This window comes from Nostoc sp. (assembly GCF_036919595.1).
Classification (GTDB): Bacteria; Cyanobacteriota; Cyanobacteriia; order Cyanobacteriales; family Nostocaceae; genus Nostoc.
In genome coordinates this window covers 1-45,277 of sequence record NZ_JBALCO010000078.1, presented here as the reverse complement: position 1 = coordinate 45,277, position 45,277 = coordinate 1, and the positions used below count along the sequence as shown (strand labels likewise).

Annotated in this window: 37 protein-coding genes and 1 pseudogene; 20 read left to right on the top strand and 18 right to left on the bottom strand. The window is 41.9% G+C overall.

Annotated features, from left to right (window positions below; all coding sequences use genetic code 11):
* Positions 1 to 37: 37 nt before the first annotated feature.
* Complete coding sequence (locus V7K21_RS11060; protein WP_335174128.1) at positions 38 to 526, top strand: hypothetical protein; 489 nt, start codon at positions 38 to 40, stop codon at positions 524 to 526.
* Positions 527 to 569: 43 nt separating this feature from the next.
* Here V7K21_RS11060 and V7K21_RS11055 read toward each other — a convergent pair whose 3' ends face one another.
* The 6 genes from V7K21_RS11055 to V7K21_RS11030 all read right to left on the bottom strand — a co-directional run bounded on the left by V7K21_RS11055 (position 570) and on the right by V7K21_RS11030 (position 6,123).
* The gene (locus V7K21_RS11055; protein WP_152590690.1) at positions 570 to 761 is read right to left on the bottom strand and encodes a type II toxin-antitoxin system HicB family antitoxin; all 192 of its coding nucleotides are present in this window, start codon (positions 759 to 761) and stop codon (positions 570 to 572) included.
* Positions 762 to 879: 118 nt separating this feature from the next.
* A complete protein-coding gene (locus V7K21_RS11050) occupies positions 880 to 2,982 on the bottom strand; it encodes an NAD(P)H-quinone oxidoreductase subunit 5 (protein WP_335174125.1) in 2,103 nt (700 codons plus the stop codon).
* 331 nt (positions 2,983 to 3,313) lie between these two features.
* Entirely contained in the window at positions 3,314 to 3,700 is a 387-nt protein-coding gene (locus V7K21_RS11045) for a thioredoxin family protein (protein WP_335174123.1), read from the bottom strand.
* A gap of 574 nt (positions 3,701 to 4,274) precedes the next feature.
* A complete protein-coding gene (locus V7K21_RS11040) occupies positions 4,275 to 4,430 on the bottom strand; it encodes a hypothetical protein (protein WP_335174121.1) in 156 nt (51 codons plus the stop codon).
* Between the two features lie 336 nt (positions 4,431 to 4,766).
* Positions 4,767 to 4,982 (bottom strand): helix-turn-helix domain-containing protein, encoded by a 216-nt coding sequence (locus tag V7K21_RS11035; RefSeq protein WP_335174119.1) that lies wholly within the window; start codon positions 4,980 to 4,982, stop codon positions 4,767 to 4,769.
* Positions 4,983 to 5,400: 418 nt separating this feature from the next.
* On the bottom strand, positions 5,401 to 6,123 hold the full coding sequence (locus V7K21_RS11030; protein WP_335174117.1) for an NnrU family protein: 723 nt from the start codon (positions 6,121 to 6,123) through the stop codon (positions 5,401 to 5,403).
* A gap of 212 nt (positions 6,124 to 6,335) precedes the next feature.
* Between V7K21_RS11030 and V7K21_RS11025 the strand changes: the two genes are divergently transcribed.
* The 8 genes from V7K21_RS11025 to V7K21_RS10990 all read left to right on the top strand — a co-directional run bounded on the left by V7K21_RS11025 (position 6,336) and on the right by V7K21_RS10990 (position 17,481).
* Positions 6,336 to 7,346, top strand: coding sequence for a LysR family transcriptional regulator (locus V7K21_RS11025; RefSeq protein WP_335174115.1), 1,011 nt, complete (start codon positions 6,336 to 6,338; stop codon positions 7,344 to 7,346).
* Positions 7,347 to 7,830: 484 nt separating this feature from the next.
* Positions 7,831 to 9,231 (top strand): serine/threonine-protein kinase, encoded by a 1,401-nt coding sequence (locus V7K21_RS11020; protein ID WP_335174113.1) that lies wholly within the window; start codon positions 7,831 to 7,833, stop codon positions 9,229 to 9,231.
* Between the two features lie 25 nt (positions 9,232 to 9,256).
* Positions 9,257 to 10,333, top strand: coding sequence for a PstS family phosphate ABC transporter substrate-binding protein (locus tag V7K21_RS11015; protein WP_335174111.1), 1,077 nt, complete (start codon positions 9,257 to 9,259; stop codon positions 10,331 to 10,333).
* Positions 10,334 to 10,398: 65 nt separating this feature from the next.
* A complete protein-coding gene (locus tag V7K21_RS11010) occupies positions 10,399 to 11,799 on the top strand; it encodes an ABC transporter substrate-binding protein (protein ID WP_335174109.1) in 1,401 nt (466 codons plus the stop codon).
* A 492-nt stretch (positions 11,800 to 12,291) separates the two neighbouring features.
* Positions 12,292 to 12,939: a PEP-CTERM sorting domain-containing protein gene (locus V7K21_RS11005; protein WP_335174107.1), complete on the top strand. Its 648-nt coding sequence runs from the start codon at positions 12,292 to 12,294 to the stop codon at positions 12,937 to 12,939.
* A 144-nt stretch (positions 12,940 to 13,083) separates the two neighbouring features.
* Positions 13,084 to 15,156, top strand: coding sequence for a phospholipase C (locus V7K21_RS11000; RefSeq protein ID WP_335174105.1), 2,073 nt, complete (start codon positions 13,084 to 13,086; stop codon positions 15,154 to 15,156).
* A gap of 95 nt (positions 15,157 to 15,251) precedes the next feature.
* The gene (locus V7K21_RS10995; protein ID WP_335174103.1) at positions 15,252 to 16,229 is read left to right on the top strand and encodes a hypothetical protein; all 978 of its coding nucleotides are present in this window, start codon (positions 15,252 to 15,254) and stop codon (positions 16,227 to 16,229) included.
* A gap of 205 nt (positions 16,230 to 16,434) precedes the next feature.
* The gene (locus tag V7K21_RS10990) at positions 16,435 to 17,481 is read left to right on the top strand and encodes a PstS family phosphate ABC transporter substrate-binding protein (protein WP_335174102.1); all 1,047 of its coding nucleotides are present in this window, start codon (positions 16,435 to 16,437) and stop codon (positions 17,479 to 17,481) included.
* A gap of 78 nt (positions 17,482 to 17,559) precedes the next feature.
* Here the strand turns inward: V7K21_RS10990 and V7K21_RS10985 are convergent, their stop codons facing one another.
* The gene (locus V7K21_RS10985) at positions 17,560 to 18,318 is read right to left on the bottom strand and encodes a Crp/Fnr family transcriptional regulator (protein WP_190899985.1); all 759 of its coding nucleotides are present in this window, start codon (positions 18,316 to 18,318) and stop codon (positions 17,560 to 17,562) included.
* A 481-nt stretch (positions 18,319 to 18,799) separates the two neighbouring features.
* Between V7K21_RS10985 and V7K21_RS10980 the strand changes: the two genes are divergently transcribed.
* Positions 18,800 to 19,522: a DALR anticodon-binding domain-containing protein gene (locus V7K21_RS10980; RefSeq protein ID WP_442948869.1), complete on the top strand. Its 723-nt coding sequence runs from the start codon at positions 18,800 to 18,802 to the stop codon at positions 19,520 to 19,522.
* Positions 19,523 to 19,703: 181 nt separating this feature from the next.
* Here the strand turns inward: V7K21_RS10980 and V7K21_RS10975 are convergent, their stop codons facing one another.
* Positions 19,704 to 20,573 carry a Cof-type HAD-IIB family hydrolase gene (locus V7K21_RS10975; RefSeq protein ID WP_335174098.1) on the bottom strand — a complete coding sequence of 290 codons (870 nt, stop codon included), beginning with the start codon at positions 20,571 to 20,573 and terminating at the stop codon, positions 19,704 to 19,706.
* A 212-nt stretch (positions 20,574 to 20,785) separates the two neighbouring features.
* On the opposite strand from V7K21_RS10975, the gene polA reads away from it, so the two are divergent.
* On the top strand, positions 20,786 to 23,728 hold the full coding sequence (gene polA / locus V7K21_RS10970; RefSeq protein WP_335174096.1) for a DNA polymerase I: 2,943 nt from the start codon (positions 20,786 to 20,788) through the stop codon (positions 23,726 to 23,728).
* 144 nt (positions 23,729 to 23,872) lie between these two features.
* On the opposite strand, the gene psb27 is transcribed toward polA, so the two are convergent.
* Both psb27 and V7K21_RS10960 read right to left on the bottom strand, forming a co-directional pair.
* The gene (psb27, locus tag V7K21_RS10965; RefSeq protein WP_335174094.1) at positions 23,873 to 24,277 is read right to left on the bottom strand and encodes a photosystem II protein Psb27; all 405 of its coding nucleotides are present in this window, start codon (positions 24,275 to 24,277) and stop codon (positions 23,873 to 23,875) included.
* 322 nt (positions 24,278 to 24,599) lie between these two features.
* Positions 24,600 to 25,280, bottom strand: a complete 681-nt coding sequence (locus tag V7K21_RS10960) for a phosphatase PAP2 family protein (RefSeq protein ID WP_335174092.1) — start codon at positions 25,278 to 25,280, stop codon at positions 24,600 to 24,602.
* Between the two features lie 165 nt (positions 25,281 to 25,445).
* On the opposite strand from V7K21_RS10960, the gene V7K21_RS10955 reads away from it, so the two are divergent.
* The gene (locus tag V7K21_RS10955; RefSeq protein ID WP_335174090.1) at positions 25,446 to 25,793 is read left to right on the top strand and encodes a PepSY domain-containing protein; all 348 of its coding nucleotides are present in this window, start codon (positions 25,446 to 25,448) and stop codon (positions 25,791 to 25,793) included.
* A 23-nt stretch (positions 25,794 to 25,816) separates the two neighbouring features.
* Here the strand turns inward: V7K21_RS10955 and V7K21_RS10950 are convergent, their stop codons facing one another.
* Positions 25,817 to 27,049 (bottom strand): sensor histidine kinase, encoded by a 1,233-nt coding sequence (locus tag V7K21_RS10950; protein ID WP_335174088.1) that lies wholly within the window; start codon positions 27,047 to 27,049, stop codon positions 25,817 to 25,819.
* Positions 27,050 to 27,092: 43 nt separating this feature from the next.
* Complete coding sequence (locus tag V7K21_RS10945; protein ID WP_335174086.1) at positions 27,093 to 27,767, bottom strand: response regulator transcription factor; 675 nt, start codon at positions 27,765 to 27,767, stop codon at positions 27,093 to 27,095.
* 421 nt (positions 27,768 to 28,188) lie between these two features.
* Between V7K21_RS10945 and V7K21_RS10940 the strand changes: the two genes are divergently transcribed.
* Positions 28,189 to 29,484 (top strand): alkaline phosphatase family protein, encoded by a 1,296-nt coding sequence (locus V7K21_RS10940; RefSeq protein WP_335174084.1) that lies wholly within the window; start codon positions 28,189 to 28,191, stop codon positions 29,482 to 29,484.
* A 30-nt stretch (positions 29,485 to 29,514) separates the two neighbouring features.
* A complete protein-coding gene (locus tag V7K21_RS10935) occupies positions 29,515 to 29,874 on the top strand; it encodes a hypothetical protein (protein ID WP_335174082.1) in 360 nt (119 codons plus the stop codon).
* Between the two features lie 142 nt (positions 29,875 to 30,016).
* Here the strand turns inward: V7K21_RS10935 and cofH are convergent, their stop codons facing one another.
* The 3 genes and pseudogenes from cofH to V7K21_RS30665 all read right to left on the bottom strand — a co-directional run.
* Positions 30,017 to 31,159: a 7,8-didemethyl-8-hydroxy-5-deazariboflavin synthase subunit CofH gene (cofH, locus tag V7K21_RS10930; protein WP_335174080.1), complete on the bottom strand. Its 1,143-nt coding sequence runs from the start codon at positions 31,157 to 31,159 to the stop codon at positions 30,017 to 30,019.
* Positions 31,160 to 31,215: 56 nt separating this feature from the next.
* Complete coding sequence (locus V7K21_RS10925) at positions 31,216 to 33,162, bottom strand: ArnT family glycosyltransferase (RefSeq protein ID WP_335174078.1); 1,947 nt, start codon at positions 33,160 to 33,162, stop codon at positions 31,216 to 31,218.
* Between the two features lie 523 nt (positions 33,163 to 33,685).
* Positions 33,686 to 33,952: pseudogene (locus V7K21_RS30665) on the bottom strand (hypothetical protein); the annotation flags it as partial.
* Positions 33,953 to 34,218: 266 nt separating this feature from the next.
* On the opposite strand from V7K21_RS30665, the gene V7K21_RS10915 reads away from it, so the two are divergent.
* The 6 genes from V7K21_RS10915 to V7K21_RS10890 all read left to right on the top strand — a co-directional run bounded on the left by V7K21_RS10915 (position 34,219) and on the right by V7K21_RS10890 (position 40,631).
* Positions 34,219 to 35,244 carry a multicopper oxidase domain-containing protein gene (locus tag V7K21_RS10915; RefSeq protein ID WP_335174074.1) on the top strand — a complete coding sequence of 342 codons (1,026 nt, stop codon included), beginning with the start codon at positions 34,219 to 34,221 and terminating at the stop codon, positions 35,242 to 35,244.
* Between the two features lie 198 nt (positions 35,245 to 35,442).
* Positions 35,443 to 36,474, top strand: coding sequence for a helix-hairpin-helix domain-containing protein (locus tag V7K21_RS10910; protein WP_335174072.1), 1,032 nt, complete (start codon positions 35,443 to 35,445; stop codon positions 36,472 to 36,474).
* Between the two features lie 130 nt (positions 36,475 to 36,604).
* Positions 36,605 to 37,039, top strand: a complete 435-nt coding sequence (locus V7K21_RS10905; RefSeq protein ID WP_335174070.1) for a ferritin-like domain-containing protein — start codon at positions 36,605 to 36,607, stop codon at positions 37,037 to 37,039.
* A 222-nt stretch (positions 37,040 to 37,261) separates the two neighbouring features.
* Complete coding sequence (locus tag V7K21_RS10900) at positions 37,262 to 38,209, top strand: FTR1 family iron permease (RefSeq protein ID WP_335174068.1); 948 nt, start codon at positions 37,262 to 37,264, stop codon at positions 38,207 to 38,209.
* Positions 38,210 to 38,375: 166 nt separating this feature from the next.
* The gene (locus V7K21_RS10895) at positions 38,376 to 38,609 is read left to right on the top strand and encodes a hypothetical protein (protein WP_335174066.1); all 234 of its coding nucleotides are present in this window, start codon (positions 38,376 to 38,378) and stop codon (positions 38,607 to 38,609) included.
* Positions 38,610 to 39,131: 522 nt separating this feature from the next.
* Positions 39,132 to 40,631, top strand: coding sequence for a family 10 glycosylhydrolase (locus tag V7K21_RS10890; RefSeq protein WP_335174064.1), 1,500 nt, complete (start codon positions 39,132 to 39,134; stop codon positions 40,629 to 40,631).
* Between the two features lie 326 nt (positions 40,632 to 40,957).
* On the opposite strand, the gene V7K21_RS10885 is transcribed toward V7K21_RS10890, so the two are convergent.
* From V7K21_RS10885 to V7K21_RS10875, 3 genes are all read right to left on the bottom strand, one after another.
* Entirely contained in the window at positions 40,958 to 41,989 is a 1,032-nt protein-coding gene (locus V7K21_RS10885; protein ID WP_335174062.1) for an HNH endonuclease, read from the bottom strand.
* 214 nt (positions 41,990 to 42,203) lie between these two features.
* On the bottom strand, positions 42,204 to 42,806 hold the full coding sequence (locus V7K21_RS10880; protein WP_335174060.1) for a molybdenum cofactor guanylyltransferase: 603 nt from the start codon (positions 42,804 to 42,806) through the stop codon (positions 42,204 to 42,206).
* A gap of 224 nt (positions 42,807 to 43,030) precedes the next feature.
* Positions 43,031 to 45,088 (bottom strand): thioredoxin domain-containing protein, encoded by a 2,058-nt coding sequence (locus V7K21_RS10875; protein ID WP_335174058.1) that lies wholly within the window; start codon positions 45,086 to 45,088, stop codon positions 43,031 to 43,033.
* Positions 45,089 to 45,277: the final 189 nt, after the last annotated feature.

Below are 45,277 nucleotides of genomic sequence, written 5' to 3'. Positions count from 1 at the left end.
CAACCCCTTTTCTTCCCCCTTAAAATGATTATCATTCTTGAAAAACCTGTCTCTTGTTTTTCTTGGAATAATTTATTCTTTGGAAGTCCCTAAAGATAAAATAGATTTTTTAGAAAAATTTATAGAAAAAGTTCCTGAAATAAAGAAACAATTAAATTCTCAAAGCATAGTATTGCCAGATTTAGATCAAGTCAATGAAATTTTTTATAATAATTGTGAAAAATACTTGATTGAGAAAATTATTGATCTCAAAGATGATGTTTATAACATATATCGTATTCGTAATATGCTAGTTCATTCTAGTAGTACTACTAGTAAACTATTAGATTATTATGCAAAACGTAGCCGAGAGTATTGCCACTCTTTGTTAGATGCCATTGCATATAAAATATATCAGACTTCTAACGATGATGAAATTATGCCTTTAGAGTTTTATTTTAGAGAAATGGTAATTGATGCAAATATTGCTTTAGAGGCGGTAAAAGAAAAGAAAATGGACAACTTTAGAAATTGGGCTTTATCGTAAATAATTTTAATACTTACTTTTTCGGCACGTTATACTTTTCGTTTCATGAAACTTCAAGTTCTGCAACTCTACGAATATTTTGGATATTTCCACTTGTTAATTCACTGTAAATATCGAGTAGATTTTCTTTTAGCTCCTCTTCGGTTTCACCCTGAGTCCAATAGTCAGGATATTCTTCGAGATAACCTAACCACATATCATCATCTTGCCAGTAAATGTATTTCTTCTTTGTCATGTGCCTATTCGCTGCCTTTTTCTAAACTATCGAATTACTGAACTATCCGCCAAAAAAAGAGTCTAAATTAGACTCTTAAAAAAACTTAGGGGCGGACAGTCGCCCACCCCAATGAAAATCAGGTGACACCAAAGACAATCACTAAGCCCAAAACCGCCCCAAACACAATCAAGGCATAGAATTGAGCGCGACCGTTTTCTAGGTACTTCAGACCTTCACCGCTAACGAGGGTGAAAAAGCCTGTGAGGTTAACAGCACCATCTACAACGCGGAAGTCAACTTCCATAACTTGTCTAGCTAGGCGACGCAAGCCGAGGACAAAAACCCGATGGTAAATGTCATCAAAGTACCACTTGTTGAGGGATAACTCGTAAAGTGGTTGGATTTTAGCAGCGATCGCAGCTGGGTCAATCTTATGGCGCAAATACATCAGCGAAGCCAGGGTAATCGCAATCAAAGAAATTCCGACTGAAGCACCCGCCATAATGTAGAATTCCGTCGGATTGAACTCGGAAGCCTTTTCTATAACTTCGGAGAGAGTTTCGCTAGGAGGAAAGATAAACTCTTCAAAATAATTGGCGTAGGGAGTTCCCACCAAACCAATCAAAATCGAAGGCACAGCCAACAGTGCCAGCGGCAGTGTCATCGTCCACGGCGACTCGTGGGGGGAGTCACTATGATGCCCGTGGGAGTCGTGGGAGTCATGATGCTCACTAGTTGCCGCCAATTCTCCTTTCTTCATTGCCCCAGGCCCAAAATTCGGGACTGGTTCTCGTGACTCTAATTCCAGGACAATTGTCGCCGCAGCCTTCTTGAGTTTTTGCTTGATTTTATCGTCATTACCCCGGAATTCGCCTTCAAATGTCGAGAAATACATTCTAAACATATAAAAAGCAGTAATCCCGGCAGTTAGCCAGCCGATAAACCAGAGAAGTGGGTTAGCCTCAAAAGCCTTACCCAAAATTTCATCTTTTGACCAGAAGCCAGCAAAGGGCGGAATACCAGAAATTGCCAAGCAACCAATTAAAAAGGTAATTGACGTGATCGGCATGTACTTTCGCAGTCCACCCATTAGCCGCATATCTTGCGCTAAGGCAGGGTCGTGACCAACGACACCTTCCATGCCGTGAATTACTGAACCTGAACCCAAAAACAGCATCGCCTTGAAATAGGCGTGGGTCATCAGGTGGAATAGTCCAGCACTGTAGGAACCTATTCCCATTGCCATCACCATGTAACCGAGCTGGGAAATGGTGGAGTAAGCCAAGCCCTTTTTGATGTCGTTTTGGGTAATCGCAATGGTTGCCCCCAAAAACGCCGTAAAAGCCCCAGTAAAGGCAATGACGTTCATTGCGGCTGGGACGTGTTCAAATACTGGGTACATGCGGGCAATCAGGAAAACACCCGCCGCCACCATCGTTGCCGCGTGAATCAAGGCAGAAATGGGGGTGGGGCCTTCCATTGCATCTGGTAGCCAGACATGGAGGGGGAATTGGGCTGATTTAGCAACTGGCCCCAAGAAAACTAAAATCGCAAACAGGACAGCGAGAAAATTGCTGATAGAACCTGATTGGACAAGTTGGGCGAGGCGATCGCCCATGACATTAAAATCAAAACTTCCTGTTGCCCAGAACAGCCCCAAAATGCCGAGTAAAAGACCGAAGTCACCCACGCGGTTGGTCACAAACGCTTTTTGAGCGGCATCTGCTGCTGACTTGCGATCGTACCAAAAGCCGACCAGCAAGTAGGAACACATACCGACCAGTTCCCAGAATATATAAATCTGTACTAGGTTGGGGCTGACCACCAGACCTAACATTGAGGAGCCAAACAAACTGAGATAGGCGTAAAACCGCACGTAACCTGGATCGTGAGCCATGTAGCCATCGGTGTAAACCATGACTAAGCAGGCTACCGTTGTCACAATCACCAGCGTTAGGGCTGTCAGGTGGTCAATAGTGTAGCCCATGTTCAGGTGAAAATTACCTGCTGCCGCCCACTCCAAGGTGCGGATATAAGGCGCGTGTCCTTGAATTTGACTCCATAGCAAGGCAAACGACAGCCCCATCGCTGCTCCCATTAGGGAGATAATCACCACAGCGTTAAGCTGCCGGAGGCGGTTTGTCACCTGATTCAACGAGATTAACCCTAGACCGACCAGCATTGCCCCAAAAAGAGGTAACACCGGAATCAGCCACGCATACTGATAGATTACTTCCATCACTGACGCCTACTTTTAGAATTCTTGACTAGCGTGTCGGAACTGTTAATAATTGTGACACACACCCTTTAGGATAAAATAACCCACCCAAGGGTGATTGGGTGGGGTGTTAAGCATGGTTTTAGATTTCGTCACTGGTTATTGGTCATTAGCGCTCTTTTTTTACTCTCATTAGAGAATATTTAAAACGTTGTTTCTCCGTGCTTGGTTCCAAACAAGGATTTTTTGGCAATGCTTATCAAGCGAGGCTTTGAAAAAGATTCAAGGTTAGCATCTTATTTTTCTCTCCTCAGAGACATAAAAGAGCGTTAGTCCTAATGCCCAATGCCAATCAAGCAGACCGATACTCTAAGTCAGCTGTTTTCGGACTTTTGTAGATTTTTGGGCAACTGCTGTAGCTAGCTTTAATGTTTTCTAAAGCTAGACGTAAATCTTCTCTGCCGCCAAAGCTTTCCAAGCGATGCTGAACAGTGCCATTTTCAATCAATAGTAAGGTTGGTAGTGACTTTAGCCTATAAGTAGTAGACAATTTAAAATTTTGATCGGCATTAATCCCAACTAATTTAATTTCTTCCCCACATTGGGCTTGAAATTGCAACAATAGCGGGTGAATTATCCGACACAAGCCACACCAAGGTGCTTCAAAGTTAACTAAAACAGGAATAGGAGATTCTAAAACTTCTTGAATAAATGTCCGCTCACTAACCGACAACACCATGACGCCTCTTGGATTATAAGGTTTTTATATCAAACTACTTATCAGCACTGAAGTGAAGGATTGGTAAGTCGTTAACTGCCGATAGATGCTTTCAGGAACCAAATCTCAGAACACAGAATAATTAGGCAAAAATTGAGCGCGTTGATGTGTCTGTGACAAAAAACCAGCGCGACTCTCACGGTGGCTTTTTTGGATGTTAGACTCCTGATTGCCGTCTCCACCTGTGAATTTGACTGAATTGCCATTTATTCCCAAGGAAAAGCAACTGACCAACAACTACCAATATAAAATCTCAAACTGACTGAACGCACCTCCACTGAATAGCTGTTTGAACTGATCGTACATTGATTCGGGGCAATTGATAAGGTGAAATTCCCATCTATTTCGGATTTTATGCTGACACTGGGGATCGCATGAACTACCTAAATTTGGGCAAGCCGTAAATATAGGTTTCCCAATTCATTGGCAAACTATCTTGCGGGATACCTTTTGTAGAAAATCTTCTTGAACTGTAGATATTTTTGAGTAAGCTTTAGCCAGAGCTAGTTTAGCTTTACGTCGTTTGTTAGTAGTCTTATCCTTTTTTCGGGATAGCTTTCGCTGTTTGGGCTTTGAGTTTCGTTCGTATTTTTATGAGGTGTTTTGGATTCTGATATTTTGACCCGTCAGAAGTGACGGCAAAATCAATCAATCCAAAATCAATGCCAATCGCCTTCCCTTCTGGAGCCAATGCGTTGCGTATTTTCCCCTTGTTGTAGCAACTGGCGTTGCTAGATGGTATCTTTTCAGCTTAATCATCAATTAATAAAGATGCATAATATCTACTATCAGGCATCTGATAAATAGTTACAGTTCTCAATTTACTAACAAAGCCATGGTGAATCTTCGCTTTTACCACTCCCAGTTTTCTAGGAAATTTCATCTTTGAGTTAGAGATGATTTTGACGTTAGTTGGATATTGAAGAGACTGTCTACCGTGCCTAGTTTTAAAGGTTGGGTACTTAGTCAGACCATCAAAGAAGTTGATAAAAGCTTGAGACAGATTTGAACAGGATTGCTGCAAACATTAGGAATAACATTCTTGGAGCCATTTATACTCAAGTTTTAAAACTGAAATCTGTTTCTTCATGTCGTAAGCTGACAAGCCCTTACCCGCCTTCTTGTAAGTCTGAGACATTACACATAGAGACTGATTCCAAACCCAGCAAACACAGCTATAGGCTACCAAATGAGCTTGCTGGGCTGTTGTTAGGTAAAGTCTGACTTTGACCGCTCTCAACATAAATCGACCTGATCACGCTTGAGTCACCATGATAATATCTCTTCCGCTAACAATCAAGACATTTGTTCATCTCTTCATCCACCTCCTTGATTGTCGAGAGCTACGCTTGTTGATACATTCGGGGGGTGGAATCGTCGTCTTAGGCGCATTGAATGGAGCAGTGCGGTGAGCCAGACGCTAACAGAGGGTTTCCCGACTTGTCCCTTGCGCGTCTCCTGTCTTGAGAAGCGACTGGTGTTAGCGCAGCTAAGGCGAGTCAGACGCCACGCACAGTCGCCTTAACTGCGCTACCCTTGCGTCAAGAGCATCACCCATAAGGGTCTTGGGGGAAATCCCAAGAGTGACTACCGTCTCATCGCCTCCCTTTCCTGCGGAACGCTACCGTGAACGGGTAGGCAAGAGGCTTCTGCTCTTTAAGCTAAATTTCCCATCTGATCCTACTAGTTGCTTCCAGCAACAGAGGGTGTGACCACCAAAGCAAAACTATAAAAATAGTGACTCCCAAATAGGCAGGGCGGATAAATTCCTCCCATTTGATAGATTGACGGCCGTCAATAATTGCTTTGAATGGAATAATTGAAGTCCGTTGTTTAGCAATTTCAAAGGATTCTCCATAGCGATCGCTCAGACGGCGATCCCCGTGCCAAACCCCAAACAAGTGATGCAACACCAATCCAATGGAAGTCACAAGGGTAAAGGTAGTACCCAGCCACAGAGTATGGGCAACACACCAAATTATTTGTCCTACCATCTGAGGATGACGGGTAATCCGAATAATTCCTGTTTCGTAGAGATGAACTTGGGGCTTTTGAATGGCAGCAACTTCTAGTAGATTGAAGGTAGCAGGATATAAAAACAAGAACGAGATCGCTGACAGCAGCCAAACAAATCCTCGCACTCCTGGCATCCCTTGTACCTGCCAAAGTTGCAAACCATCATAGCGATGCCCAAAAAAGTAAATAATTAATATCACAGCCAACGTTAGGCTGACTAATGCAAAGAGAATGCGATAAAGCCTTGGCCCAATGTATTTTTCTGCCCAAGGGCGCAAAGCAGCACCTCCACTATGAGCGATCGCAAAAACTATTTGTAACCCCAGTATGACAAAATGACTAGGTGTCAACCAAGAAATCAGCAGCATATATACGGGTGAAGTAATTTAAAGAAAATTGAATTCAGTACAACCAATACCACAAAGTGTTCAAAAGGGAACTTTAGTCAAGATGTTGTGCTACTGTCTTTTTCGAATCAAGCCTTCAAGTTTAATATGCAACAAATCATGCCGAGCTGATTGCTGCCAAACCTGATTTATTGTGTGCATCCGCTCCTTTCAAAGTTTGTGGGTTGAGCCTTATGTCTGACCTTCCTTTCACTTTAGATCAGTTACGTATTTTAATAGCGATCGCCCAAGAAGGAAGCTTCAAGCGCGCCGCTGATAGTCTTTATGTCTCCCAACCTGCCGTCAGCTTGCAAGTCCAAAATCTCGAACGACAGCTGGATGTCCCCTTATTTGATCGTGGCGGACGACGCGCCCAATTAACCGAAGCAGGGCATCTACTTCTTAGTTACGGTGAAAAAATCCTCAGCCTGTGTCAGGAAACCTGCCGCGCGATCGAGGATTTACAAAATCTCCAAGGCGGTACTTTGATTGTCGGTGCTTCTCAAACAACCGGCACTTATCTTTTGCCCAAAATGATTGGGATGTTCCGACACAAATATCCAGATGTGGCAGTGCAATTACACGTCCACTCCACCAGGCGAACTGCTTGGAGTGTTGCTAACGGACAAGTTGATCTGGCAATTATCGGCGGTGAAATTCCGGGTGAACTATCAGAATCTTTAGAAGTTCTTCCTTACGCTGAAGACGAACTAGCGCTGATTCTACCTATCTTTCATCCCTTAGCCAAACATGAAAAAATCCAAAAAGAAGAGCTATACAAATTACAATTCATTGCCCTAGATTCCCAATCGACTATCCGCAAAGTAATTGACCAAGTGCTAGGACGCTGTGAGATTGATACAAGACGTTTTAAAGTTGAAATGGAACTAAATTCCATTGAAGCAATTAAAAATGCTGTGCAATCTGGTTTGGGGGCTGCCTTTGTTTCAACTAGCGCGATCACTAAAGAGTTACAAATGGGTGTTCTGCACTGTGCCAACATTGAAGGCGTCGTCGTCAAACGGACACTGTGGCTGATTTTTAATCCCAATCGCTATAGATCCAAGGCCGCAGAAGCTTTTAGTCGGGAAATTTTACCTCAGTTTGCTAATCCTGGATGGAATCAAGATGTGTTAACATTTCCACAAAAAAACATAGTGGTAACTACATTAGATATAGGGACGCCCACCTCCGGCGAAGACTAAAATCTGGTGATTAGTCTTTGAAGTTCTGTACCCTTGTTTTGAGGTCGCCGCTGCACGTAGCTTGGCTTTTGAGTAGGGTTCCGGGAATAGTAACCAGACCCTCTCTACCAGACACGCTCTCTACGCGGACTCGTTGGCAGAGCCTCTGGTAGAGTTGAGGCTGTGCTATCGCCGTCAGCCGGCGCTCATACTTCTTTTTTTGTCATTTGTTCTTTGTTTTTTTGGAAATGACCAATGATCAAATAATTCGTAATCCCCTACGGGAAGGCTGCGCTTACGTAATTCGTAATTATTACCTCATAGCTGTTCGCGCAGCGTACTAAAGCAAGCTAGGGGTTTGACATCAGGAAAAAAGTTTCTTGTTCTTTATAAATAAATTTAGTCGCTCTGTAACCTGAATGAATTACGAATTACATAGCTTGCTTCTCGCCAGAGGCGAGTATTATCAATTACGAATTATTTTGACTAATGACTAATCACGAAAATGGAAGTTTACTGTACTCGTCCACGTTGCCCACGCCCACAAAACTATTTTGCCGATTTAGATGATATTACGACGCTGAAAACAACGCAGCAAAAGTACTGTACTACCTGTGGTATGCCACTGCTGCTAGATGGTCGATATGTAACAATTAAGCTGCTGGGAAGAGGGGGGTTTGGAGCAGCATTTTTGGCACGCGATCGCCGAATTCCAGGAATGCGTCAATGCGTAGTTAAGCAGTTTCAACCAGCGGGTAATTTAACTTTAACTCAACTGCAACAAGCACAGATAATGTTTGAGAGAGAGGCAGAAGTTTTAGCACAGCTTGGTAACGATCACAAGCAAATTCCTGACTTGTTTGCCTTCTTTCCAGTGATAGTTAATAGTTTGCAGCCAGGACAGCAAGACCAGTTTTTTTACTTGGTACAAGAGTATATTGATGGGCAAAACTTAGAGGAAGAATTAGTTCAACAGGGTAAATTTTCTGAACAGCAAGTGTTGGAGGTACTGCAAGAAATCCTGAAGGTGCTAAAGTTTGTCCATCATAGAGGCATTATCCACAGAGATATAAAACCGTCTAACATCATGCGCCGTCGTGATGGTAAACTTTTTCTCCTAGATTTTGGCGCAGTAAAGCTTGTGACAAACGCTGCATCTGGTTCTGCTGCTTCTTCCACAGGAATTTATTCTATGGGATTTGCACCACCTGAGCAGATGGCTGGAGGTCAAGTATTTCCATCTACAGATTTATACGCCTTAGCTATAACTCTTATTACTTTGTTGACAAATCAGGAAGCAATTCAACTATTTGATGCCTACAGCAATCAGTGGAAATGGCGATCGCAAGTGACTATCAACCCTCGCCTTGCTGATATTTTAGACAAAATGCTGCTACCTGCTGCTAATCAGCGCTTCCAATCAGCCCAGGAGGTTTTAGATGCACTTAACTCACAGCCTCTAGCCCCGACACAACTTAATTCGCCTTCTGTAACACTCCCAGCACAACCATCTAAAAGTTCCAGTCCCGTCGTCCCCCGCCGTCCACCAACTCAACCAGCGTTTTCTACAGTGGAATTATTGGGTGGGGCGGCATTTAGTGGGTTTGAGGGTGCATTGATCGCGATCGCCCTCTCCAGTCTAGTAAAATTACCAATAGCTACTTTCACTGTTGCATGTGTGATTTTAGGGATACTGATATTTGCCCAAACCAGGCGGTGGATTGAAAAGTTCGATTTATTAATTATTCCGACAATTACTTTTGCGATTATTTTTTTTCTTCCTTTTTTACGGGTGGGTGTTGATATTCAGACAGTAGTTTTTTTATCAATTGCAGCAGGCTTAGTAGCGATTTCACTAACAGCCATATTTCGACTTATTTATAAATTATTATCTCTGTTACTTTAAAAACTCCTGGTGTTAACAGCCACCTATGTCTCAGAAAAACGAAACACTTAGCCTTTTCTTAGCCGCTGTAATCACCATTGGCTTAATCTTTGGTGGCTTATGGTTTTTTATGGCACGGTGGGCGCAATTAAATAAACTTGTTGCGAACCAGTCGGAGAATAGCAATCCCAGAGATGCCATTTCTGTTCCTAAGCCTATAGAGACTGGCAAGACAAGTAATACCATCAGCAAATGTGACGTGCCAAATCTCCCAGAAGGGACATTCAACTATGGTGGTAGCACAACCTGGGCACCTATTCGTAAAGACGTAGACTCCGTACTCCAAAGCCAATGCTCTCAGTTTATTTTACGCTACACTCAACCTCCATCAGGTGAATCAGGATCTGGAACTGGCATTCGGATGTTGATAGACAATCAACTAGCTTTTTCTCAATCTTCTCGCTCGGTTAAGGCTGAAGAAAATACAGAAGCTAAACAAAAAGGATTTAGTTTCAAAGAAATTCCAGTGGCGATTGATGGAATTGCGATCGCAGTTAACCTTAATCTGAACATTCCTGGTTTAACTGTCGCCCAACTCAAAGACATCTACACGGGCAAGATTACTAATTGGCAACAGGTGGGCGGGCCAAATTTACCAATTACAGTTTATTCTCGTAGCAAACAAGCTGGGGGTACAGTGGAATTCTTTGTCGAAAATATTCTAAATAAAGAGAATTTTGGTACCAACGTTAGTTATATTAACACGACCACTGAAGCAGTACGAAAAGTAGCTGCAAGTCCTGGCGGAATTTACTATGCTTCTGCCCCAGAGGTTGTACCCCAGTGTATGATAAAATCCTTGCCACTAGGGCGCACAAGCGGTCAATTTGTGCCTCCCTACCAAGAACCCTTTGTACCTGTGTCTGAATGTCCCACTAAGCGTAATCAGTTGAATACTCAGGCGTTTCGTAGCGGGGACTATGCAATTACCCGCAATTTATTTGTAATAGTTAAACAAAATGGTCAAACAGATCAGCAAGCAGGTGTTGCTTATGCAAATTGGCTGCTGACACCTCAGGGTCAAGAACTGATCCAAAAGGCTGGATTTGTCAGAATTAAATGATCAAAGCAGTTAGATTTAGCAAAATAATCAAATAATAAACATTTTTATTTTATTCAAATTTGTTTATGTCACAAAAGAATGAAACCACAATTTTAGCCTTGGCTCTGTTGCTGACAGTTGGAATAGTTGGCGGTGGTGTGTGGTGGTTTACTAATGGATCTGGGTTCAAAATTGGTAATACCATCATTTCAAATCAAGAAACAGGCAGCAATCCATCCTTAGAAAACCGGATTAGTTTTGGGGAAAAAATTTTGACTTCAGGTGACATTTCTCCTGCAAAAAAAGAAGGAGTACAGGCGATCGCTGCTAAAAGTTATAATAAAGCGATCGCTAATTTCACCGCTGCCCTCAAATCCAACCGTAACGATCCAGAAGCATTAATCTTTCTTAACAATGCCCAGATAGGCTCCTCTAACAGTTACACCATTGTGACTTCTATACCAATAGGAACTGACCCCAATATTTCTTTAGAAATTTTACGTGGCATCGCCCAAGCCCAAAATCAAATTAATCGTTCTGGAGGAGTCAAGGGAGTGCCGTTGAGGGTAGGAATAGCTAACGATGACGACAATCCAGAAATATCGAAGCAAATCGCTTCCAGCTTAGTCAGCAATCCAGAAGTATTAGGTGTAGTTGGGCCTAACACTAGCGATTCCACCTTAGCCGCAGGTAATACTTATAATTCTGGACAACTTGTAGCAATTTCCCCTACCAGCACATCTGTAAAAATTTCTAACTTTAGCCGCTACGTTTTTCGCACGGTTCCCAGTGATTTTATGGCTGCTAGAAGTTTAGCTAACTACATGGTGAAAACCTTGCAGAAAAAAAATGCAGTAGTTTTCTTTAATTCTCAAAGTAACTATAGCCAGTCTTTAAAGTCTGAGTTTGTTTCATCTGTTTCCCTAGAGGGTGGACAAGTATCCAGCGAATTTGACTTATCCAAGGTGGATTTTAGCGCGGCTAAAAGCCTAGAACAAGCAACTAAGCAAGGTGCAGAAGTGTTGATGTTAGCAGCTAACACTGAAACTCTGGATAAAGCGTTACAAGTAGTTCAGATTAACCAGAAACGGTTAGTTCTGCTGGGAGGAGATGATGTTTACACCGTCAAAACTTTAGAAATTGGTAGAGAACAAGCTGCGGGCATGGTAGTGGCAGTTCCTTGGCACATTGATAGCGATCCTAAGTCAGATTTTCCCCAGAAATCACGGCAGTTATGGGGCGGTGATGTGAGTTGGCGAAGCGCCCTCAGCTATGATGCGACTGTAGCCCTGATTGAGGCATTAAAACGCAATCCCACACGATCAGGAGTCCAACAAGCACTCTTCTCCTCTGACTTTTCTGCCACTGGCGCTTCTGGTACAATTCGGTTTTTAGCATCAGGCGATCGCAATGCGTCAGTCCAACTTGTGAAAATTGTTCCTGGTTCTCGCTCTGGCACTGGTTATGACTTTGAACCAGTACGATAATCATCGAAGAAAGGCAGATATCTGGAGGCAGCAAGGTTTTAGCCTAGTTTATCTTTCTTTACATAGTTTGGTTTTATGATGCCAACTTACTTATCTGCTATCCAGATTGTCTGAATGCTTTTTTCTCACTTGTGAGAAATCGGAGTAATACTGCCATGACTATTTAATAAACTTTGCCTTTCCTTAACTTTTCATTAATTTTCAGGTAACAAAATACAGAAGTGGACATTTTAGCAGTTGGTGAGGTAGTGCAATCTTGAAGTTTTCCCAAGTGAGTAACTGCTGAACCCAGAGAGCTAATGGACGAGTTGTTTAATACCTTGTCCCTTGTAGGGAAAATCAAGAATAATTTGATGCGATGGAAATTGTACCAAATTATGGGTGCAGTCATTTCTGACTTCTGGATTTTTCTTTATACCTTCAAGTCTAGCTATAGCAGTGTCTTCACTTTGGCATTATTTTCAGTGTGAAAAGAACACACTTTTCTAAACTATGGGCAAAAATATTAACAGCAAACTTATGCTGAGTGCAACACCTTTAAGAAGGTTATCGCAAGTAACTGCTACCGCAGCGCTTGGTTTCGCTATGCTTGCAGCTATTGGTACAGATTCTGCCCAGGCTGTCAATTTGAAAACATTTAATATCTCAGGAAATTTTGCTCCTGTGGCTCTTGATGGTTCAGTAGGGCTACCTGTGAATTTAGCAAATGGTTCTTTTAATGGGACTTACACAGTGGATGTGGATCAATTACCCGCTTCTAGTTATTTTGTAGATTTGACAAGTTGGACTGTCAACTTAGTCAATGACAATACTATTTTGCGAACATTATCCAACAGTTTGGCTGGCAATACAGCTTACATTCAAGAGAACATACTTGCTTTTGCAGACGCAGGCTTATTGACAAAGCAAAACCATAATTTATACAGTTTGGAACTATATTTTGACAAAAATCTCACAGGTACGGGTAGTACCAGTGATGGAAAATTTTTGGACAACAGTAACCTGGGAAGTGTCCAAAGCTCCGGCATTACTGCCGTTACTTTTGCTAAAAGTGAGCCTGTTCCTGAACCTCAAACTTTTGCTGGAACAGTAGTTGTAGCTACTATCGGTTTATGGCTAAAAAGAAAGCAAAAAGCTTAAATAGCGGCATAATTTTGCTTCTGCTCAAAGGGATTAAGTTTTTCGTAATTTCGGAACCAATAAAGCACGGCGGAAGCAAAATAATTATTTTAAATTAATCAAACGCTTGCGGTGTATGAATAAGAATTACCAAGGAGATGTGCTTTGAAACGATTTACAAAGTTCTATTTTGCTCTAACACTCTTGCTACTACCGTCCTCGATCATACCATCGATGTTTCTCGGCTCGGCTCGTGCAGAGGATGCTTCTCGACATGAAGCATTGCCAGCAAACTCAACCGTCACAACTCAGCCAGATGCAACGCCAGACGTGACGCGATACTTAAATGATCCGCACAAGGAACCCCATCTGCCGCCGAAGTTGCTCGCGAAACTGGTTCACGAGCGGATCAAGTATGTCTTCGTAATCTTTAACGAGAACCACTCCTTCGACAACGAGTATGGCACGTTGCCCGGTGTTAACGGACTCTACTCAGATGGACAAAAGCCTCGTGACCCAAAGAAAACGCCGGGCTTCACCCAGACCTATACGGATGCTAAAGGCGTGACCGTCACGGTTCAGCCATTCCGGATCGGGTCTGAACAGAACGCCAGCGCCGTTGACAGTGTTGACCACTCGCATACCGGACTTGCAACCAAGCTCCATGTTGTGGACGGCAAGCCACAGATGGATCAGTTCGTCTACGACGAGTACACACGCTTCGCATCGAAGGGTGGAGCAGCCAACATTGCTGAGGGCAAGCAGTTTGCCCGCCTTGTGATGTCGCACATCGACTGCGACACCATTCCGTTCTTCTGGAAGTGGGCTAGTCGCTTTACGGTCTTTGACAACATCTTTGCAACCGAAGACACGCCCTCAACCCCGAATGCGGTGGCGATGATCGCGGGGCAGTCGGGTGAAACACAATGGGTGAAGCACGGTTCGAGTGGCAAATCTTACACCGTGGGCAGCCAGACTGGGACGACGCAGGGTGTACCTATAGTCAACGATCCACAGCCCTTCTATGGCTCCCAGTTCGACACAACGACGGACAACAAGCAACCTGCTGGCACGAAAGAGAGCTACGCCGATAGCAATATCTCCTCGAACCTGACCTTCGCCAGTCTACCGCTCACCTTCCAGGGGCGCAATATTCGGTCGGTTTTAGCTGGCAACAGGAATCATTCATTCGATCTAGCCGATATCCAGCAGGATATCCCCTATATCCAGAAACTCCGAACTGAGCCTGTGAATTGGCACTGGTATCAAGAAGGCTACAATCTTGAGCCGACCGATACCAACGGGATTGCTTCTCACAATGCCTATGTCACCCATCACAACGGCGCACAGTATTTCGGCTATATCGCCAACACGCCGGAGGTGAGCAAAAACCTCCGCGGGCTTGGTGACTTCTTCACCGACATAGCTAAAGATACCCTGCCCAAAGGCGGCGTGTTCTACGTCCGTGGCGGCTACACGAATCAGCAGGGCTTGAAGCCGCCGATCACTAACCCCAACACGCCGCCGGATGAGATCGCCGCGATTAATGCAGCAAAGTCGGGCGATGACGACCATCCGGGCTACAGCGATCGCCAGCTCAGTGAGGGGATGGCGGCCAGGGTGATCAACGCGATCGCCTCAAATCCAAAGCTTTGGCAGCAGAGTGCTATCATCATTACCTACGACGAGTCCGATGGCTTCTACGACCATATGCCACCGAGGATCTTGTCCTATGGCCCTGACGGGCTGCCGCTCTCCCGTGGTGTGCGTGTGCCACTGATCCTAATCTCACCCTACGCGCGGACGCACGCCGTCTCCCACGCTGAGGGCGATCACAACTCCGTGATCGAGACGATCAACACGATCTTTGGTTTACCTGCGCTTGCCAGCCTGCCCGATGAGGCACAGGCACTTGCTGCTGGTAACTCCCCACAGTTCAACAAGTTCGGGCCGCCAGGATTTGAGCAGAAGTACCTCGGGCCACGCGATATCAATTCGCCGATCACCGACAGCTTACTATCGGGCTTCGATCCGAAGCGTCTGCTCGGTGTCTCGCCGCCACTGCCAGCTTCGTTTGCGAAGATTCCAGACAGCGTTATAAACACACTACCGCACTACGGTGGGCAAGGCTGCCAGGCGATCGGAGTCACGCCGGAGGACAAGCGCCAGAGGATAGTCAACAAAATTCCCAAGGGCTTCAACCCACTACCAAGTACTTATCCAGCGGCTAACCCTTAAAGTGTTGAGTGCTGAGTAAACAAGTGGGGAATCTCACTTCTTTACTCAGCACTCTTCAAATATCCCCATTTTTCGACATTCCCTGAGGAGAATTCATGCGCTTTATCTTAGTCTTGCTGACTCTAATTGGTGTCAGCTGCTCGATTTCCACGGCTCAGGCTGGTTCAGTGATCAAACGTGTCAAGGAACACAATGTGGTTCGCTGTGGCAGCGTCGAGCGGACAGGTCTGGCAACTCAAGCCGAGCCAGGAGGCTGGAGTGGTCTCAACGTCGACGTCTGCCGGGCGATCGCCGCCGCCGTGCTGGGATATTCTGACCGCATCGAATATCATGAGTACGAAACGCCGAAGGACTTTGATGCTGTGCGTAACCAGCAGGACGACGTATACTTCCTCACAGGATCGGAGATCGACGAGCAGAAGCTGGCCGGCAAGTTGGTACCTGGCCCTACTATCTTCGTAGAATCCAATGCGGTGATGGTGGCGTCCACCTCGGCTGCACACCACGTCAGCGACCTGGCCAAAGAAAGCATCTGCTTCATGATTGGCAGTTCGGTCGAGCGGAGCCTGACGGCTTACTTCGGTGCACTCCACAAGAACTGGTTCCGTCGGCCGTTCTCTGAAGACGGGGAGATGATCGATACATACAACGTGCAAAATTGTCACGCGATCGCCGGTGAGATCACGACCCTTGCAAAGATTCGCCTCGACCCTGGGGTTAACCGATTATCGAGCCGCATCCTCCCGGAGCCACTGACGACCTTTCCGGTGATCGCTGCAACCGGAACCGCGGACGCTCAGTGGTCTGCGATCGTCGCGTGGACAGTGGATACATTGATCAACGCCCAGAGACCGGAAACACGCTGGTATGCGGGCAATGCTGGGGCGATGCCGATCTTTGCACCAGAACTGGGTCTCGATCAGGAGTGGCAGCGCCGCGTTCTCGTATCTGTAGGCAACTATGGCGACATCTTTGATCGCCATCTGGGGAAAGGCTCCCTACTCAGGCTTGATCGCGGATTAAATGCGAACCATCTCCAAGGAGGACTTCTTCTAAGCCCGTTCCTTGAGTAATTTTAACTAAGCATAGAAGTGTCAGACAAAGTTTTTGGCGAAGATATTGATGGGGAAATTTATTATACCTTGGCATTTATTGTAGTCAGAAGTTAGGATTTATCATAATTCCTTAACAAAACACCCGTCCTCCCAATACAATCTCAAGTAGCAAGCACCTATCAAGTCAAGCACTTATATTGAATGGACGCACGGGTAATTTAGTATGTCCCAAAAAAATGAAATACCTATTCTTGTTTTATCCATCCTAATTACGGTAGGGCTAGTTACTGGAGGTTTTTGGTGGTTCACCAGAAAGTCTGGTGTTGACCTAAATACAATCAATTCTGGTAGCACCAAAACGCCCCAAACTGCATCAGAACAACCTAGTGGCAAGACTTTCGCCTCAGTACAGGATGTTCCTACAGGATTATTCAATTACGGAGGCAGTACATCTTGGGCACCGATTCGACTGGTAGTTGATCCAGGAATTCAAGCGGCGCGACCAGAACTTCGGCTGCGCTATGTAGAACCCAGCAATGGATCTCCTGGTTCTGGTACTGGTATCCAGTCACTGATAGACGGTCAATTAGCTTTTGCCCAGTCCTCCCGACCAGTCCTAGATCAGGAGTTAAGCCGTGCCCAGCAGCGTGGGTTCACTTTGAAACAAATTCCTGTGGCAATTGATGGTTTGGCAGTCGCAGTTAACCCTAACCTTAATATCCCAGGACTAACGATAGAACAGTTAAAGTCAATTTATACAGGCAAAATCAATAATTGGAGCCAGGTGGGCGGTCCCAATATCCCGATTAAGCCCTATTCTCGCCGCATTGTTGATGGCGGTACAGTCGAACTTTTTGTTCAAGACATCTTGGGTGGTCAAGCTTTCAGCTCCAATGTGGAATTTATCTCCACAACCACCCAAGCCTTGCAAAAATTGGCTGGTAGTTCTGGCAGCATTTACTACGCTTCTGCCCCAGAAGTGATTCCTCAATGCTCAATTAAAGCCTTGCCGTTGGGGCGGACGCAAGGGCAATACATTGCTCCATACCAAGAACCTTCTGTCCTCCCGTCTGAATGTCCTGGTAAACGGAACAAATTGAACACTGAGGCATTCCAATCAGGAAAATACCCCATTACTCGCAATCTGTTTGTGGTGGTCAAACAGAATGGTCAGACTGAGCAGCAAGCAGGTGTCGCTTACGCCAACTTACTACTGACTGAGCAGGGACAGGAACTGATTAGCCAAGCTGGGTTTGTCAAAATTCGCTGACAGGAGCGATCGCCTCCAGCGGGGTGTAGCCCATCGCACTCAGACAGAGTGGCGGAAATCGCCGCTCTGAACTGTGCTTTAACCAGCTCTATTAATCGATTCTGCTGGCAAGCAAATGAGATTATCCCCTTGGGTGAGGATTAAGCCGCGTTGACGCAGCTTACCCATCAAGCGGGTGACGGTGACACGAGTCGAACCAATCGCGCTTCCAATTTGGGCATGGGTGAGGGGGAAGGGCAGACAATAACCGCGAATCACATCAGGATCAGTGTCGCTCATTGCTGGCTCTCCATATTCCTCGATTAACAATGTGAGAAATCCTAAGAGGCGGTCAATTGTGCGGCGTTGTCCCAAGGCACTCAGCCACAGCAGCTTACGCTGATGCTGATACCTAAAGGCATCCATAACTTCGCGACGGAAGTGAGGCCAGTTGTCTAAGTCATGCCAATACATCCACAGCACCGCCGTTTGGTCAACATGGGCGTAAGCCTGGAGTGTGAATGGTGATTGGGCAACAATTTCAAATGGCTGTCCCGCTCCCACAAAACCCAAAAACGCTTCTTCTGGGGTTCTGTTGATTCGTCGAGACGTTAGCTGACTGGCAGTCGCACTCACTTGGGCGGTTCCTACCATGCGGATCGCACCCCTTTGCACCAAATATAGCAATCCAGGTCGGGCTGGAATGCGCTCATCTTTGCTAAAGGTACGGCAGCGGTAGTGTTCTTGAGCCCAGTCAAGAATTCGTTGCCAAGTTAAAAAAGGCCGTGATGCCTCAGAAAAGGAGGATGGAGATTGCATAGGTAACAAAGAGCGTTCGGCTGAAGACAAAGACGTCATAAAAAGGTGCAAGGAGTGTCTTTGTGTTGGCGAGGCTTAACGCCTAACAGCGCCAGCCAATCCAAAGAATAGAAAGCAAATTACTCTCTACTCTTTTGTTATACTTCCTACTGTACAATGATGGTAGTAAAGTTTACTTACTATTCATCGATTATTCATCAAATTTTATCCTCTTCTCATTTTTCTTTATCGAAATTATATTTATCTCGCAAGATAGATGACAGAAAATCAGTAAATATATTTTACATGGGCATTTAAACAAAACTACGTGCATTATAAATTACTAGTGAGGAAATATACGTCAGTTAAACAGCTATTATATAGTTATTTGGAAAAAATAATAAGCATTAATACTTATAAAATAGAAAACATATGCGTAAAAGACAAAAAAATTCATCTATATAAAGATAGAGATGAAGGTAGAGTTTTATATATCTCAAATGTGGCCCTGCGACTGTCAAAATCTCAGAATCGAAAAGCTATGGAGCTTGTCAGTGCGATCGCCTCTGATTTATCGAAGACTTGTGGCGACGTTTTTAGCGTCCAAATTGTTCCCCCTGGTTGGATACATTTTGAATTAACTCACTCTACCTTAGCGGCTTGGTTACAAAGTGTTGCAGTGGGGAGTTTAGAAGGAGCAGGGGAGCAGGGGACAATTGATGCCCAATACAACTCTTGGAGAGGCTACGTCAACGACGCCGACTCCATCGAGCGAAGTCGAGATGCTCAGTACAAGTGCCCAATGCCTAATTCATTGTTTGCTGTTCAGTATGCCCATGCACGTTGCTGTTCGCTAGTGCTGACGGCTCACCGAGAAGGATTGATTAAACTTAGAGAACCAGTTCCAAATACTAGTCCAGCTTTTTGGAGTGTTATCTTCCCTAACCCTTTACCTTGGCTCAATTGTGATGGAACATTGCGGCTAAATCACCCAGGTGAGCGTCGTCTAATTGCTGAGTTAGTGCAAGTGGTAGATAACATCGAGTCCCCTGATATTAGCGGTTCTGTGAAATGGGAAAAAGTAGCGCTGAATTTGAGCCAAGCTTTTGAAAATTTCTGGTCTAATTGCCGGATTTGGGGTGAGGTGAAAATTACTTCACCAGAGCTAGCCCAAGCCAGACTTGGATTGCTTATGGCTACTCAGTCAGTATTAAGATATGTGCTAGAGGAAAACTTGGGTGTTTTTGCGCCCTTGGAATTATAAATCGGTAATGTCGCTTAGGTAGAAAATAAAAACTTTTATAATAGCTATTGACTGAATGCATGACCTGGGCTACATTATCAGGTGTGTGAGGAGCGAACCAGCTAGGGCACCGAGACGAAACACGGCCAGTCGTCGGTGTCCTTTCTGATTTATATGGGTTAACTTTGAAAAAGTGCCCTGATTACAGCAAAAACTTTTCAATTGCTACTGCTGCTCCGTCTTCCTCTACGCTAGGAGCTACCCACTGAGCGATCGCTTGTACTCCTGCTGGTGCGTTGCCCATAGCTACACCAAGTCCAACATATTCCAGCATTTCCATATCATTAAAGTTATCGCCAATAGCCATAACGTTGGCTGTCTGTAATCCCAGCAATTCTTCAGCTAGGTAACGCACAGCAGTTCCCTTATTAACAGAGGCGTTAGTTGCTTCAAAAAAGGTAGCAACAGATGTTGTGAGATAAAGTTCAGCAGGTGTGTATTGGCGGCGCATATTCCCCAATAGCTGATCTATCACATCAGTGTCATCGCACAAAGCGAGAATTTTTGTTGGTTCATTCGTTAATACTTGGCGCAAATCACCCACAGGAATCGGGGTAATACCAGAACGTTCTGCATAAATTTGGGTTTCTCTAGTTAACTCACGGACGTATAGTTGATCATTGATGTAAAAGTGGACAGATAGGAGCGATCGCAACTCAGGCTGCTCAAAATAGTCGATTAGCTTGTGGGCAATTTCCCTGGAAACAGCCCAATGGCGATGAATTTTTTGGGTGATCGGGTCTTGAATCCAGGCTCCCTGATAGGCCATTAATGGTAGGGTAGAGCCAAGGTCTTGGTGGAAGCGCAAGGCTGAACGATACATTCTACCTGTAGCGATCGCCACTTGAATTCCTCGGGCTTGCGCTGCAACAATCGCTTGCTTTACACCTGCACTAATGGTGTTAGAATGTCCGGCGATCGTGCCATCTACATCCAAAACTAGTAGTTTAATGTCTTTTGCAGCAGCCTGATTATCAGTAGATGCCAAATGTGTGGCAGATGCTTCGTGCATAATTTTCTAAATTTTAAGTTCCAGTAAGAGGTTAACAGGCTCTAGAAACCAGTGGGAAGTACTAAAGCTGCAAATACGTAGACATCAGTTTGTCTAAAATTTTGTACAGGAGTAATTGGTACGCAAAAACTGCGCTATTGTCGCTAAAGCCAAGCTGAACGAGCATCTGAAATTGCTAACTATCTGACAAAGCTTGTGGCTAAAATAAGGCTATGTCTGAAATCACTTCTGCAACTGCAACACGCCCCACGTTCATCCTTGTAGATGGACACTCCCTCGCTTATCGTTCATACTTTGCTTTCGCCAAAGGACGAGATGGAGGACTGCGGACTACAACGGGGATTCCTACCAGTATATGTTTTGGTTTTGTTAAGTGTCTGCTGGAGGTAATGGCAACACAACAGCCCCAAGCAATGGCGATCGCTTTTGATTTGGGTGAGGCAACTTTTCGTCACGAAGCTGACGATACTTATAAAGCCGATCGCCCGGAAACGCCAGAAGACTTCATTCCCGACTTAGCAAACCTGCATGAGTTGCTCAATGGCTTCAATCTACCAATTTTCACTTCCCCTGGTTACGAAGCAGATGATGTTTTGGGAACTCTAGCCCAGCGAGTAACTGCTGCTGGGTATAGGGTGAAGATTCTCACTGGCGATCGCGATTTATTTCAACTGATTGACTCTGATAAAGAAATCACTGTTCTGAATTTTAGTCCAGATGCCCTAAAGCGCTCTACAAATAGCATTACGGAATTTGAAGCAGAACAAGTCAAAGAGAAGATGGGCGTTTTTCCTTCACAAATTGTGGATTTCAAAGCTCTTTGTGGTGATAAATCGGATAATATTCCTGGGGTCAAGGGAATTGGAGAAAAGACAGCAGTGCAGCTGCTAAATACCTATGGTTCACTTGACCATGTTTATGCTGCATTAGATGAAATTAAAGGCGCAACTCAGAAAAAACTAGCAAGTGGTAAAGAAGATGCCGATAGGTCTCGGTATTTGGCAACTATAGTTTTGGATGTTCCTATAGAATTTGATTTAGAAAATTGCAAATTAAAAGGTTTTGAGACAAGCGTCTTATCACCAATTTTAGAGAAATTAGAATTAAAGTCTTTTTTAGGTAAAATAAACGACCTCCAGCAACGTTTTGGTGGCAAAGTCGAAGACAAACAAAAAGTCAAAAAAGAGGTAATTAATTCCAACTTTGCTAACTCAGAATTCAGCGCTGATGAAGATAATGATTTGTGGTTTTTCAGTGCTAGTGATACAGCAGCAGTTCCACAGCAATCTACTTCCTCAATTACACCACACATCATCAATACTGAGGTCAAACTAACTGAGTTAGTGAAACTTTTGCAAAAATTCACTAACTCCAAGACTCCCGTTGCTTGGGACACTGAAACCACTGATTTAGAACCGAGAGACGCTGAGTTAGTAGGAATTGGTTGCTGTTGGGGAACGAAACCAGATGAGGTAGCCTATATTCCTCTGGGGCATAAAACTGGGGAAAATTTGAATAAAGATTTTGCGCTAGAAACATTACGCCCAATTCTCGAAAGTGCCGATTATCCCAAAGCTTTACAAAATGCCAAATTTGACCGCTTAGTTTTAAAGTGTCAAGGAATTAATTTGGCGGGAGTAGTGTTTGATCCGATGCTGGCAAGTTACATTCTAAATCCAAATTCTAGCCATAATTTGATGTATTTAGCGGAGCAATATTTGAAATTGATCGCAAAAAGTTACTTAGATTTAGTTCCTAAAGGTAAAACCATCGCTGATATAGATATTCCCGCCGTAGCAGATTACTGCGGTATGGATGCTTATTCTACCTTTGGCTTAGTGCCAAAATTACGTGAGCAACTAGATAAAATTCCAGCTTTATCTAAGCTTTTAGTGGAAGTCGAACAGCCACTAGAAGCAGTTTTAGCCGAAATGGAATATACAGGTGTCCGCATTGACGTTCCTTACCTTGAAAAACTTTCAGAACGGTTAGAAAAAGATTTGGCAGAAATCGAACAAAAAGCTTATGCTGCTGTTCCTGGTGAAACGTTCAACTTGAACTCACCTAAGCAGTTAAGTGAAATACTGTTTAACAAGCTAAATTTAGACTCTAAAAAGTCTCGTAAAACTCCTACGGGATTTTATTCTACTGACGCGGCAACGCTAGAAAATTTACAAGGAGATCACCCTTTTGTCGATGCCCTATTAGAGTACCGTACTCTACATAAACTTTTCTCTACATACGTCAAAGCAATACCGAAATTAGTCCGTCCAGATACGCAACGGGTGCATACAGATTTCAATCAGACTGTTACAGATACTGGACGTCTATCTTCTTCTAATCCGAATTTGCAAAATATTCCAATTGGCACAGCTTTTAGTCGCCAGATTCGTAAAGCGTTTTTGCCAGAACCTGGTTGGTTAATGGTAGCTGCTGATTACTCACAAATTGAATTGCGAATTTTGGCTCATTTGAGTCAAGAGCCGATATTAGTGCAAGCATATCAGCAAAATGAAGATGTTCACACTGTTACGGCGCGGTTAGTGTTTGAAAAAGAAGATGTAACATCAGATGAAAGAAGGTTAGCCAAAACTATTAATTTTGGCGTGATTTATGGCATGGGTTCTCTAAGGTTTTCGCGCTCAACTGGGATAGATAAGACCATTGCCAATCAGTTCATTAAGCGGTTTAATGAACGATACCCTAAAGTCTTTGCATATTTGGAACGAGTCAAAAAAGAAGCGATATCTCTTGGTTATGTAGAAACTATTCTCGGTCGTCGTCGTTACTTTGACTTTACTAATAACAGTTTACGTAAATTAAAAGGCAGTAACCCAGAAGATATTGATCTGAGTAAATTAAAGAATTTAGGTGCTGACGATGCAGGTTTACTACGCTCGGCTGCTAATGCACCAATTCAAGGTTCCAACGCTGATATTATCAAAATTGCAATGGTAAGACTGCATGAGGTTTTGAATAACTATCAGGCGCATTTGTTGTTGCAAGTTCACGATGAATTAGTGTTTGAAATCCCCCCTCAGGAGTGGGAAGAATTACAACCGCAAATTAAATCGGTAATGGAAAACGCAGTCCAGTTGAGTGTACCCTTGCTGGTCGAGGCGCGTGTCGGTGAAAATTGGATGGAGACGAAGTAAGTTGAACTGGGGACTGGGGATTTGGACAATTACGTTGGTATAGAAGTACTTCTGTCTTAGTAGCTAGATCAAGTTGACAAAGTAATCAAGAGTCAATACTTTTGACTCTTGACCCTTGATGATGGAGCAGGCAATAGCTAAGAGTTAACCGCCACGCTTCAGCGCTGCTTCAACTTGCTGTAACTCCTTCTCTAAACGATTTTTAAGTTTTTCGGGTACAGAACGATTTGGGTAAGAACTGTAATGTCCAGCTAGGGAGTTGAGGGCTGTTCGCATGGTTGTAAAGGAGCCAAGACCAGAAACAGAGTTAACCCGCTGATAGCGAGCTGAAAAGTCATTAATTTTTTGACGCGCTTCTGCTTGAACTGCTGCTTTGTCTGGTGAATCTTGTGATATGTCCAGAGCTTGTCTCATAACATTGACCACAGCTAAGGTGTCTTGGCGATAATCCCCACTCAAACTATCTGGACTGCCAGAACAGCCCATTAAGCCGATAGCTACAACCAAAACCAGCGCAAGCAAACGCGACCAATAGCGCTTCATATGCATTAAGTAAAAGAATACGTAAATCAACGTCCATCCTATCTTGAATTGGTAACTTGGGGATCAATTGAGTGGGGAGCAATTGAGTAAGGAGTGGGGAGTAGGGGAGTAAAGGGCAGTTTCATTCCCTAAAAGGCGCTCATTTACAAGTATCTTAGGCAAAAAAATCAGGTGATTAAAAAATCTGATTGGACAATTATCATCGCGCTGCCTTTTCTGTGAGAAGCAATGCCAACAGCAAGGCAATTCTTGGAGACGCTACGCATAGCAAGATCCCCGTAGGTGTTATGGAGTTAGAGCTTGATACGATTTAATCAACTAACTTTCCCTACCTCAATTTTTGCAATTTAAGCATTGTAATACATATCATTAGCCATAAAAAACCGACTCCATAACCTGCAATTATGTCTGTGGGCCAATGGACTCCTAAATATAAGCGGCTGATACCAATAGCAGCAATTAAAATAACTGTCAAACTGTAAATAACTTTGGCAAACTGAGGATAGGGAGTTGCCAACTCGTAAGCAATAAAACCATAAAGTACCATAGAACCTAGTGCATGACCACTAGGAAAACTAAAAGATGTCTCCGAAATCAATTGATGCCACAGTTCAGGGCGAGGTTTAGAAAAAAACAACTTTAGTGCTGTATTTAAAATTACCCCTCCCAAGCAAGTAAGTACAAAAACTTTCGCTTCTTCTTGGTAACGTCGCCACCAAAGGAATAAGACAGTAACGTCTGCAACTATAACCACTGTACTAGGATTACCAAGATTTGTAATAAATAGCATTAAATTATCTAAATTTGGATTAGCGAACTGATGTAGCCATAATAGAAAAGTAGTATCAAATGTAAAAGCATCTCGCTCCAAAACCTCTTCAGCCAGTTTTGCTAAAACAAAAAGGATGAGCAGACAACTAGCAAGTCCAAGAATACTAATTGTGGCAATTAAAGGAGCCAAATGAGGATGTATACGACGCAACCAGAAATTAGAAATTTGTCGGAGCATACTTTAATATTATTCATCACGCACTTTACCAACACCAAAAATCAGAAGGGGAAAGTTTAGGAAACCTACGATTCCGAGGATAAGGGGTGTTCCTATTATTGGGTGAGTCATCTATCTGCTTAAATGCATCACTCAAGTGGGTGACGCACTTTTTTCTCACTTCGCATGGAAAAGAATAGGACAACTGACAGCAGGATAAAGGCGATCGCCGAAGCATATTCCCTTGGCAGTGATAGACCGCCACTTTTGACTGAACAAGCACAGCAAGTAGTTGAAGCATCTGTGGCAGGTAAAGCAAGTAGCGTCAAACTCGAAAATGAAGATGGCAACTTAGTTTATGCTGTAAAAATTGGTCAGCAAAATGTTAAGGTTGATGCTGGTAATGGCAAAGTTCTTTACGCTGAGAATGCCAATCAACAAGATGATAAGAATGAAGCCACTCGTCTCACAAGTAGTATTCAAGTTCAAGAAACTAGTGATGGCGATCGCCAAACCAATGATGATAGCAAGTAAGTACAGAACTTAAAATCATATTATCAAGAAGTTGGTAAACGCACAATAAAACAACTGCCAATTCCTAATTGACTTGTAACACTAATTAATCCACCGTGATTTTGAGCAATAGCCTGAGCGATCGCCAGCCCTAAACCAAAACCAGCTGACCAATAAGAACGAGACTGATCTGCTCGCCAAAAACGCTCAAAAACCTTGTCGATATGCTCTGGTGCAATTCCCACACCTGTATCTTGCACATTGACATAAAGTTGGGAAGCAACACGACTGATTTTAATTTCAACTACGCCTCCTGATGGTGTATAGTAAAGTGCGTTTTCAACTAAATTAGTAAACAGTCGCGTTAATTGAACTGAATTACCTATTAGCTGAAGATTTCCAATTAATTGAGATGTCAAGTTAATTTGCTTGACTTCAGCTTGAGGTTTATACAGTTGTATTAAGTTTTCTAATATTGACGTTAAATTCAGAGTATCCCTATTCTGATTGGAAACTCTATCAGTGCGTGCTAACATTAGTAAGTCTTCTGTGAGGCGAGTCATCTGGTGAGTAGCGCTGGCGATCGCCTGAAACTTTTCTGCATCTTTTGGCCCGATTTCTTCTGGATATTCTAGCGGTAACTCAGCATTAATTTTAATCGCCATTAACGGACTGCGTAGTTCGTGGGAAGCATCAGCAGTAAACTGTTTGAGCCTTTTAAAATTATCCTCAATGGGTTGCATTGCTTGACGAGTTAGTAAAATTCCGCCAATACTACTAAGAACCAAAGTTATAATAATTCCACCTCCTAATCCCCAGTCCAGTTTTTGGAAGGTTTCATCAAATTCTTCTAAAGATTGGCTCACCCTCACATACCCAACTAGCTCACCATTATCGCTCATCATAATTGGTATAGTCACTGCTTGGATAGGAATTTTGCCAGTCTGAGCTTGTAGCATCTTGTTGGACAACAAAGGTAAGGTTAAAACAGTTTGTCCTTGTTGGGTAATCAAATTTCCCTGAGTATCAAACCACTGCAATGCTTGATGATAAGTAATTAAGTCTTGTGGATGAAAGTCACTTTCAACCGTCAGGCGACCTTTTTCAAACTCCACATTTGCAGCCGCACCTTTCCCTATGGCTATGAGTTTATCTGTTATTTGTTCAGTCAGACTGCGAGTTAAAGCAACTCGAACTGCGATCGCAAATGTTCCCAGCAGCGATGCGAACACCATTAAGTAAGATAACAATAAACGATATCTGATTCTTTGAAACACATTATTTTTGCTATAAAATTGTTAATATTTACATTAAATTATTTTACTTTTGTCCAAGACGATAACCAATACCATAAATATTTTCAATCAAGTCTTCTGAACTTCCAGATGCTCTAAGTTTATTCCGCAAATTTGTAATATGAGTTTTAATACTTCCTTCTCCCGAAGATTTATCAAAGTCCCACAGTTGGTCAATAATTATAGAACGAGTGATAACTTGATTTGGGTTTCTCAGAAAATATTCTAATATCATATATTCTTTAGGAGTTAACAATATTATATTTCCTGCAAAAGTAACCTGCTGAGTTGCTGGGTCTAGTTGCAAATTACCGTGGGTTAAAATCTGGGGACGAATCTCTGGAGTTCTTCTAGCTAAAGCCCTGATGCGTGCTGCTAACTCTTTTAAGTCAAATGGCTTAACCAAGTAATCATCAGCACCAGCATCGAGTCCTATAATTTTATCGCCTGTTGTATCTCGTGCTGTCAGCATTAAAATCATAACACTAGATGAAGTAGTGCATAAACGCTGACATAAAGTAATTCCATCTAATTTAGGAAGCATGAAATCTAATAAAATTAACTCATATAATGTTGATTGCGACCATTCCCAAGCTTCCAACCCATCGGTTGTCATATCCACAATATGGTGTTGTCGTCTTAAAAACTCAGCTAATGGTTTGGCAATGCGATCGTCATCTTCAACTATTAAAATTCTCATAATACTTTACCTCTAAATTATTAAAACTATTGGGCTTGTTTACATTGAGCAAAAGTTATCTTATCGATAAGGTTAATCTTAGATTTTTCATCATATATTCTTAAGCTTAACTTAATCTAGTTTAATTAATATTTCGTAAGCTCAATCAAAAAATGTAATATCAATCAAGCTGATTCTTTAAAGGAAAAAATCCTAAATTAAATAGTTATTTCAGCAGAGGTAACGACAAATAGATAAATTTTTAATTTTGCTATTTAGTAACAAAATACCTTTACCAGTAAGTAAACTTCACAATATTTTATATTGTTTTAGCTTAGTTAGGCTTGGTTCTAGAACTATTGATTATTGCTGATTCATAACGCTAATAATCACAAGCCTTTAACAATACATCGCTACTTTATCAACAAAGGAAATAAATAGGATGACTCGATTTAGCTCTTCTCATCTACCTACTGTTTTAAAAACAGTGATTTTTGGCACAACTATTTTAATAGGGCAGACATTTTTACAATTTAATAACTCAGCAGCAACAGCAGCCAGCCTTTACCAACATGTGTTGCTCTTATCAGTAGATGGACTACATGATGCTGACATCGCTGATCCTTTGCTTCAACCTTATTTATCGAATATTAAAAATTTGCAAGCAACTGGTGTTACTTACACTAACGCCTTCACCAGCACACCCTCCGATTCCTTTCCTGGCGAATTGAGTTATCTTACAGGAGCCAGCCCAAAAACTACAGGGGTTTATTATGACAATTCATATAGTCGCTCATTATTCAGTCACCTAAAGAGTCCTGCTGGTACTGAAGTTCTATTTGATGAAAGCATCGATAAAAACTCAAATATTCTTAGTGGAGGAGGTGATTTTGGTAAAGGTAGCATTGATTCAAGTAAGTTGCCAGTAGACAGCACAGGAAAACCTATTTATCCTCATAACTACCTAAATGTTAATACAATTTTTGAGGTAGCCCACGATGCTGGGTTACACACTGCATTTATTGATAAACATCCTGCTTATGACCTTGCAAACGGCCCTTCAGGTGAGGGAGTTGATGACTTTTATGCTCCAGAAATCAATGCTAAAGTTGCCTTAGAAAACGGCAAATTAGTTGATCAATCAACAGCCCAAAATCCTAGTAATCTTACATTTAAAACGACAACTAAAAGCACTAGTCTTACAGAGGCATATGATGATTTGAAGGTAAATGCACTTTTAAATCAAATAGCTGGTAAGGATTCTCAAGGAAAGACTACTCCGGGAACTCCTGCTATTTTTGGCATGAATTTTCAAGCTCTTAGCGTCGCCCAGAAAGATGCTAGCAGCAATGGTGGAATTGCTGCTGATGGAACACCTTCATCAGGATTAATTGATGCCTTAGAACATACAGATGCTAGTATCGGAAACATAGTTAATGCATTGAAGCAACAAAATTTGTTTGATTCAACATTGGTAGTCTTAACAGCAAAACACGGTCAAAGTCCTCGTGAGGGAACAGCTACCCTGATTGCTGAAAACACATTTACAGATATCTTAGAAAAAGCTGGGATTACCGTAAATCATGCAACACAAGATGATATTGACTTATTTTGGCTAAAAGATCAAAGCCTTGCTGATACTGCAACAACTCTTTTAAAAAATCTCAACAATCCGGCGATTAATGAGGTTTTATTTGGTGATGCACTACAACAAGCAGGCTTTGGCAATCCATTGTAAAATGACCGGACACCAGATTTAATTATCAAATTGAACCCTGGATATGTGATTTCAGATGGCACAAAAAGGGCTGAACATGGGGGTTTTTCGGATGACGATACCCATGTTGCATTGATTGCTGCTAGTGAGATTTTAGATTCTGAACTCAAAGGTACAATCCAAACGCAGACGGTAAAAACAACTCAAGTTGCAGTTACGGCTCTAGATGCGTTGGGATTAAATCCTGAGTCATTACAGGGTGCTGTGAAGGAAGGTACTAAAAAACTACCAGGGTTAGGAATTTCTAATACCCGCGCAGTACCAGAGCCAGATACAAGTCTTGGCTTGTTATCTATTATGGGCTTGATGTTAACAGTCTCTCTATGGAAACGACGCAAGCAACTAAGTTAAGCGTTGAAGACTAGTTTTTTTAAGATGACTCGTAAAATCTGTTTTTTTCTCTCTGCTCTCTCTGTGCCTCTGCGGTTTAAAGTAATTTATTTAACTACTGAGGCGTAGAAAACACAGAGATAAGTATGAGATAAGGCTTCCTTTAATTCTTGACTTTCTGATAAAGAGTATTGCGTTGTTGGTAAGGTCTTCCTAAAGAAGCGATCGCAGCTTCCAAAGTTTCCACTTCCATACATGTACCACCCAAAGCACCTGCCATTGTGGTAATATGCTCCTCCATTAAGGTGCCGCCGATATCGTTGCAACCCCAAACTAAGGCTTCGGTTGCACCACTAAGCCCCAGTTTTACCCAACTCTGCTGATGGTTGGGAATCCAATTACCCAAGAAAATCCGCGCCACAGCCCCTAGCAGCAGTGCATCACTCAAAATTGGTTGATCGCGTCCAACACGGCGACGTAAGGGTTTGGGCGCTTCTTGTCCAACGAAGGGTAATAAAATAAACTCTGTGATGCTTGCTGGATATCCCTGATTGACGGCGGTTTTTTGGAGCGATCGCAATTTTTCTAAATGCCCGATTTGCTGTTCGTGGGTTTCAATATGCCCAGATAACATGGTACTAGTAGTATGTAAGCCTAATTTGTGAGCGGTGCTGACAATTTCTAGCCAAGTGGCTGTGTCAATCTTCTCTGGACAGAGTATCCGCCTTACTTTATCGTCCAACACTTCTGCTGCTGTTCCCGGCATTGAGCCAACACCAGCATCGCGCAGAGCAATAATCACATCAGCATACTCAAGTCCGTCAAGTCTGGCGATAAATTCCACTTCCTGGGGAGAGAAAGCGTGGAGATGTATCTGAGGAAATTCTTGTTTAATGGTTTCTACTACCTTGAGGTAATAGGACAAAGATTTACCATTTATCTGCGCTTGTGGATTTAATCCCCCCTGCATACAGATTTCCGTCGCACCCCGCCGCACCGCATCTGTCGCCTTTTCCAAAATTTGTGCCGAATCTAACCAGTATGCACCGACATCATCATCATCTCGACGAAAAGCACAAAAACTACAGTGCTGCTCACAAATATTAGTAAAGTTGATATTACGATTAATTACGTATGTAACTGTATCGCCTGCTTGAGTGTGGCGGAGTGTGTCGGATGTAGCACGGATTGCGGCGATCGCTTCTGGTTCAGTTTGTTGTAACAATACCACTCCCTCTTCGAGAGATAAGTCATACCCCATCAAGGCACGTTCAAGAATTTTTTCAACTGCAATTTTTGTCAGCATTACTTTCTTAATTTTTCAGTAAATATTAATTTTTTTATCTTGCAAATAATAAAATTCTACTTAGTAAATACACCAAGTTCTGGAGAATCCCAAGCTCGAATATAAGTTTTACCTTTAAAATTAATCTCAAAAGATTTCTTTTGTTTACTTTTTTTAGTTTCCATTGAAATAATTCCACAAGGCTCAAAATCTTTATAAGAATCATCTTTTTCTAAAATCGCGGAAATATTAGTCACATTAACATGTTGAATTTTAAGTAGTTTTTGATTATTTTCCTGCAAAAGGACCCATAAGGGGTATTCCCAAGGGTCATTTCCCATTGATAGCCCAATATTCGAGCATTTTTTTGAATTTAAAAACTTAACTGCTCCTGTATAAGTAACTTGGAGGTATGGTCTATTACTGAAATACTGCTCAATTCTACTTGTTTGGAATATATTGTTGCTATCAATAATAGGTCTATATCTGTTAAAAAATACCCACGTTAATGATGATATCAGCAAAAATGTTACTATAAAAATCGCTACTTTTTGCTTTTGTAGCTTAGATAATACAACACCTAAAAATGGAGAAATTAGTACAAAAAAAGGCAAATGCAGACGACTATTCCAGGGTTGCCATTTTAACAAGTAGCAAAATATCAAAAATGTAGATATGATAGTAATAAGATAAGCAAAAACATAACTTTGTTTTCGGATATATTTTTGAGATATAAAAATAATCAAACATATTATTATCAGTGCTAGATGTACTAAATTACCAGCACTATTTTCATTACCAGTTATCCCAATTGTTCCCCAACCTCCTGGTACAAAAAATGTCTTAGAAAAAGTTGTCCGAGGATCATTTACATCAACACCGATAAATATATGTATGATTTGAATTAATCTATTTGCTATTCCATTCCATAAACCAATCGGTGTGCCTATATGCAAAGCAATATTTCTCAGAATATTAGAAAGAAGTATATTAACACCGAATACTTCATTACGATAGCCACCTGGTTCACCAAGTGGCGAAGCAAATAAATTATAATTACGTAAATAGTGACTAATATTAACCAATAAAGATATACTCACTACTATAAAAGCAGGCTTCCATGCTTGCCAGCGTAAACGTTTAATCTGGTATACAGCAAACCAAATTAAGAAGGGGAATACATAAAAATAAGCAGTTCCCTTGCTCAAAATAGCTAATCCTATACTACTACCAATCTTGAAGGAATTCGTCAAAATTTCGCTTTCTCTTGCTTGGATAGCTGATAGCAAGTAGTAGGCAAGAGAAACTAACCAAAATGCAACTACATAATCATTTTGAGTGCTTGAAGCTTGCAAAATTCCCATAGGTATTGTTGTAGTTACAACAGCAGAGAAAACTTGACCTCGTAAATTTGCTCCGAGTTGTTTTGCAATTAATGACACTCCAATAATACAGCCAATCATACTCAACCATTGAACTAAGTTAGCGAAGTAGTCACCTCCACTCAAAATTTTAAAATGCAAAATCACGAACTCTGACCAAGGGTTTTGATATAGCTGTGGAGTATAACTTGTTGGATAATTAGCAATGCTATAATTTTGTATCCAATAAGCAACACGACTCATATGATAGTCCATAGAATCCCAGTTATTGGGTGGTGCTATGATGGCAATTAATCCAACTGTTGCTACAACAAAACCTATGCCACATAACAATAAATTGATAGAGGATTTTATTTTAATATCTTTCTTGATTTGAGAAGATTTATTTTGTTCTGAAGCCTGAGTTTTTTGGTGATTTAGCCGAAAGTCTAGATAAATTAATATTATACATATTAATCCCCAAGTTACTAATATCCAACCAAAAGTAATTAATTTGAGAAGACTCAAAATTTCTGTGATTACAGCGAGTACAACTCCCCAGCAAGTAGATGCTAATATCACCGACTCACGCCAATTGTTACAATTTTTATTAATTAACACAAAAATCGTAATTAAGGAAATAATAGGCAAAATTACAAACATAATACCAAGTGTTGTTATGAATATTTAAAAATTAGAATAATTTACCAGTTGATTTAATCAGTGCTTGACTAATGATTATTAATTTATAATCCTAATTACAGACAGATAAATTTGATTTATCAAGTGAAAAAAAATGCATGATGCATCGATATTTCAGAGCAAGCAGATACTGCAACGGGCAAGCAAGCTACAGGGTGGGGTAATAATTATGAATTATTTTGACAGCTATATGCAATAACTTCCCTTGTCTTAAGACACGACGTTTTTATAGTTTATATATAACCTATTAACGAAAAAATAGTGTGGTTTTATCACAACTATTTTGATTTCTTAATGCACATCTTTGTCTTAGCGGAAATCCTTACTAAAGCTCTGATATTACAAATTTTCCTTGCTTGTGCTGTTCATCGGTGCTGTATTAGCAACCCAACCGCCATACCAATGCCGACAGAGGCTGTAAAGTAGAATAAATCAATCGGATATAAATTGATGGTGTCGCAGCTACGCCCGTCGTAGACATCGCTTCGGTACTATTTGAGTGGTGTTCACTGCCATGAGCTTCTGCAACTTCTCCACTAATGTTGATAACTAATAGAGTTACTATAGCCACTACTGTCAATGCACTTAATAAAAGGCGCATTGAATGTGGTGCAATTTCTCCTTATTGTAGTTCTTGTTGTCCACCAATAACCCAACCACCCAATACTCCAAGTGATAGTAAAATAGCTGCTATAATAACAAAATATTTATATTTAATTGGATTTTACCGGACACGCAAATTTAAGGTTTCTCCAAATACTCCGAAAAAAATAAGCATGAAATAATGAGTTTATTCTGAATATGATTTATACATAAATTAACGTATAAATACCGTTAAGTATCAAAAACTTTTGTAAGAGTTTTCCGAGAATGATTCTCGCTTGTTCTGGATTTAACAATTTAATTAACAGTTTTAATGTAATATATAATTATTGGTAATAATTATTAATTTCTATAATATTTAGCAATTGCAAATCTTTGACAATTCTTTTTTGGTGCTAACTGTAACTAAATGTCATGCCCAACAACTTCGCTCTAGGTAACGAAAAACCGTGGAGCCGCCGTGAATTCTTGAAGCTGGGGCTAGCAGGTGCTGGAGTGATTGGTGCAGCTGGACTTTGGCAGATGCTAAATCTACAAAGTAAGTCAATAGTCAAAGTGCCACCACTGGATATGGAAGCACCAGATGATGGTACTAACCCGATGAAAATGTTAAGGGATTTTGATTATGGGACGGTAAAGCAAGAAAATGGGCGGATTATCCGAGAATTTCAATTAACTGCCGATACTTCCATAATAAAACTCAATAGTGCTGTATCTTACAACATCTGGGATTTAAACGGTCGCATACCAGGGCCAACGCTACGGGCAAAACAGGGCGATCGCGTGCGAGTGCTTTTTCTCAACAAAGCAGGACATTCTCACTCTTTGCATTTTCATGGCGTTCATCCGGCAGAAATGGATGGTGTTCGCCCAATCAGCAATGGCAAAGCCACAATTTATGAATTTGATGCTGAACCCTATGGAGTACACTTGTACCACTGCCATATTGAACCAGTTACCCGTCACATCGCCAAGGGACTGTACGGGATGTTTATCATCGATCCACCTACGCCCCGTCCCCCGGCTGATGAGATTGTATTAGTCATGGCTGGGTATGACGTGAATGATGATGGCCATAATGATTATTATGCCTTCAACGGTTCGCCCCATCATTACATGCATCATCCCATTCCTATTTACCAAGATCAGTTGATTCGGCTGTATGTTCTCAACATCATTGAATACGATCCGGTAGTGACGTTTCATCTCCACGCCAACTTCTTTGATATCTATCGCTATGGCATGAGTATGACTCCTAGCGAGAAAGCAGATGTGATTACGATGGGTATGGCCGAAAGGCACATTTTGGAATTTGCTTTTCGCTACCCAGGTAAGTATATGTTCCATCCCCATCAGGATGCGATCGCAGAAAACGGTTGCATGGGTCAATTTGAAGTACTTGCTCAAAGTAAATCTCAAAAGACTGTTAACAATTCATGACAAAATAATTAGTAATTTATATTCAAGCTAAGTACAAAGTATACAATTGGTAATTAATAAAATTTTAAATCAAATAGTTGATAAAAAATATCATTATATGCGAAAGTAAAATCTATGACGATTTCTTAAACAAACTACGTTTGAGTAATAGTTTGAAGCATTTGAACCAATACCTTTTAAATTGTGCCAGGATCAGAAATGAAAAATTTTCGCTATATCTGTTTAACAGTGGCAGCTGCGGCAATAGTTACCTTAAGTTCCTGTAGCAGTACACCAACCGCAGAAAATCCATCAGCGCCAGTTACTAGCCCTCAAGCTACAGAGGCAGTAAGTGAAAACAGTCATAGTGGTCACGGTGGTAAAGAGAAAATTAACATTAACACTGCTATCTTGTCAGAATTGGATAAGTTTGAAGCCAAGCTAGGTGTCCCGGCTTTATCCAACAAAATTCAGGCAGGTCGTCCCTATGGTAGCCCAGAAGATTTAGTTACTAAAAAAGTAATTACTCAAGAGCAGTTCGACCAAATTAAAGACCAGGTTGCTGTTCAAGAAGTGGTACTTACAGGTGAGGCAAAAGATGTTGACTATATGTCTAAATTAGGCTTAATGAAAGGGCATCTTTTGGTAGCACAAGAACTACTGGATCAAAATCAGCCGAAACAAGCAGAACCTCATATAGGACATCCAGTTGAGGAGATTTACGTTGACGTAGAAGAACAATTGAATGAGCGCAAAGTTAAAGAATTTAAGACAACTTTGGTGAGTTTGCAAGATTTAGTGAAATCTAATTCAAAAGATAGTAAAGTTAAAACTAATTTTGCTTCGTCAATGCAATCAGTTGACGGAGCGATCGCAGCTTTGCCAGCAGCACAACGCTCCAAACCAGGATTTGTGCTACAGGTAATTAACGAATTGTTAGATTCAGCTAACTCCGAATATGGCGCTGCGATCGCAGATGGTAAAGTAACCGCGCCAATTGAGTATCAAGACTCTCGTGGGTTTGTCGTTTACGCCAATGATTTATACAAAGGAATTTCTAGTCAAGTAGCTCAAGCCAATCCCGAAGCACACAAAGCGATCGACAGTAGTTTCGCTGAACTAATAAAAGTTTGGCCCGCCGCCATCCCACCAGCAAAAGCAGTCAAAACTCCTAATGATGTTACCAAGCTAGTGAAAACCATTGAGGAAAATTCTCAAAAGGTGGTTGACAAATCCAATACCCAAGCATAGCAATAACACTTTCATTTAATGGGAAGGGTAGGGTAAAGAGTTTAAAATGAGGAAATCATTAGGAGTTAAGAATTACGAATTACTTACTCCTAACTCATTACACTCCATTCGTTACTTGAACTAACAACTGATGCAAGAACTTGACCAGAAAAAGACCATTGACCTGCTGAACGCCATCATGGAATTTGAACTAGCAGGGGTAGTGCGCTATACACATTATTCTTTGATGGTGACTGGTCCTAACCGTATTCCAATTGTGGCTTTTTTCAAAGCACAGGCAAGTGAGTCTTTACTTCATGCCGAACAAGTGGGAGAAATTCTCACCGGTTTAGATGGGCATCCCTCCCTGAAAATTGCCCCAATGGAAGAAACCTACCAACATAAAGTCAAGGATATCTTGGCAGAAAGCTTATCCCATGAAAAAAAGGCATTGGATCTGTATAAAGATCTGCTCAAAACTGTCACCAATGCCAGCATTTATCTTGAAGAATTCGCTCGCAGCATGATTGGGCAAGAAGAGATGCATAATCTCGAATTGAAAAAGATGCTACGTGATTTTGGTTAATAGTTATTAGTCATTAATTATTGGCTAGGGACTAATGACAAAGATAGAAGTCTGAAGGGAGCGAAAAACCGGAGCGGATGTTTCCTCTGCTCTGGGTTTTTCAATTTTTGGCTTCCGGCTATAAGAACTTTTCCTAAGGGAGACGCTCTTGCTAGCTTGCTTCCCCGTTCGCGTAGCGTCCCGTAGGGAAGGAGTACAGGGACAAAAGACAAAGGATAAAAGATGAATTTTAGTACTGCTCTACCTACTTTTGTAATAACACTTCGAGAAGGAGTGGAAGCTGCCCTTGTTGTTGGCATTGTCCTAGCTTTGCTCCAAAAAGCTAAACAATCGCGACTCAACTCTTGGGTGTATGCTGGTATCGGCGTTGGCATTGTCGTCAGTGCCTTAATCGGTGTGCTATTCAGTTGGATAATTCCAGTACTGGGAGCAGTGAATCCTCAATACACCTCCGTAGTTGAGCCAGGGTTAGAAGGTGTGTTTAGTGTATTAGCGATCGCAATGCTCAGTTGGATGCTAATCTGGATGACCAAACAAGCCAGATTTATGAAAGCTACAGTTGAGGGAGCAGTTACACAAGCACTGACACAAAACTCTAATGCTGGTTGGGGTGTTTTTACTTTAATTTTAGTTGCTGTTGTCCGCGAAGGCTTTGAAACTGTTCTGTTCGTTGCTGCTAATTTTCAACAGGGATTAATGCCAGCATTGGGTGCTATTGCTGGTTTGCTAACGGCATCCGCCATTGGGGTGCTGCTATTTAAATGGGGTGTCAAAATTAACATCCGCCAGTTTTTCCAGGTAATGGGCGTTTTATTAGTGTTGATTGTCGCTGGGTTAGTAGTTTCAGCCTTAAAACATTTTGACGACGCTGTAGCTAACCTTGCCCTTAGCAGTCGTGCCACAGAAAGCCTTTGTTTCTATTACGAACGTTTTACTAAAGTCCACTCCTGTATTTTGGGACCAATAGTTTCAAATACTTCCACAATCTTGCCTGACGAACAGTTTCCTGGCATTATCCTCAAATCTTTATTTGGTTACAGAGACAATCTCTATCTTGTACAAGCATTAGGATATGTCGCATTTTTACTTATCATTGGAGGACTGTATTTCCGCAGCCTTAGAGGTGCTTCTCCTGAAGGTAAAAAGAATATCCCTTTTGCTCAAAAATAAATTAGTTCTGCAAAAGATTAAAAGCACAGCCAATTTTATATTTTTTGCCTCGTTCCCAGTCTCTGACTGGGAATGCCTATTGGGAGGCGGAGCCTCCCTTATTCATCATTCAAGGTAGAACTTGCAAATAAGATTTTAAATTATATTTATTGAGCTAAGTACAGTTTTGCATAAAATCGTAGCGTTTTTGAATGCAGAGGGACGCATTGGCATTGCAGACGAACGCATTGGCATTGCAGAGGGACGCATTGGCATTGCAGAAGGACGCATTAACATTGCAGAGGGACGCATTGGCATTGCAGAGGGACGCATTAACATTGCAGACGAACGCATTGGCATTGCAGAGGGACGCATTAACATTGCAGACGAACGCATTGGCATTGCCACCCGTCAATTTTAGATTTTGGACTTCGGCTAGGCTCAGTCGAACGATTTTGGATTTTGAATTGAAGAATTGTTCAAGTAAAAACACGGCAGTTCTAGTTTTGCTGATTCTTTAGGTAATTGTTGAGAATTTGTCTTTTTAGTCTTAGTGGGGTTTGTGACTTTTTTTGTGGATGAGTAATTGCAATCGTGCAAGCAGCTAAAACTATACTCATGTTTATCAGAAGTTACGCACAGATAATGGAAAATCGAACCACAGAGGACGCAGAGAAGCCAGTGCGCCCAAGAGGGTTCCCCGACTTGTCCCTTGCGCGTCTCCTGTCTTGAGAAGCAACTGGCGCGACACGGAGGAATAAGAGTTTGAGAGGTTTTTGCGTAAGTCCTGTTTATAAAAAAATGCAGCAACACAAATAGGGCTTTGACAGCCTTGAAAAAATAGGTTTTAAAACCCTTACTACTTAACTATATAATTTGATACACGTTGCCCACAATTATCTAAATTGAGGTCGATGATTATTGTGTCCATCTACTGGTAGGTATGTCTAACCATCCCTTGAACGTTGCAAGATCAACATTATTTTGGCGGCGGCTATTCGCTGTTGTTTTCACTAGTAGTTCGTTGCTTTCCAACTTTGGAAGCGAACCAGCAAGGGCGCAAGTAACCCAGTATTGTCAGTTATCATCAGCGGCGGCGCAAGAAAAAGAAAACTTACGTTTGTCAGCCCTCAAAGGCAAGCAAGATGCTCAAACGCGCTACCAAAACATGGTAGAAACACACGCGCAGGATTTACATGAGTGCCGCGCTCAGACTTGGCCACAAATCCAAGCCGTCTGGTTGCGCTTGTATCCCTGTGACATTCAGCCAGGAATAATTGATCAAATTATGGATCGGGCTGTTAACCGTGGCTATAACCAAGTTTATTTGGAAGTATTTTACGACGGTCAGGTATTATTACCAGCAACAGCTAACCCGACGGTTTGGCCTTCTGTGATTCGCACTCCAGGGGCAGAAAAGGTTGACTTACTCGCCACGGCAATAAAAAAAGGTCGGCAACGCGGTTTGAAGGTTTACGCCTGGATGTTTACCACAAATTTCGGCTATACTTATGCCCAGCGCCAAGATAGAGAACCAGCGATCGCTCGTAATGGCAAGGGTCAAACCAGTCTATATGTGGTAGATAACGGCTCTCAAGTATTTATCGACCCCTACAACTTGCAAGCAAAACGCGATTACTATCAATTAATACAGCAAGTTTTGCGCCGTCGTCCAGATGGCTTGCTATTGGATTATGTGCGCTATCCGCGACAAGCAGGAAGTGATTCCATAGCCACTAAAGTTTCAGATTTATGGCTATTTAGTCCCGCAACCCAAGAAGCTTTATTTAAACGGGCACAAAATTACAAAGGGCTGGACTTGATTCGCCGCTTTTTGAGTAAGGGATACGTTACCACTGGAGATATCGCCGAAGTTGATAAACTTTATCCCCAGGAAGGGGAACCCCTCTGGCAAGGACGCATTCTCCGACCAGCCCAAAAATCAATCCTGTCTCTAATTGATAGACAAGTACTTTTACAATGGGAATTGTGGCAGCTCGCCGTTGCCCACGCCATGCAAGGAATTCTAGATTTTGTCACCATAGCCAATTACCCAGCAAAGAAGCAAGGAATTCCCACAGGGGTGGTGTTTTTCCCCAATGGTAACCAAACTGTAGGACAAGGGTATGATTCCCGCTTACAACCTTGGGATCGATTCCCCACGACATTAGAGTGGCATCCTATGTCTTATGGAAATTGCGGTAATGTCGGTTGTATTGTGGCACAAGTGCAACGGGTTTTGAGTATGGCAAAACCTGGTACGCAGATAATCCCTGCTTTAGCTGGTGTGTGGGGAAAATCCATCAGTAATCGTCCATCCCTAGAAGCGCAAATGCAAGCACTTCGCAAATACGCTCCCCAACTCAAGGGAGTTAGCCATTTTGCTTATTCTTGGCAATATCCTCAGAGTGATAGTGATCGCAAATTTTGTCGCACTCGGTAAGCAATTAGGTAATTGTCAGTTTCGCCAATCACGCAATTGCGTCGTGAGCAAATGACGCACGTGGTCTATGAATGATGGGCCCCATTTATGCGTGCCATGTTCCATACGAGGAACGACATAACAGCCACCATCAAGAAAGCGCCTAGCGTAAGTACGAGCATCTTGAATGCTCACAATGCGATCACTAGCGCCCACGAAAAAGCTCAGGCTTTTGGTTTTGAGCTTATTCCTCAACCCCAGTAAATCTGGTTTCTTAGAATAGGGATAAAATACTTTGGAATAACGTAAATAAGTAAAGTCTCAATATATAAATCCAAACTAAAAACTCAAAACTTATATTTCAGATCAAATTGTTCTGATGTTCGATTTTGTGAATTAATAGCTATCAATTTATTTACAAAGTTAGGATATAAAGAAGCATTATTACTAATTGTAATTACACCCTGGAATATATCAAAAATTTTTATATAAGACCTCAAATAATTATTAATATTTAATATACTACCAACATGAATATTGTTTTTATAGTTATCAGAATATAAATAGGGAAACCAAGATTCTTCTCCATAAAAATCAATATTAAAATCAATTGATCTATTCTGCCAACGCTCTTTGTGAAAATCTTGATAAATGATTAATCGCAATAATTCTCCAATATTATCATTAAGATAATCTGAACCAAGCCAATAATAAGCTAGTTCATATGCAATTTTTATAATTGCACGTTTATAAAAAATTGTATCTATTTTCAATTGTTTATGTAGAAGAGGTCGTTCACTACTAACAGGTTGAGCATTTAAAATTTTTTTTTCTTCTTCTTCAGATAATAAAGCTAAACCCTTTCTTTCTAATCCTTTGTTAATAATATGTATCAGTTTCCTTCTGTCTGCTTCATCACCTGGTTTTGTATAAGCTTTAATATGAATATTTAATGCCCCATCATCTTCAAGTTCAATATCAACTTTTGAAGAAACCTGTTGTAGTTCTTTAGGATTACCAAAATTATCAAATACATATCTAATTTTTTCTTGAGTACCAGCAATATAAGCTTCCGAAAGCGGATTAGGAATTTTTCCTGATTTCCCAGGAATTTTTAAATCCAGACGAATTAATTGTACAAGCTCATGGTTAGTAAGCTTTGAATCTACTGAAGAACCAAGGAGATCATTACATATTTTACAAACACAATTTAAAGTAATATTTCCTCCTATACTATCAGGAAATATATGTTCTTTAGTAAAATTAGTAGAAGACTTATTTTCTTTACAAATAATACATTGCATAGTTTTTGCTAATAAAATTGAATATAAATTTCTATAAACTTGGCACTTGGTGACACCGACTATAAAACTGCCCAAATTTTACAAAGCATAATTTAGTCTATATCCGCATTTCTCACAAGTTATGTGATCACATTCACCATAACCTTTGCCCAGAGTATGTTTCAGACTTTTTTGATGGGTAAAAGTTTTGATCCAGTGTCAAAAGCCTAAATCTAGGTTTTATAAGGCTTTGAGAAATCTGGTGAGAAATTCGGGTATAGTTATTCTTTAATACCATCAGATGTAAAGATTAACTTAAAGCCAAGTCCTGTGGGGTATTACAGTTAAACAGCATTTCGGGTTCTGCTAAGGGCAAAACTTCTAGAGGATATTGCCGAAGCCACTGCTGAAATGATCGCCCCCCTTGGTTGATAAACTCTAAGAGTTGTGGCAAACAGCGACGGCGATAGAAACCACATAGAGGTTCCCAGCCTTTAGGATGATCGGCTAAAGCTGCGATCGCATTATCCCCCACACTATCAAGTCTAGTTACCCAATCTTGCAACACCTCAACCCGCAACCTCGGCAAATCGCAAGCTAGCAACAGCACCCATTCTGTTTGCACTTCGGCTAGTCCTTGGGAAAAACCAACTAAAGGTCCGTGGGCTAGAGATTCCTTAGATAAAGGTACTTCCCGAATAAACTGACAACCAGGCAAAAGCAAGTCTTGATAGCGTTCTGGCCAAGGAGTTACTACATAAACAGTATCAGCACAGCTTTGAGCAATACCACAAACTCTCTGCAACAAAGGCACACCTTGAATGGGAATCAAAGCTTTATCTTGACCCATGCGAGAACTTTTACCGCCTGCTAATACAATAGCGGTTAATTTGCTAGGCGAGTCAATAGTCATTCGTCAAAAAAATAGAGGGTAAAAATATATCTTGCACTTACGTGCATCACCCGCCAGCGATTCAAATCGCTGGCTTAATAGCCAAAGTGCATTGTAAATGGACTGAAATTCTTGTTTAGTCTATCTTTTAGAGAACTTAAGCTATTAGCCAGGGGTTTATAACCCCTGGTGGTTGAGGATCTCAATCAGAATATTGAGTATTTAATCCCTTCTTGAGAGCGATTTCACGCCCTCACCTGACTTTGCTGGACTTGCTGCAATAAATGCTCTACACTTTCTGCTGGTGCAAGACACTTCAAGCCTTGGCAAACTAACCCAACGCTTCCCTCTGGTATATCAGATACCACAGCAAACACAGCCGCTGGTAGAAACTTGGGGATCAAAGTGTTAATTTGCTCAGTTGTGCTGCGAATCAAGGTAGAATTACGATACCAGTCCAAAGCTGTAAATAAGCTGGGACAAGCTTGGGGAGCGCCATGCATTACACTCCTAAAAGCTTTCAAACCAAGTTCAGCTAAATCCAAATAATCTAGATTATCGGTGAGTAAGGCTAGACGGATAAGGTTAGCGATCGCAATTCCATTGGCTGAGGGTGTAGCATTATCAGCATAACTACGCTCTTTGACAATTAAATCTTGACTAGAATTACTAGATGTGTTATTAAAACCACCTAATTCTCCATTCCAGAGAAATTCGTTGAATTCATCTTGGATAGCGATCGCATTTTCTAACCATTGTTTATGCTCAGGGTTACAAGCTTGTAAATCCAAGAGAGCTTTAATAAAAAAGGCATAATCTTCAGACTGCGCTAAAACGGTCGGTTCTCCTTGATAGTTGAGTCGATGGAAACGCCCATCCACAAACTGATTTTCCCAGATAAAATTTGCCGCTTGTGCTGCTAATTCCACGTATAACGGTTGTTGGAACACCCCAGCAGCTTTAGCCAAACCGGAAATCATCAAGCTATTCCAGGCGACAATCATTTTTGTATCTGTCACTGAAGGAATGCGACCTAGCCAGTTAAAGGTCTTTGCTTCCTGGTTATTACAAGCCGGAGGAAAAGTTTCTAGTGACTCAAGACTAACGCCATAACGAGCAGTAAAAAGCTTGCTCAGTGACGTTTCCAGCGTTGCACTCAGTTGCCCTAAATTCCTTCTTTGTAAGACATTACGTCCTTCAAAGTTACCGTTAGGTGTCACTGTAAACTGTTGTTGTAATTCTCTAAGTTCTTCAGGCGTTAACAGTTGTTGTAGTTCGCTGTAACTCCAGACATAAAAGGCTCCTTCTTCTGGTTCTACTGCCGTGGCTTGGGTGAAGCTATCGGCATCTTGAGCAGCATAGAAGTAACCTTCAGGCGCGGTCATTTCTCGCTTCAGCCATTGTACAGTACCAGCAATTGCCCTTTCAAAGGCTGGTTCTTGTATTCCTGCACTCCACAAAGAAGCCAGATACTCCATAATCTGTCCATTGTCGTAGAGCATCTTTTCAAAGTGGGGTACTGTCCAAGTAGGGTCAACAGTATAGCGATGAAAACCACCACCCACATGGTCATAAATGCCTCCCAGCGCTAAGTTTAGTCCCCGCTTGCTAGAAACTTGTTTGCCATCATACTGAGATTCAAAATTAAATCGAGTTCCCCGCAATGCTAATTCTGCATAGGGAATCATCGGAAAGCTATTGCCAGATTGCCTAGTAGTAATTACACCTATGCTGGTTTCCCAACCTTGACGGAGTAATTCCCGGTCTTCAAGCTCGGTTGTTGTACCGGATTGTAGCACCGCAGACGTGAGCAAAGACTCAATAATTAGGGCTTTGCGTTGCTGTAAGTCTTCTTTTTCTGTATCGTAATAACGGCGAAGCGATTGCAACACCTGCAAAAATCCAGGACGACCATAGCGCGGGTCTACAGGGAAATAAGTACCAGCGTAAAACGGCACTAAATCTTCTGGGGAAAGAAAAACATTCAAAGGCCAACCCCCTTGACCGCTCATCATCTGCAAAGCCTGCATATAGATGCTATCGAGGTCAGGTCTTTCTTCCCTGTCTACTTTGATGGGAAGAAAATTGGCATTCATGTACTGGGCGATCGCAGTATCAGAAAAAGCCTCGCCTTCCATAACAGTACACCAGTGGCAACTAGAGTAGCCAATGGAGAGAAAAATCGGTTTATTTTGCGCCCTTGCAGTTGCAAGTGCTTCGTCACACCAAGACCACCAATTAATCGGGTTTTCGGCGTGTTTGCGGAGATAGAGGCTCTTAGCTTCAGCAAGGCGATTAGTCATGATCAAATAGCAAGTAAGTTGCCTTCTTTGCTCAGTCTATCCTGTTCCCAGGAGTGTTAGCCCTTGAGTTAACAGGTAGTAGTGCATGTCTTTGATATGTATCCGCTCAGAAAACCGGGGCAGGGAGAAAAAAGTAAGTAAGTGCGTCGTAGAATATGAAACATGACGCAACAATCATCACCAGATCAA

Excerpts from the sequence above, each read along its gene's own strand:
- V7K21_RS11055 (WP_152590690.1), bottom strand. The coding sequence starts at position 761 with ATGACAAAGAAGAAATACATTTACTGGCAAGATGATGATATGTGGTTA.
- V7K21_RS11050 (WP_335174125.1), bottom strand. The coding sequence starts at position 2,982 with ATGGAAGTAATCTATCAGTATGCGTGGCTGATTCCGGTGTTACCTCTT.
- V7K21_RS11045 (WP_335174123.1), bottom strand. The coding sequence starts at position 3,700 with ATGGTGTTGTCGGTTAGTGAGCGGACATTTATTCAAGAAGTTTTAGAA.
- V7K21_RS11035 (WP_335174119.1), bottom strand. The coding sequence starts at position 4,982 with ATGTTGAGAGCGGTCAAAGTCAGACTTTACCTAACAACAGCCCAGCAA.
- V7K21_RS11030 (WP_335174117.1), bottom strand. The coding sequence starts at position 6,123 with ATGCTGCTGATTTCTTGGTTGACACCTAGTCATTTTGTCATACTGGGG.
- V7K21_RS11025 (WP_335174115.1), top strand. The coding sequence starts at position 6,336 with ATGTCTGACCTTCCTTTCACTTTAGATCAGTTACGTATTTTAATAGCG.
- V7K21_RS11020 (WP_335174113.1), top strand. The coding sequence starts at position 7,831 with ATGGAAGTTTACTGTACTCGTCCACGTTGCCCACGCCCACAAAACTAT.
- V7K21_RS11015 (WP_335174111.1), top strand. The coding sequence starts at position 9,257 with ATGTCTCAGAAAAACGAAACACTTAGCCTTTTCTTAGCCGCTGTAATC.
- V7K21_RS11010 (WP_335174109.1), top strand. The coding sequence starts at position 10,399 with ATGTCACAAAAGAATGAAACCACAATTTTAGCCTTGGCTCTGTTGCTG.
- V7K21_RS11005 (WP_335174107.1), top strand. The coding sequence starts at position 12,292 with ATGGGCAAAAATATTAACAGCAAACTTATGCTGAGTGCAACACCTTTA.
- V7K21_RS10995 (WP_335174103.1), top strand. The coding sequence starts at position 15,252 with ATGCGCTTTATCTTAGTCTTGCTGACTCTAATTGGTGTCAGCTGCTCG.
- V7K21_RS10990 (WP_335174102.1), top strand. The coding sequence starts at position 16,435 with ATGTCCCAAAAAAATGAAATACCTATTCTTGTTTTATCCATCCTAATT.
- V7K21_RS10985 (WP_190899985.1), bottom strand. The coding sequence starts at position 18,318 with ATGACGTCTTTGTCTTCAGCCGAACGCTCTTTGTTACCTATGCAATCT.
- V7K21_RS10980 (WP_442948869.1), top strand. The coding sequence starts at position 18,800 with ATGGAGCTTGTCAGTGCGATCGCCTCTGATTTATCGAAGACTTGTGGC.
- V7K21_RS10975 (WP_335174098.1), bottom strand. The coding sequence starts at position 20,573 with ATGCACGAAGCATCTGCCACACATTTGGCATCTACTGATAATCAGGCT.
- polA (WP_335174096.1), top strand. The coding sequence starts at position 20,786 with ATGTCTGAAATCACTTCTGCAACTGCAACACGCCCCACGTTCATCCTT.
- psb27 (WP_335174094.1), bottom strand. The coding sequence starts at position 24,277 with ATGCATATGAAGCGCTATTGGTCGCGTTTGCTTGCGCTGGTTTTGGTT.
- V7K21_RS10960 (WP_335174092.1), bottom strand. The coding sequence starts at position 25,280 with ATGCTCCGACAAATTTCTAATTTCTGGTTGCGTCGTATACATCCTCAT.
- V7K21_RS10955 (WP_335174090.1), top strand. The coding sequence starts at position 25,446 with ATGGAAAAGAATAGGACAACTGACAGCAGGATAAAGGCGATCGCCGAA.
- V7K21_RS10945 (WP_335174086.1), bottom strand. The coding sequence starts at position 27,767 with ATGAGAATTTTAATAGTTGAAGATGACGATCGCATTGCCAAACCATTA.
- V7K21_RS10940 (WP_335174084.1), top strand. The coding sequence starts at position 28,189 with ATGACTCGATTTAGCTCTTCTCATCTACCTACTGTTTTAAAAACAGTG.
- cofH (WP_335174080.1), bottom strand. The coding sequence starts at position 31,159 with ATGCTGACAAAAATTGCAGTTGAAAAAATTCTTGAACGTGCCTTGATG.
- V7K21_RS10925 (WP_335174078.1), bottom strand. The coding sequence starts at position 33,162 with ATGTTTGTAATTTTGCCTATTATTTCCTTAATTACGATTTTTGTGTTA.
- V7K21_RS10915 (WP_335174074.1), top strand. The coding sequence starts at position 34,219 with ATGCCCAACAACTTCGCTCTAGGTAACGAAAAACCGTGGAGCCGCCGT.
- V7K21_RS10910 (WP_335174072.1), top strand. The coding sequence starts at position 35,443 with ATGAAAAATTTTCGCTATATCTGTTTAACAGTGGCAGCTGCGGCAATA.
- V7K21_RS10905 (WP_335174070.1), top strand. The coding sequence starts at position 36,605 with ATGCAAGAACTTGACCAGAAAAAGACCATTGACCTGCTGAACGCCATC.
- V7K21_RS10900 (WP_335174068.1), top strand. The coding sequence starts at position 37,262 with ATGAATTTTAGTACTGCTCTACCTACTTTTGTAATAACACTTCGAGAA.
- V7K21_RS10890 (WP_335174064.1), top strand. The coding sequence starts at position 39,132 with ATGTCTAACCATCCCTTGAACGTTGCAAGATCAACATTATTTTGGCGG.
- V7K21_RS10880 (WP_335174060.1), bottom strand. The coding sequence starts at position 42,806 with ATGACTATTGACTCGCCTAGCAAATTAACCGCTATTGTATTAGCAGGC.
- V7K21_RS10875 (WP_335174058.1), bottom strand. The coding sequence starts at position 45,088 with ATGACTAATCGCCTTGCTGAAGCTAAGAGCCTCTATCTCCGCAAACAC.